Raw genomic sequence first — 57,105 nt, 5'->3', positions numbered from 1 at the left:
CTGATCATCGGCGCCGTGCTGTTTCTCCTTGGCAGCGTCGGTCGGCCGGTCTATGGCAGACGCCACTACTACTGACTCAACGCTCAACACGCGAGTTCGAGGAGGGCGCGATGCGGCGCCTGTTGATGATCGCGGCGGTCGTGTGGCTGCTCATCGGCGCGGTGGCCGCCGGTCAGCGGGGCTATTTCACCGACCGGGATCAGAATTGCGCAAGTATCGGAACAGTCGCGGTGACGGTCATCGCCGGACCGCTGAACTACATGGGAGTCAACCCCAAGGTCAACGATTGCGAGCTGCCACAGCCGAGCCCGTGATCGTTCCCGATCACCGCCTCGCCATGGCCCGGGCACCGATCACGGTCGCCGAGTTCAGTGCCGCGGATGCACCCACGCGCGCCGCGCGCCGACCGACGTCGACGCGGCAAGGGCAACCCACACCGCCGTGGTAACAGCCACCAGCATGGCGGGCCGGTCGTTGATGATCTGCAAGAGGATCGATGCCGCCAGGATCCCAAGCGCGAGGACCGACAGCACGATGCCGATGCGAGTTACCGGTGCCATACACACCATTGTCCAACGTTGGTCCACTCGGCTACACCCGTTGGTGGTAAACGGCACACCCGCCGAGGCAAATTAGAACGTGTTCTATATTTAGGTGGACTGTTCCGGCGATCCCTCGGGAGTTCACGCGATGTACCAGTGGTCCGACGAAGACCTGATGTTCCGCGACGCAGTGCGCGGCTTCATCGACAAAGAGCTCAAACCGCACGTCGACCAGCTGGAAAGCGGCGCGCTGCCGCCATTCGACATCATCCGCAAGCTGTATGCGACCTTCGGCCTGGACGAGATGGCCCGGGAAGGGCTCGAGAAATCACTGGCAAGGGAGGAAGCCGGCACCACGGGCACAGCGGGTGGCGGGTTCAGCGGCGCGGGCAGCATGGGCGTCATCCTCAACAGCGAGCTCGCCGGGGTCAGCCTCGGCATGGTGGCCTCGATGGGCGTGAGCCTCGGACTCACCGTCGGCACCATTCGCAGCCGCGGCACGCTCGCACAGAAGAAGCGCTGGCTGCCCGAACTCGTCACCATGGAGAAGGTCGGCGCCTGGGCCATCACCGAACCGGACTCGGGTTCGGACGCCTTCGGCGGCATGAAATCCTACGTCCGCCGCGACGGCGAGGACTACATTCTCAACGGTCAGAAGACCTTCATCACCAACGGCCCGTACGCCGACGTGACCGTCGTCTATGCGAAGTTGGACGAGCAGGACGGCACCGATCGGCGCGACCGTAAGGTCCTGACCTTCGTGCTCGACAAGGGCATGCCCGGCTTCACGCAGAGCCCACCGTTCAAGAAGATGGGCATGAACTCCTCCCCCACCGGCGAGCTGTTCTTCGACAACGTCCGCATCACCCCCGACCGTCTGCTCGGCGAAACCGAGAACCCGGCCAAGGGCGACGGCAAGGACAGCGCCAAGGAATCCTTCGCCGCCGAACGCATCGGCATCGCCTCGCTGGCCCTCGGCATCATCAACGAATGCCACCGGCTCTGCGTCGATTACGCGAAGTCGCGCAAGCTGTGGGGCAAGGAGATCGCCCAGTTCCAGCTCATCCAGCTCAAACTCGCCGAAATGGAAATCGCCCGGATCAACGTGCAGAACATGGTGTTCAATGCCATCGAACGCACCGCCGCAGGCGAAAAGGTCTCCCTGGCAGAGGCTTCGGCGATGAAGCTGTACTCCTCCCGCGCCGCCACCGAGGTCGCCATGGAAGCCGTCCAGCTCTTCGGCGGCAACGGCTACATGGCCGAGTACAAGGTCGAACAACTCGCTCGCGACGCCAAGTCGCTGATGATCTACGCGGGCAGCAACGAAATCCAGGTCACCCACATCGCCAAGGGGTTGGTCGGCGGGTAGTCCCCGCGCCATCTCCTACCCAGAACTCTCCGGGACCGGCCACGGGTCCCGGAGAGTTCTGCTTTTCGGGACCACGGAATTGATCCCAACCGTCCTGCCCTGAGGACGGCATGGGCGTGCTAGCACGTAATCCGTTCCGCGTTGACACGGAAGCGGCGCTCGCCGGTACAACCATAGCCTGAGGAGGCAAATGGAAACGAGCGCCTGCTCTTTCCGTGTAACTAGCATCCGGAGCCTCGTTCAGCGTCTTCGGTAAATCAGGGAAAGTGATTCCGATGAGTGACGATGTCGCCGTTGTAGCCAATGTCTGCTTGATCGAAGACGAGAATCCGGAAAAGGATATCTTTGAGCAGCTCGAAGATGCCGAGCGGGCTGCTGAAGAGGCCAGGAAGGAGTATGAAAAAGCTCTCGAGATCAAACGAGAGAACGATGAAGGAATCGCGAGACTCGAGGAGCAGATTCGACACCACGAAACACATTACTTCAACAGAGACGGCGAGTACCCCGGCTTCTATCAAGACGAATCTCACCAAATCGCATGGCTGTACACCGACGAACACTATGCGGATTGGAAGGAGGAGCACGATCTACTTCAGCGAAACCTGGAATACCTTCGAGGGGAACATTCCGAGTGGATCGACGAGAACCTCCGTGACGCCGAGCGCGAACTCGAAGAGGCCGAGAAAAAGGTGCGGGAACTACGCAAGAAGGTGGAAGAACGCAAGACGCTCGACAGTCTGATGCGAAGCATCCAGCGGATCTGGGCCCGCTGGTGGAAGCGATTACTCGCGACACTCGCCATTCTCGGCGCGATTCTTCTGCTGATCGCAGCGGGATACACCGTCACCAAGGACGACCCCGCACCTCCGAAGCCGGCCAAGGTCGAGAATATGCCTTCGGCTCCCGCCGATCAGAAAGCGCCGCCCGTGGCCGAACCCGACCGGTCATCACAACCCGCCGGTTCCGACGCAGGCGCCGACTCGGGCCAGGCAGACAACCCCGCCCCGGTGCCCGCGCCCGCTGTTGGTTCCGGCTCCGCGGCGGATCCGGCACCCCCGGACTCAACGCCCGCTGAGGACTCCGGCCCCGCGGCCGACGCGGCGAATCCCGGCCCAGCTCCCGCTCCCGGTTCCGGTCCTGCGGAAGACCCCGGCACCGCACCGGCTCCTGGGCCTGTCGACTACGGCCAGGGCGGTGGCCAGGGCCAGAGCCAGAGCGACAGCGCACCGACCAACTCGCAACCCGGCAACCCATGGATTCCCGACGTGAACCTCCCCGATCTCGGCGGCGGCACCACTGACGGCTACGTCCCGGATGCCGGGAGCCCCGGTCGGGCGGAAACCCCGGGCCTCGGATCCGTACCGGGAGTCGGCCGAGGCCAAGGCCAAGGCGACGGTGCACCGAACTATCCGCAATTCGGTAACCCGACGGTTCCCGGTGGGAATGTCCCCGGTCTCGGCGGCGGCACCACCCACGGCTTCGGACCTGGCACAGCCCCCGGCGCAGACACGGGAACCAAGCCGAACGCCGGCTCCAATCAACCTGGTAGCAACGGCTTCTCGGGATCAGGCCCCGGCGACGGCAGCGCCACGCACGGCAGCCAGAAGCCATAGCACAACGCCCCGGCTCGCTGCGACACATCCTGTCGGCCAATCGGCCGACAGGATGCGCGCCGGGCCGTTTGTCGCCATTGGCCGAGTCCGGTGAGCCGAAGTCCGCGACCGTCGCCACCTCGAGATCGCCGCCGAACACCTCTCGGTAGCGCCGAGCAATACAGCCGTTCGCGCAGGTAGTCGGCTCGTACAATTCGAAGATGCGAATCCACCGGAATGCCCTCGCCGGCGCCGTCGTGGTCGCCGCCGCGATCGTCGCCCTCGCGCCCTCGACGTCGGCCACGCCGCCCTCGGGTGTGACCGTCGAACAACTGGGGCAGGTCGATGTGAGCGGGTTCAGCCCATTCGCCGGGTTGCCGAGCGTATACACCTTCCGACGCATCACGATCGCGCCAGGTGGGACCCTCGGGTGGCACTACCACGATGGCAACGTCCTCGCGGTCGTGACAGCTGGCGAGGTGACGCGATCCGAGACGGACTGTGTGCCGATCACGTACTCCGCGGGTCAGGGGCTGTCCGAGACCGTCGGACCCGACCATGTACACGTCGGCCGCAACCTCGGCAGCGAGCCTGCCGAACTGTACGTGGCCTACCTCAACCGCGCGGGCGAACCGCTGTTCGTTGACGCCCCTGCCCCGGACTGCCCGTAGCCGTACTCAGGCGCCGAGGCAGGCGTCCGCGCCACCCGCCGCGAACGCCTCGGTGCTGCAATAAGCGGCCCGCGGGTAATACGGGCCCATCGTGGTGGCCGGATCGGCGCCGGAGTCCTGGGACGCCTGGATCGAATTCGGATAGAACGCCGCGCTCGGGGTCATGTTTCGCAGGAACAGCACCTTGTCGACATCGGTGCTGCCCCACGGAATCACCGTCACGTCCGGCACGAGGTTCGCCGGCAGGTCAGTGGGCGCGGCGACCACATAGGTGTAGTAGCCGGAGCCGTCGACCGCGGTCTGGAAATCGGCCGCGCAGGCAACGACGGGGTAGGGCGAGAGCAGGTCGTTCTGGCACATCGACCAGTACCGCACCTGGCGCGGATCGGTCGGCGATTGCCCCGCCCTGGTGTCCGGGAAGGTCGGTGCCTTGCCGCGCACCACCAGCAGACGTCCCGGCTGATAGCTGATGCGCGTCCCGACGTACTTGTTGTCACCGTTCGGGAAGAGCCCGGAGGTGCTCGCCGGGTTGCGGAAGATCGCCTCCGGTGTGTTGCCGGGGAACGCGCCCGAGGCCGCCGCAGCGATCCCGCGGTCGAAGGCGGCCTTGGCGGCGTCGGCGACCGGGCCGGTGTACGTGGCCGGGTCGAAGGGCTGCGCGCACGGCTGGGCAGCAACCTCGGTGCCCGCGAGCGAGAGCTTCACGTCCGGAAGCGCAACGCCGCCGCTGAGCGAGGCCGGGTCGTCCGGAACATAGACACGGACGATGACGAACCCGATCGGAGTGCTCTGCCCGCTCGCGACCGCCTGCAACTCGTTCCGGCTGTGGTCGACCGGACCGTTGACCAACCGGGCGTGCCAACGCTTCTGCGTGGCGGGCAGCGACGCGGCGGAGGCATCGACGAACGGGTTGGCGCTGCCCGGATCGGCGACGATCTGGTTGTCGCGCAGTGTGTCCACAGTGTCGAGGTCGGTCCCGTAGGTGTTCAGCGAGAAGTACCGGGCGGCCGGATAGGAACCGGACAATTCGATCGAGTCACCCGGCCCCAGCGCGTAGGGCATCAGCCAGTACGTCGAGTTCGCGTCGGGGAATGCCACGTTCAGCACCGTGTTGTTGGACATGAACCGCCACGCGCACAACGGCGAGTCCGGCGGGCCGGCCGTAGCCGGGGCAACAAAACCCACCGCGGCCAGAATCGTGGCCATCGCACAACCGATCCGGACGATCATGGCCACCAGCGACTGCATGACGATCCCTTCGCTGCGCTCGAGCTGTCGAAGAATCCGCACGTCCACGTCACCGCGGCCGTTTGCCTCATCACATAGTGCCACTACAGAGACGGGAAGCCGGTGATATTCACGCGGATAGCGTTCCTGCCTGCGCAACGATCAACTGCCGGTGCGCTCGCGGTGCGCGCATCCCGGCCGGCAGCACGGTCGGCGCTGAGGCCGGACATTGCGCTGAAAGGCGCACTTCCCCGCATCACTCACCGGCCACCGCGAACAGCGTGCGATCCGCCGGTCAACTGCCAGGAGGACATCACACGCGGTTCGGAGTCCGAGGCGCTCTATGGTGGGGTGTGTCGCTCGATCTGATCGTTGTCTCGAAACATCGTGCAACAGTCGACCTCTCGGCTGTGACCGCGCTAGAGCGACGTCTCGGCACCACGATGCCGCCCGGGTATGCCGAGTTCATGGCGACCTACGGCGAGGGCAGCATCTGCGATGCGCTCTACGCCTGGGGCCCGGACCGCATTCTGGAAAGCCTCGATGCGGCCCGCGAGAGTTGGGGGGAGAGCTGGTTCTGGGAGCACCCGGATCTGGTACCGGCCGATTTCGCCGCCGCGGTGCCGGTCGGCGCCGGGGATCTGTATGTCCACGTGCGCTTCGAGCCGGAGTACGTGACGCCCTATGCACGAGTCGCGGCGGCTTTGCTGGCAGTCGGGTCGACCAGAGATGGGCGCTGGGGTGCGGAGCCGACAGCCTAGTCCCCAAGGTCACGGACCGGAGCTCGAAAAGCTCAGCGCTTTGCTGTCTCTATATGGCGGTCCGGAAGTCTGCGGGGCAGGCGATGTCACCGGGTCGGTGCGTCCGCCGAGGACAGGTTCGGCTATTCCGAGACCTGGGCCGCGCCCGGCACGGTGGCATCGCGGATGATGCGCAGGCCCGCGGTGAGGTCCTCGAGCTGCTGCGGGGTGAGCAAGTTGGTAAACCAGCGATCCACACCGTCGAGGTAGGCGGGCAACACCTGGGCCACACGGGCGGCGCCGGCGGCGGTGAGGACGGCGTAGGAGCTGCGGCGGTCGTGCGGGTCGGCCTCGCGGCGGACGAATCCATTGCGCTCCAGGCGGTCCACGAGCCGGGTGACGCCACTGGTCGACAGGCTGGTCTGGGTGGCCAGATCGGTCATGCGCAGCTTGCTGCCGGGTGAGCGACTCAGGCGCATGAGGGCGTTGAGGTCGAGGCCGGAGAGTCCACTGCTCTTCCAGGTGGCCTCGAGGCGTGCGAGTAACCCGTCGTGCGCCTCGTAGAGCAGGCCGACGGCTGTCAACCGCGGATCGTCGAACAGCTTCTTGGTGTCCACATGAGCAGCCTAGACCCGACATTCCCAATGCGGATAGTTGACATGCGGAACACTTGGTGTACATTTTTGCTTACGCAATATTCCTCACAGCAACTAAATGGAGGTTCCGATGTCTACGCAGCACTGGGTGGCAGGTTTCCGTGCGCCGCTGGTGAATCCGGCCGAGCACATCCGGCTGGCGGAGCCGCGGGGATTCGCCGGGCAGACCCTGCGGCAGGTGGTGCGCCTGGCCGGCGGCGGGCGACAGCTGCGGGTGCGGCTGACCAATCGCTACTCGGACCGGGAACTGGTTATCGGCGCGGCGGCCATGGCGGAGCGCAAGGCCGGCAACGAGATCATCGCCGAGACCGCTGCCGGGATCCGGTTCTCCGGCTCCGAACAGGTGCGGGTGCCCGCCTTCGGCGATGTGGTCAGCGATCCGATCGACCTGCCTGTGGCGGCCGGGACGCAGGTGGCACTGAGCCTGTACCTGCCCGAGCCCACCGGGCCCGCGGCCTTCGCCCATATGCCGGTGGACACCGCCTGGATCGTGCCGGGTGATCAAGTCGCCGCACCGGCACTGCCCGAGGCCGAGCAGAGCACCTCACGGTTCTTCCTCACCGGCGTGGATGTGCTCTCCGATGGCGCGGCCCCAGTCCTGGTCGCCTTCGGGGACTCCTGGTTCGAGGGTGTCGGCTCCTCGCATGGCGAGAACCGGCGCTCGGTGGATCGGCTCAACGAGCGGCTGCGCACCGGCTGGGCGGTGAACCAGGGCATCGGCGGCAATCGCCTGCTCACCGATCAGATCGGCGAACACGGCCTATCCCGGTTCGCCCGCGATGTCCTGACGGTGCCAGGAGCCGCGGCGGTGTGGACCAACTTCGGCATCAACGACCTGATCCTGGACGAGCGCACGGCGACCGCCACGGACATGATCGCCGGGTACACCGAGCTGGCCAGGCTGGCGCACGAGGCCGGGCTGCCCATCTACATCAACACCATCGGCCCCTTCGGCGGCGCGATCTACCCGGGGCTCAATATCGCCGAGGGGATTCCGGTGCGCCGGGAGCTGAACGAGTGGCTGCGCGGCACCGACGTCTTCGATGCGGTCTTCGATGTGGCCGCGGTCGTAGAGGATCCGACCCGGCCGAACTTCATTCGCCCCGCATTCGACAGTGACGGAATGCATCTCAACGATGCCGGCCACCGCGCCATCGCCGCCACCTTCGATCTCTCTGTGCTACCTGCCGTCTTCGACGGCGGATTGTGAACCAATCGGTCGCCCCTCGTAGAGGGCGGCCACAGCGGACCCGACCCGGCCGATCGAGCGGACAGCACCGCCGGCACCGCGGTTCCGGTGCGGCGGGTCGACGAATGGCCTCACTGGGATCACCAGTGCCGTCAACGCCGCGGGAGAACGGGGCGCAGACCGGGTCGCTGCACTCGATATGGAACTGGTGATCCGGGACTTCGATGCCGACTGGAACGCTTCCTGACCACCCGCCAGGCGGTCCGCGCCAGTGGATTACGCGCACTGCCTGGCGGTGCCGCATGTGCTTGCACCGACTGCTGCACCCGGCCCAGGTCTGACACGCCGCGTCGGCCCAGCCGAATCGACATCGCATCGGCGATACTCGACCCGACGGCCGACCGGCCCGAACGAGAGGGTGCGCCATGACTGCCGTTGCGTTGATCTTCATCGGGATCGCCGTGCTGCTGCACTGCTACATCTTCGTCATGGAGTCGCTACGGTGGACCCAGCCGCGCACCAGAGCGACATTCGGGACCAGCGCACAACAGGCCGAAGACACCCGGGAGATGGCCTTCAACCAGGGTTTCTACAACTTGTTCCTGGCGATCGTTGCCGCAGTCGGCATGGCGTTCACGATCGTCGGCAGCGCCGACATCGGGCTCGCTCTGGTACTGGCGGGAGCGGGGTCGATGGTGGGGGCCGGGGTGGTCCTGCTGGTCTCTTCGCCGGACAAGGCGCGCCCCGCGCTGATCCAGTTGGTTCCGCCGCTGATCGGTTGCGTCGCCTTGCTGATCGGGCACTGAGCGTGGTCGAGCGAAGTCGGACATCCGCGTGGTGGTGACGACCGCCGCTCGACCTGATCGTCGTAGCCCGAGTGCCCGGCGCCCGACGCACAGGTCGCGGCGGCTCTCGAGGGCGTCGGGATGTCCAGGGTCTGGCGCTGGGGCGCGGAGCCGGCGGTATAGCGGGGCGAGATATCGGCTCGGCGGCCGAGGCGATGAACCGCGACGGAACCGCTGCGGACTCGCTGCGGACCAGACAGCCGATCGGGCGCACAGCACACGCCGAGATATCGATCTACCTGCACCGACACTGGTGCCCCCAGTGGGACTCGAACCCACACTTGGCGGATTTTAAGTCCGCTGCCTCTGCCAATTGGGCTATAGGGGCGTCGGCCCACCCTACCGACTCGTACGGGTGTACCGGAATCCCCAGTGGCGGTGCGGGTGGGTCAGGTGGTGGGGTCGGATTGGATGGTTTGGCAGGTTTCGACCAGGACGTCGGCGGCCAGGAGGCCGGAATCGTTGGCCGTTTCACGGATTTCGGCCGAGAGCGCAGGATCGGTGGTGACGGCGCAGAGGGCGATCTGGAGGGCTTCGCCGAGCAGGGCGAGGTGGCGGGCGATGGCGAGTTCGTCGGCATCGGAGTTCACCTCATCCAGACCGACGGGCTGAGCGTCGGCCTGGATGCGGTAGCTGCGCAGGGTGTCCTCGCCGAGGACCTTCATGAACTCCACCGACGCCGCAAGGCAGCGGTTGTTGGCGACGCGGTATTCGGTGCGATCGGACACCCGCTCGATGAGGACCGCGGCGATGGTCGCCGCGGTGAACATGCCATCGCAGACCCGGGCGGGCGCCGCCTCCGGCGGGCCGGGCGGCGCATCGGCCAGCCCGGTGGTCACCGCGTCGATCCAGCGGATGACCAGGTCGGTGCCGGAATGGTCGACGGCGCGGGCGGGAGGTTCCGCCCGGCGCCTGCGTCGCCACGGATTGCGCATCGTGTCACCCCTCTTCTGAGACAGACTTCCCGAGCACCGAATGCCGCTTGCTGTATGCGAAGTACACCACCAAACCGAGCGCCATCCAGACAATGAAACGCAGCCAGGTTTCCACGGACAGATTCAGCATCAGCCACAAGCAGGACAGCACCGCCAGAATCGGCAGCAGCGGCACGAACGGCACCCTGAATCCACGCGGCAGATCCGGGCGGGTACGCCGCAGCACCAGCACACCGATCGAGACCAGCACGAACGCGAACAGCGTGCCGATATTGACCATTTCCTCCAGCGTGCCGAACTCGACGAATCCGGCGAGCACCGCGCACACCACGCCGACGATGACGGTGATCCGCACCGGCGTACCGCGGTTACCGGTATGCGCGAGTTTGCGCGGCATCAGCCCGTCCCTTGACATGGCGAACAGCACGCGGGTCTGGCCGAGCAGCATCACCATGACCACGGTGGTCAGACCGGCAAGGGCGCCGACGGAGATGATGTTCTTCACCCAGGTGTCGCCGTGGATGGCGAAGGCGGTCGCCAGCGTCGCGTCGTCTCCGGCCAGATCGGTGTAGGGCACCATCCCGGTGAGGACCAGCGACACCGCGACGTAGAGCACCGTCACGATCATCAGCGAGCCGAGGATGCCGCGCGGCATATCACGCTGCGGGTTCTTGGTCTCCTCCGCGGCCGTGGCGACGACGTCGAAGCCGATGAACGCGAAGAACACCAGGCTCGCCGCGGCGAGCAGGCCGTACCAGCCGAAGGTGCTGTTGCCCGCACCGGTGAGGTAGGAGAACAGAGTCTGGTGAATGCCTTCGCCACCTTCACCCGGCTTGGATTCCGGGACGTAGGGCGTCAGGTTGTCGGCATCGAAGTAGGTCACGCCGATCACCAGGACCAGTGCGATGACGCCGAGCTTGATGGCAACGGCCACCGCCGACACCCGCGACGACAGTTTCGTGCCGATCGCGATCAATATGGTGAGCAGCGCGATGAGCAGTACCGCACCCCAGTCGAAATCGATCGAACCGATATGCAGGATCGGTGAGCGCGAACCCATCAACTCACCCAGATACTGCGACCACCCCTTGGACACCACTGCCGCGGCCAGCGCGAACTCCAGGATGAGGTCCCAGCCGATGATCCAGGCGGCCAGCTCACCGAAGGTCGCGTAGGAGAAGGTGTAGGCGCTACCGGCCACCGGGACGGTCGAGGCGAACTCGGCGTAACACAGGGCGGTCAGCGCACAGGCGATGGCGGCGAAGACGAAAGCCAGCGATACCGACGGTCCCGCGACATTGCCCGCGGTGCGCGCGGTGAGGGTGAAGATGCCCGCGCCGACGACGACGGCGACACCGAAGATCGTCAGGTCCCAGGCGGTGAGCTCCTTGCGGAGTTTCGAATCCGGTTCGTCGGTGTCGCGGATCGACTGTTCCACGCTTTTGGTGCGGAACAGTTGCCGGCGGCTGGTCGGTGTCGCCACGGCGATCTCCTTCGTGTCGAGGTCTCCAGGTGGATGGTCAGTGGACGCCTTGCATATGCCTGCTCACCCAGGGCGAGAGGCCGGCGACAACCAGACCGGCGAGGATCGCGACCGCGCCGATGATGCCGAAGTAAGCGAACTCGTGTGCCGGATCGTAGTACCGAGCGAGGGTTCCCGACATCGAGGTGCCCAGCCCCACTGAGAAGAAGTACAGCGCCATCATCTGCGCGCGGAACACTTCGGGCGCGAGCTGAGTGGTAACCGCGAGTCCGATCGGCGAGATCAGCAACTCCGACACCGCGAACACGCCCATGATGAACAGCACCGCCAGCGCGGGCACGGCGCGGCCGGTGGTCTGCGACATCGGCGTGAACAGCCAGAACGCCAAGCCCATGCCGATCACACCGAGGGCGAACTTGCGGGGAGTGCTCGGCGCGCGTGATCCCAGCTTGGTCCACATGAGCGCGAACAACGGCGACAGCACGATGATCCACACCGGCTCGACCGAACCGATCCAGCTCGACGGTGCGGTCCAGCCGAAGATGTTCCAGTCCATGCGCTCGTCTGAGTAGACCGCGAGCACGGTGAAGATCTGCTGGAACAGCGACCAGAACACGGCGTTGGCGATGAACAGCGGAATGAATGCGCGGACCCGGCTGCGTTCGACCGCGCTCACTTTGGTGTCGGTCAGCATGACCACGAAGTAGGCGATCGAGGCCACCGCGATGACGCCTGTGGTGACGTCGGCGAGGTTGTCCAGCGTCACCAGTCCGGCGATCACTGCCAGCGTGATGACCACCGCCGCCGCGGCGACCAGCCCGACCACCTTGCCGACCGAGCTGCGCGGCAGCGGGTCGGGCACCTGCTTGCCCGCGGTGCCGAGATTGCGCCGGAACACCACGTACTGGGTGAGTCCGAGCGCCATGCCGATGGCCGCCGCGCCGAAGCCCGCGTGGAAGCCCCATTCCCGTTGCAGCAGACCGGTCAGCAGCGGGCCGACGAACGCGCCGAGGTTGATGCCGAGGTAGAACAGCGTGAAGCCGCCGTCGGTGCGCGGGTCGCCGTGCGGATACAGGGTGCCGAGCAACGATGACGCGTTCGCCTTGAGCGCACCGCTGCCGAGCGCGACGAGCACGAGTCCGACACCGACACCCGCGAGCCCGGGCAGGATGGCCAGCGCGATATGGCCGGCCATCACCACGACACCGCCGTAGAAGACCGTCCGTTCCATTCCGAGCAGCCGGTCGGCGACCCAACCTCCGAGCACGGTGGACAGATACACCAGGCCGCCGTACGCGCCGACGATGCCGACCGCGGTGCTCTGCTCCATCCCGAGGCCGCCATCGGACACCGAGTAGTACAGGTAGTACCCGAGGATGGTGAGCATGCCGTAGAACGAGAACCGCTCCCACATCTCGACACCGAACAGGTTCGTCAACCCGATCGGGTGGCCGAACAACGTCCGTTCGGCGGGCGATCGCTCGGTCGTTACGGCATCGGACATGGTCAGACAATCCCACGTTCGGCCGTCGTTCACAGGCATCCACACCGAATTTCCATCGAACCGCGACGTCTTCGCATGATTTCCGTAGGTGCCCTCTTCCGTCACGAGCCGATCGACGCCGAGCTGCGTGCGCCCACGTTGATTAGGCTCGACCCCGAACACCACAGGTGCCCGGTGCGGGCGGTCGGGCAGGCGGGACGACGGAGGCGGTGTGCTGATGACGGAAGTCGAAGTGACGGTGCCGGTGCCGATCGAGCATGCCTTCGCGGCCCTGGCCGACGGCTGGTTGTACGCGAGCTGGGTGGTCGGTGCCTCGCATATCCGGGTGGTCGACCGCAACTGGCCCGCCGTCGGCACCCGCATCCATCACAGCGTCGGCCTGTGGCCGCTGACCATGCAGGACGTCACCAAGGTCAGCGCCGTCGACCCGCCGCATATGCTGGAACTCGACGCCAGGCTGTGGCTGATCGGTGCCGCGTGGATCCGGTTCGAGCTCGACGAGCCCCAGCCGCGGGTGACCCGGATCCGGATGTTCGAACGGGCGGCGCGCGGACCGGGAGCCTTCGTGCCCGGCTTCGCACAAGACCTCGTCTTCACCCCACGCAATCAGGAGTCACTTGACCGGCTCGCCCACCTGATCATCGGGCGGTCCGATGACGAGAAGTGAACGCGATCCGAACCAGGCCTGGATTCGTATCTTCCGCCGGGGCAACGGTTCTGGGTAACCTCTCCCCTGAACTCTGTTCGTTTACGGGAGGGATTTCGCATGCGTTTCGCAACAGCATCGATCAGCGCGGGTGTGGCGGGAATCGCCACACTGGCCATGACATTCGCGGCCCCTGCGGCACAGGCAGCCCCACCGGGCTACGTGACCTGCGGCGCGACGCCGGTCGGTTCACGATTGGATGTCACCTGCACCAACACCGACGTCGGCGCGGGCACCGGAACGCTCATCGGCCTGTGCTCCAACCTGCGCGTCCTGTACGAGGCTCACTTCCGGCTCGCAGGCAACTCGACCGGAACCTTCAGCCAGGACTGTGGTCCCGGCGCACATCCGATCTGGTGGCATACGCCCGGGCAGACCGACTACCAGCGGATGTTGCAGGACACCGCGACACCCTGATTCACACGATCGACATCGCGATGCCGTCGAGGATGTCGTGCTCGCTGACCACCAGTTCGGTGATCCCCGCGCGGCGCGACAATTCCTCCGACAGCACCTCGGTGATGACGGCGCCACCACCGATGACATCCACCCGCCCGGGGTGCATGGGGCCGAGCGCGGCACGCTGATCGTGGTTCATCCCGACGAGCCGGTCGCAGACCGTATGCAGCTCATCGAGCGTCAACCGGGTGAGATGCACTCGCTCCGAATCGTATTCGGGTAGGTCGAGGGCCACGGCGGCGATCGTGGTCATGGTGCCCGCAACGCCGACCCACGTGTGCGCCGAGTCGACGGGCACATGGGTGAAGGCGTCGCCGAGTCGTTCGGCAGCGAAAGCGCGTGCGGCGGTGACCTGTTCGGCGTCGGGCGGATTTCCGGGCAGGCAGCGTTCGGTGATCCGGACGCAGCCGATGTCGGCGGAATAGGCGGCATGCACGCCGTCGCTGTCGCCGACCACCAGTTCGGTGGAGCCGCCGCCCAGATCAACGACGACGAACGGGCCCCTGTCACCGGACAATTCGCCGACGGCGCCGGAGAACGACAGCCGCGCCTCCTCATCACCGGTGATGACCTCGGCCTCGGCGCCCGCGACCACGACGCCGAGTTCGGCGCGGGTCATGGCGAAGAAATCCTCGCGATTGGCGGCGTCACGGGTGGCCGATGTGGCGACCATACGTACCCGGGCGACCTGGTGTTCCCGCATGAGCGACACATAGTCGGCGAGAGCGACGCGGGTGCGTTCGATGGCTTCCGGTGCGAGCCTGCCGGTGGCGTCGACACCCTGGCCGAGGCGCACGATCCGCATCTCACGATGCACGTCGGTGAGCTTGCCGTCCGGCCCGACATCGGCGATCAGCAGACGGATCGAATTGGTGCCGCAATCGACGGCGGCGACCCTGTCACTCATCACCCGTCTCCTCACGTTCGAACCGCGGCCAATCGGCCGGTACCGCGGTGCCGCGCAGTCCGTGTTCGGCCGCCAGCGCCACCGCCTCGTCGCCGAGCGGGTTGACACCAGGCCCCTTGGCCAGCGAATGCGCGATCAGCACGTGCAGGCATTTGACCCGCTCGGGCATGCCGCCGCCGGTGAAATCGGTGCCGAGCGATTCGATGGCGTCACGTTCGGCGAGATAGCTCTCGTGCGCGGCGCGGTAGGCGGCCGCCAACTCCTGGTCGGTGCCGAGGCGTTCGGTCATCTCGCGCATCACGCCCGCCGATTCCTGTCTGCTGGCCTCCGCGGTCAGCCGCGGGTCGGTCAGGTAGTACAGGGTCGGGAACGGGGTGCCGTCGGGCAGCCGGGGCGCCGTCTTCACCACCGCGGGCAGACCGTCGGGGGTGCGGTAGGCGATGGCGAGCACCCCACGCGGGGTGCGGCCCAGCTGTTCGGCGATGATCCGCAGATCCCGGTCGTCGGGTTCGGTCACCTGGGTCCTTCCGGGTTCGGCGCGGGCGCTGCCGGAGGCGGCGGCGTCGTGGTCACGGGCGCGGGTTCGGGGTTCGGCTGTGGTTCGGACACGCTGCGCCACAGACCGGTATACCAGGGGTCGGGTTCGCGCGACGGTGTCGTCGGGCCGGGACGCGCGGGCGCCTCGATCCCGGGAACCTGCACGATATAGGGCGTTTCACCGGGCATCACCAGCCGCAGCCGATCCTTGGCCTCGGACCGGATGTAGGCCGGATCCTGCTGTTGGGCGCGGCGATCACGCAAGCGCGCCAGATCGGCCTCCAGCTGCCTGCGTTCCTGCGCCAGCTGCGCGGCCTCGGCCCGCTGACTGAAATAGGTGCGCATCGGCACCGCCAGAGTGAGTGCCAGCGCGCACACCACCATCGCCAGGATGACCGCTTTACCGGTGGACAGCCCGAGGATGGTGCGTTCGGGCGAATCCTTGCCCCTTGCGCTCTTGCGGGCACCTATCTTGCGGGGCTCGGCCTTGTCGTCGGGGCGGCGCCGAGTGGTGCGGCTCGGCGCGGCAGCCCTGCCGTGTTGATCGGCGGCGGGGCGGGAGCGAGCGGTACGCGACGTGCGGCGGTCGCCTCGTCCAGCTGGACTGGTACCACGCGCACGTCGCTCCGTCATATCCCTACTGCCCCATGTTCCGCTGCTGTCAGTCCTCGAACGCGAAGCGCGGGAACGCGACGTCGCCCGCGTAGCGCGCCGAATCACCGAGGGCGTCCTCGATGCGCAGCAGCTGGTTGTACTTGGCCACGCGCTCACTGCGGGCGGGCGCGCCGGTCTTGATCTGACCGCTGCCGACCGCCACCGCCAGATCGGCGATGGTGGTGTCCTCGGTCTCACCGGAACGGTGGCTCATCATGGTCTTGTAGCCGTTGCGGTGGGCGAGCTCGACGGCGTCGAGGGTCTCGGTGAGGGTGCCGATCTGGTTGACCTTCACCAGCAGCGCGTTCGCGGCGCCCTTCGTGATGCCCTCTTCCAGGCGCTCCGGGTTGGTGACGAACAGGTCGTCGCCGACCAGCTGGATCTTGTCGCCGATCTGATCGGTGAGCGCGACCCAGCCGTCCCAGTCGTCCTCCGACAGCGGGTCCTCGATGGAGACCAGCGGGTAGGCGGTGAGCAGGTCGGCGTAGAACTGGGCCATCTCGGCGGCGGTGCGCACGCTGCCCTCGAACTTGTAGCCCGCGGTGGAGTAGAACTCGGTGGCGGCCACGTCGAGCGCCAATGCCACATCGCTGCCCAGCTTCAGGCCGGTCTTGGCGATCGCGGTGCTGATCAGATCCAGCGCCTCACGGGTGCCTGCGACGTCGGGGGCGAAACCACCCTCGTCACCGAGGCCGGTGGCCAGACCCTTGGACTTCAGCACCGACTTGAGCGCGTGGTAGACCTCCGCGCCCCAGCGCAGCGACTCCTTGAAGGTGGGCGCGCCGATCGGGGCGACCATGAACTCCTGGACGTCGACACCGGTGTCGGCATGCGCGCCACCGTTGAGGATGTTCATCATCGGCACCGGAAGCACATGGGCGTTCGGGCCGCCGAGGTAGCGGAACAGCTCCAGACCCGAGGACTCGGCAGCGGCGCGGGCCACCGACAGCGAGACACCGAGCAGGGCGTTGGCGCCGAGACGCGACTTGTCCGGGGTGCCGTCCAGGTCGAGCAGGACCTGGTCGACGGTGCGCTGTTCGACGGCGTCCAGACCGATGACGGCCGGGGCGATCTCGTCGAGCACACCTTCGACGGCCTTCTGCACGCCCTTGCCCAGGTAGCGGTCGCCACCGTCGCGCAGTTCCACCGCCTCGTGCTCACCGGTGGACGCGCCGGACGGTACGGCCGCCCTGGTCAACGTGCCGTCGTCGAGGGCGATCTCGACCTCGACAGTGGGGTTGCCGCGCGAATCCAGGATCTCGCGAGCTCCGACCTGTTCGATGATGGCCACGAAAACGACACTCCTTCGGCTGCTGGCACGGTGGTCATGACGAGATAAGCCGTGCGCTGCGAGCCTAACGCCCACCGGGCTCAGTGAGTAACCGGCACTCCGACTGCGCGGCTGTCGGGCACGTCGTCGGCATGGTCACGCCCGCCTGCCCACGCTGTAGGCGGCGGCGCGATCGCGGACGTCCATCATGTAGCTCTCGGAACGGTTGTAGGTGAACAGCGCCTTGGACCAGCCTTCGGGCGAGGTGAGCACGCCACCGCTGTCGCACAGGTAGCGCGCGGCGGTGAGAGCGGCGTCGTCGATGCTGTGCGGGTCGATCACGCCGTCACCGTTGGCGTCCACGCCCCAGCGCTGCCAGGTCTCGGGGATGAACTGCAGCGGGCCGACGGCGCGATCGTGCACCGGATCGCCGTCGAGGGCGCCGTTGTCGGTGTCGGCGATGCGCGCGACGCCGGGCGAGCCGTCCAGTGCGATGCCGACGATCGGTGGGTCGACGCGGCCGGCCTCGCTCACCTCGGACCCACGGTAGGTGCCGTGCTTGCTCTCCACGCTGCCGATGCCGGCCAGCGTGGTCCAGGCGATACCGCAGTCGGGCCTGGCCCGCACCATCACCGCGGCGGCGTACCCGTACGCCTCCAGCGCGGGTACCGGGATCCGCAACGTGTCGGCGTGTTCGGCGGCCCAGCCGTTCAACTGGGCGGCGGTACGGCCGGGTAGATCGATATTGATCAGTGGCAGCGGCGCACCGGCTCCCGGTGGCAGCCCCTCCGGGATCGGCACCAGCTCACGGTCGATCCCGCAACCGGCGAGCACCAGCGCGGCGAGAGTCACGGCGATCGCGCCGGTCTTTTTCAAGAGCACCATTCCATCATCCAGATGGGCGACGTCAGCGGGCCGCGACACGTGGTGAATCCCACGCCTGGATCGCCGGGTTCGCGGCCCGGCGGCGCGGCCGGCAGGTGATCGTTGGCAGGGACCGGGCACGTTTGCCGTCCGCGGTTCCGGCAATCCGACCGACAGGATGGCCGTAGCAGCCAAGGTGCACGGATATGACCGATGATGTGGAGAAACGCTGGACCGACGAGGGGACCTACCGCCGCGCCACGTTGTATGTGCTGAGCGTCATCGCGCTGGCCGCGGTCGTATTCGGCATCACCGCGTTCTGGGCGAGCGCGCACTGCGGCGAGCATGAGCCGCTGCTGTGCGATGTGCCCGCGCAGTCGGCGGTGCTGATCGGACCGACGGTGGTGGCGCTGTTCGGCGGGATCGGCGCGTTCGTGCAGACGTTGCGTCAATGGCGACAAGGACGCAACTGGGTGATCTGGCAGGGTGCGGGCTGGTTCCTGTTCACGCTGACGATGTTCTATATCGCCATCTCGGCCAGGTCCGTCGGCGCGAACTGAGTTCTCCGGCTACGAGGTACTCAGGGTGGCTGCGGCCGATCGCCCTATGCGGTTGTAGTCGGCGGACTGCGACCGGCTCGCCGATGTGGATCAGTGCAGGAGTTCGCGAGTCGCGCTGTGGTCCGGGTCGGCGAGGATGCCTGCTGTGGGTCCGGATTCGACCGCGCGGCCGTGATCGAGCACGAGAATGTGGGGGCAGTGGGCGGCGACCACGGCCATGTCGTGGGTGATCAGCATCAGGGCGGTGCCGCGTTCGGCGCGGGTCCGTTCGAGCAGGGCCATGATCGCGTCGGCGGTGGTGTGATCGAGGGCGGCGGTGATCTCGTCACACAGCAGGACCGCGGGGTCAGCGGCGAGGGCACGGGCCAGCGCGACACGTTGGCGTTGGCCGCCGGACAGCTCATGGGGGTGGCGCGCGGCGTAGGCGGGGTCCAAGTCGACCGATTCGAGTAGCTCGGTAATTCGACTACGTAGTTCGGCTTTGGGCACCTTCCCGATGCGACGCAGCGGCCGGGCGAGAGTCTGGGCAACGGTGCGGCGCGGGTTGAGCGCGGATTTCGGGTTCTGGGTGACCAGTTGGATGCCGTTGCCCGCATAGCGGGCCCGGCGGTTCCTTCCGATCGATTGCGGCGCGCCGTGCAGTTCGACCGTTCCGATGGCATCGCGATGCAGCCCGGCCAGCACGCGCGCCAGCGTCGTCTTGCCCGCACCCGAGGCGCCGACAACAGCCAAGACGGAGCCTTCGGCGAGTTCGAAGCCGATATCGGACAGCACGGTCGTGCCGCCGAGGCAAGCCTCGATCCCCTTCGCGCGCAGCACGATGTGCTCACCGCTGCTGTCGGCAGCCGAGCGGATCTCGCGGTCGTCGACGCTGCCCAGTTCCACCACCTGCCCGGCGACCGTCTGCACGGTGCCGGTGTCGTGCCCGGTGAGCAGCACCGTGACCGCCCCTGTCGCGGCGATATCCGCGATCACCTGCGCGATCTCGGCGCGGAGTGCGGCGTGCAAGCCCGCGAAGGGTTCATCCAGCACGAGGATTCCGGTGCGGCGGACCAGGGCGCGAGCCAACGCCACCCGGCGAAGCTGGCCGCCCGACAGCTCGCCGGGACGGCGGCTCAGATGTTCGGCGGACAGGCCGACCAGTTCCAGAGTTTCGGTCAGCTCGGCGTCAGAGGTATCGCGGGCGACCTCGGCCAGCAACGTCCGCACTCGCATCAGCGGATTGAGCGCGGACCCTGGATCTTGTCCGACGTAGGCGACGCAATCACGTCGAAACGTCCGCAGCCGCGCCCCTCCCAGCTCCAGCACATCCCGACCCGCCACCATCACTGTGCCCTCGACGCGCGCATTCGAGTCCGGCAATTGCCCGAGTAGCAACCGCAGCAATGTCGTCTTTCCACATCCCGACGGCCCGGCCAGTGCCGTGATGTCACCCGGACCGGCCCGAAATGAGATCGGCCCCAGCATTTTCTGCCCGTTCGGCCCGACCACGACGACCGAGTTCACCACCACCGTTTTCGCCGCATCACGCGTTCGCAGCGCATCGTCTGCCGCCGAACCGCCCGATGCCGGGTTGTCGTGCGGTGAGCCGGCTCTGCGCGCGGCACTGCCGATCGTCGTGGCCGCATTCGCCGCATCTGCCCGGCCGAACTCCGACACCGCGAGGTTCACGCTCACCGCCACGATCGCGATCGCCGAGCTGGGAGCGAGCACCGCCCATGGGTTCAGCAGCAGGCCGGATGTGTTGTCGCGGACCATGACCGCCCAGTTGGTCGCGCCGAGCGTGGTGGGCAGTTGCAGGAATGCAGCGGTGGCGACCAGGTACACGCCCGCCACGAAACGCAGGCCGAGCTGGGCCGCGAACACCTCGCGCAGGTTCGGCATCACTTCCCGGAACACCAGGTAGGGCAGGGTTTCACCACTCGCCTGCGCCGCCTCCACATACCCACTGGCCGCGACGCCCGCGGCCGCGGCGGCGAACACACGCGCACAGTAGGGCGCGCCGAAGAGCAACGCGAGCACGATCAACCCGGCCACACCCGCATCCGGCCAAGACGTCAGCACCAGCAGAATCCCGAGGACCGCGGGCAAGAGGATGACGAAATCCGTCCCGAGCTCGATCACCGCGCCCACGCGTGGCCGCACGGCCGCAACCGCCCCGAGCACGCTCGCCACCACAGTGACGATCACCGCGATCGCGGCGGCCGTCAACAGCAGCCCCCAGCCGCCGTAACACATGCGGCTGAGCACATCTCGACCCAAGCGGTCGGTACCGAGCAGCGCGTCGTCGCCTGGTCCCGCGAACGGGATTCCCACCGGCTGCTCCGCACCGCGCGAAGCCAGGCTCGGCCCGAGTACAGCGAGCGCGACGACCAGCACCGCGGGCGTCAGTGCCGCGATCCGCCTCATGTTCATGACCCCATCACCGCAACCGTCGGCATGCTCCCGTGCACCGGAGACCACCCCTCCATGCCGTGGCATCTCCTGGCCCTCGGTGCGCCCGTTCCGCGCCGGACAGCATCGACGTGTCTCGCAGCGACTGCGCCGCGCGGGCCGGGCGCCCCCACATGGAACGCGCCGCTCATATCCGCCCGCGCAACGACCATGTCCGCACCGCATCAGCGGCAGCAAGCATCACCATGATCACCACTCCGGTCAGCGCGACGACGGCCGCCACCAACGCGGTATCCCGGTCCGCGACGGAGGCGGCGAGCAGCGCTCCGAGTCCCGGATAGTTGAAGATCGTCTCCACCACCAGCGCCCCGCCGAGCAGCATCCCGACGGTGGTGGCGAAGCTGGCGACGATGGTTGGCAGGGCGAACGGCAAGACGTGCCGAGTCACGACGGTCCGCTCCGGAAGACCGTCCAGCACCGCGGTTTCCACATGCGGCAGCCGCGCCGCATCCGACACCGCCGCCCGCACAACCCGGGTATTCCAGCCGATCTGCGGGATCGCCAGTGCGATCACCGGAAGCACCAGCATGTCCGGCGAGACCGGGAAACCGGAGCGACCGGTGATCGTCACCGCAGGCAGCCAGCCGGTGGCCAGTGAGAAGACCAGGATCAGCAGCGTTGCCACGACGAACTCGGGTACCGCGACAGCGGTGGTTGTGCTGGGTTGCAAGCTCCGCCCGAGCACTCCCCGCGGACGCGCCGACCACCAGGCGCCGAGGGCCAGCGACGCGACGATCGTCAGGGTGAACGCGATGCCGCCGAGCAGCAGCGTCTGTGGGAAGGCGCCGGCGAGAAGTTCACCCACCGACCGCCCGCGCGCGGTCTGCCCGAAGTCTCCGGTCAGCACACTGGTCAGCCAGTCTCCGAAGCGCACCGGCAGCGGGCGATCCAGCCCGAGTTCGAGTTCCTTCGCCGCGACGGCCGCCTCGGTGGCGTCACGGCCGAGCACCGCGCGTGCGGTGCTGCCCGGCAGCAGATCGACGGCGACGAATACCGCCGCCAGCAATACGACCAGCAGGGCGACGCGCCGGAGCAGCAACCGTGCGAACCGGATCACGACAGCCAGGCGCGTTCCAGTTGCACCCGCGCGAAACCGCCGAGCATGGGAAGATCGTGCACCCTTGCCGTCGCGATATCGATACCGTCGGCCATACCCCACGCCACGTAGCCGCCACGCTCGTATTGGATGCGTTGCAGTTCCCGCGAAGCCGCTGCCTGCTCGTCAGGGTTATGCGCGGCGAGCGCTTTCGACGTTGCCGCATCGAATGCCGTGTCGTGGAACGCGGTTTCGTTACGGTTGGAGCCGCTGGACATCAGGTTGTTGGCGAAGAACAGCGTGGAATCGTTGGTGCCCCACGAGATCGTGTAGAACGGCGCCGACAACCAGGTCTGGTCGTAGAAGGTGTTCGGCTCCTGGGTCACCACCTCGACCCGCAGCCCGATATCGGACAGCTGGGTGGCGATCACCTGCGCCGATTCCACCTCGCCCGGCGCCTCGGCCTTGGTGACCAGTGGATAGCTACGGCCCGTGTCGAACCCGGCCTCGCGCAGCAGCGTCCGCGCGCGGTCGATATCGCGGCCGCGTTGGGTGATCGTCGTGTCGTACAACGGGTCCGCGGTGCCGAGAATGTCGTTGGCGATGGCCCCGTATCCGGAATGCACCTGGTCGACCAGCGCGCCACGGTCGACGCCTAGACGCACCGCGGTGCGCACCCGGGGATCGGCGAACGGCCCGTCGGCGGTGCGCATGGCCACCCCGAGGAGAGTGTCGTTCGGACGGCGCACAACCTGGAGATCACCGCGTCGGGCCGCGCTGCGCCCAGCGATGGCACCCACATTCGACGCGAGATCGATCTGATTGCCGAGCACGGCATTGCCCAGCGCGGCGACGCTGTCGAACATGGTGATCTCGATGGCGTCCAACAGTGCCGGCGTGCCGTGCCAGCGGTCGTTGCGCACCAATCGTGCGGTGCCGCCGTCGAAGGACTCGAGCCGGAACGGTCCGGTGCCGACCGGCCGGGTGAAATCGGTGGCGTCCTTCTTGACGGTGAAGCTCATCAGTCGGACGAGCAATGGGATCTGCGAGTTGGGCTCGGGCATCGCCAGCACGATGTGGCCGGGGCCGTCGGCGGAGATGTCCTGCACGGCCGCAGGCATTTTCGACGGGCCCGCTTTCTCGCGCAGCCTGCGCAGCGACCACACCACGTCCTCGGAGGTCACCGCTGAGCCGTCGTGGAAAGTGGCGCCCTCGGCAAGGGTGAATCGCCAGCGCCTGCCGTCGGCGTCGGGTTCCCAGGCGGTGGCCAGCCGGGCCGCCACCGTCGGGCTCGCAGCCGGGACGGTGAGCGGATCGAAGACAAGTGAGGCGATCAGGAAGTCGCTGTCATTGCTCAGATTTCCGTGCGGATCACGCTCGATCCGCGCGGCTGTGCCGAGCGCGCCGACTCGCAACGTCCCGCCCGGGCGTGGCGGGCCTGCCGATTCGGTTCCGCCGGAACACGCCGCCGCCAGCAGCACGGCGCCAACGCCCACCCCTGATCGCAGGAGCTGTCGCCGGTTCAAACCCATTGCGCCGCCTTTCGTCCGAGCATTCCGGCCCGGGAACCACTGGAGAAATGACCCAGGGAAGGCTAGCCTAATCGTGTTCTACGTCTCTCGGCGTCAGATGCGCCAAATGGGTGATACCGCCCACTAGCTGCGCCTCGGCCCGGTTATGCTACATCGCTATCCAAATGCCCGACTTAGGTAAGCCTTGCTCTAGCTCGAGGGAAGCACTAGCTTCGCAGTTCGAATCGTCACCACTCGCTTTTCGACCCGATGCGAAGAAGGGAATACCCTGGTGAAAAGCGTTCTCCCCGAACGTAAGACGCTTCACCCCCAGATGATCGAACGACGCGAGCTCCCCCCCGCCGCCGGACGCGCGGTGCGCGAGCTGGCGCGTGCGATCTACGCCACACTCGGCCCCTCGGCGCACGGCGCTGCGCGCACGCTCTCCGCGCCCGCGCTCGTCGAGCAGGTCGAAACTCGCACCCATGAGTTACCCGCTGTGGTACGCCACGCCATGCGCGCGCCCGCGACCTCGGCAGGCGCGACGGTCGTCAGCCGGTTGCCGCTCGACGACGCCGAATGCGGTCCGACCCCGCCCAGCTGGCGCGAAGCCGCACTGTGGAGCGGGGATTCGAGTACGCAGTCGTGTTCGCTCGAACTCGATATCGTCATGCTGCTGCTGGCCAGGTCCGCCGGCGAACCGTTCGGCTGGCAGGGCCAGCAGGACGGACGGCTGGTCAACAACATCGTCCCCGCGGCAGGCCATGAGCACGAACAATCCGGCGCCAGCAGCAAAACCCTGCTCAGCCCGCACACAGAGGACGCCTTCCATCCCGGCCGTGCCCATTTACTGATGCTGTCGTGCCTGCGTAATCCCGACCGTGTCGGCACCACTGTTTCCTCGGTACGTCAGGTCGATGTGAGCGCGCGGCAACGGCGACTGCTGAGCACGCCGCTGCTGCCGATCCTGCCCGATGTCTCCTACGGCTGCGGCTACGATCGCGCGACCGCGACACCGGTGCCCACACTGTGGAGTTCCGGTGAAAACGGCTGCCGCACCGATGATCTGACCATGCGTTACGACCCCGCCTACACCCCGCTCGAGCACGCCGATCCCGAGTTCCGCGACGCCTACGCCCACCTCACCGACGAACTCGAACGCGTGTGCGTGACCGCCGCACTCGAGCCCGGCGAACTCCTGCTGGTGGACAACGACGTCGCCGTGCACGGCCGGGTGCCGTTCACCGCCCGCTACGACGGCACCGACCGCTGGCTCAAACGAGTGAACATCCGGTTACCCGAACGACGCCGCCGTAGCGCCGAGGCCGGAGAGAATGGATACGGACAGCACTTGGTCCGCCCATTCCGGGCGGCCGGACCGGAAACGGTTCCGGCGGATGTAGAGCGGGACGGCACAGCAGATGATCGAGGATCCTTTGAGCACGCGTGATCGAGCCACCCCACTGCGGGTGCTGAGCCGAAGCGATCTCGCCGACGTGCCGATCTCGCCGTCGGCCGTGGTGCGGGCGGTGGAAGACGCGTATCTCGCCTTCGCGGCGGGAGATTCGGACAATCCACGCAAGTTGAGCGTCGCCAACCCGGACGGCTGGTCGGTCTCCTACGCCATGCTCGGGCGCGACGGCAGGCGCCGGGTGGTCGCGATGAAGACCTCCTACAAGTTCGATCCAGGCCACGACCGCAGCACCAAGCGCTACTACACCACCATCACCCTCTACGACGACACCACAGGTGCGCCGATCGCGATGATGGACTGCGCGCGGGTCGGTGCGCTGCGCACGCCTGCCGTATCGGCGTTGCTCGTGCGCGAAACGGCGCGCCGCGACGCCGATACCGTGCTGCTCATAGGAACCGGAACCCAGGGCCGCAATGCCCTGCCGCACCTGCTCGCGGCGAACCCGGGACTGCGCAAGCTCATGCTGTACGGGACCCATCCCGAGGGCATCGAGGCCGTGCACCGGCATCTGGCCGAGCATCATCCGCACGCTATGCTGGAAACCGTCGCAGATCCACGTGAGGCCGCCGCTGCGGCGGACGTTGTGCTGGCGACGGCGGGTCCCGGTACCGAGGTCGCGCTCGAATCCGGTGATCTGAAGGCGGGTTCGGTCGCGGTGCTCGTAGGGTACGGGCTGGCACCCTCGACGCTCGGCGATGCCGACCGGGTGGTCGCCACCAGTGCGGCGCAGATGGCGGTGACCGGCACCGATATGGCAGGCCCGAACGGCGTACTGCGCAGTGTCGACGCCGAACTCCCGCAGATCCTCAGCCGGCGTGCGGTGGCACGGCGCTCGGACGAGGAGCGGATCTTCGTCTACAACAGCGGTCTGGTGCTCACCGATATCGCGGTCGCGCACGCCCTGGCCGAACGTGCCATCGCGGAGGGACGGGGCACGGAGGTTCCGCTGTGGGATTGATGGAGCTCGACCCTGCACACGCGGCCGCGGTGCCGATGCCACCCGGAGTACCTGCACCGCGCCCGATCGGCGCGGCGACCGACCAGCACCCGGGAACAACAGCAGCGAACCCGGCGGAGCAGACCACTACCGACCCTCTCTCGGCCGACCATCTCGGGTACCGCGACACAGCGACGAATTCGACTGGTACGCCAGGCGCCACAACACCGGCGAACCCGCCCCCTCGACTCATCGAGCCTCAGCAACAGGTGCCCGTCGAGCCGAACCCGGACATCGCTGACCGGCGCCTCGACATACCGAGATCGACCGGCACATCCGGCGGCATCACCGCAACGGCGCTGCCGGCTCACCGCGACGAGTGGGAACGGCGGGTGATGGCGGATCCGAACCTGCTGGGCGACATCGCCTTCGCGGTGGGTGGGCCGTTCCACCTGATGTACCCGGCTCGAGTCGCCCGCAATATCCGTGGCTTCCAGGAGGCGTTCACGCGGGCGGGCGTCGACGGGTTCGTGTACTTCGGCAAGAAGGCGAACAAGGCCGCGAGTGTGGTACGAGCCTGCGCGCAGCAGGGCGCGGGTGTCGACGTGGCGAGCACGCACGAGCTGACGGCAGCGCTGGCACAGGGCGTTCGCGGCGATGAGCTGATGGTGACCGGACCGGAGAAGTCCGATGACCTGCTGTGGCTGGCCGCCAGGCACGGCGCGCTGATCGCAGTGGACAGCATCGGCGAACTCGCGCGGATCGCCGCACTCGGCTTCGCCGTGCGGGTGCTGCTTCGGGTGCTTCCGCCCGCCTCGGCCAGCCGATTCGGGATGACCGACGCCGAACTCGAGCACGCCGTGGATGCTGCGACGGCCATGCCCTCGGTGCGGCTGGAGGGCTTCAGCTTCCACCTGTCCGGCTACGATCCGGTGCCACGCGCCGAACTGGCCGCCGACCTCGCCCGGCGCTGCCTGCACGCCCGGGCGCTCGGCCATCCGGCGAGCACGATCTCGATCGGCGGCGGATTCGGCGTCGACTATGTAGCGCCCGAAGCGTGGTCCGAGTTCACCGATGAAGCCAGCCGGCGCTGGTTCCACACCGGCAAGAAGTTCGACACCTACTACCCATACCACTGTGCCGAACCGGGTCCGGCCATGCTCACCGCGATCCTCGACAGTGACGGCTTGGCGGGCCGCCTGCGCGAGAACGGCATTCGCCTGGCCATCGAGCCGGGCCGGGCCCTGCTCGATCGCGCGGGCAGCACCGTGTTCCGGGTTCAGGGCAGCAAGACCCGGCTCGCCCACGGACACCCCTACCGCATCCTGACCGTCGACGGCAGCAGCCTGAGCCTGTCGGAGCAGTGGTTCGACAGCGAGTATCTGCCGGATCCGGTGCTCTGGCCGCCGGGAGCGGGCACGGTCACGCCTACTGCCGTCGGGGCCGCGACCTGTCTGGAATCCGACATGCTCAGCTGGCGCAGGATCCCGCTGCCACGTCCCGCCGAACCCGGCGACCTGCTCGTCTACCCGAACACCGCCGGATATCAGATGGACTCCAACGAGTCCGCGTTCCACGAATTACCGATCCCGCCGAAGGTGACGCTGCACGACGCGCCCGGCGGCGGGTACCGCTGGAAACTCGACACCGAGTGAGCGATCGGGGCGCGCAGGCACAGCAGCGTGACGCCTTCGCGCGCCCCGCAGAGCGAGACCCGCACATCCCGATACACATCAATTCCCCGGCACAGCTCCGGGCCAGCACCGACCGAGGAGACCTCCCATGCCGCTCGTCACGCGTGTGACGGACCTGATCGGCCGCACCCCGTTGTTCGAGCTGGCGGCCACCACGACCGGAACCAGGCTGCTACTCAAGCTCGAACAGTTCAATCCGACCGGTGCCGCCAAGATCCGGATGGCGCGCGAAATGGTGCTCGACGCCGAGCGAAGAGGTTTGCTGAACGATGGCGGGCATATCATCGAATCGACATCCGGCAACACCGGGCTCGGCCTGGCGGTGGTTGCCGCCGAACGCGGCTACCGCTTCACCGCGGTGGTCGACCACCACGCATGTAAGGACAAGCTGCGCGCGATGCGAGCAATGGGTGCGGAACTGGTGTTCGTCGCCGATGACGGTGACGACAACCTAGCCACCTCGGCACGGGAGGACCATGCCGAGGCGATGGCCGCCACGCAGGACGACGCGTACTTCACCGAACAGCACAACAACGACGCCAATGCGGTCGGCTACTACGCGGTGGCCGAAGAGTTGCTGGACGACGTCGAGCGCGTCGACATCCTGTTATCCGCGGTCGGCACCGGCGGTTCGCTGTTCGGCACCGCCGCCCGTCTGCGCCAGCTCGGGTGTGCGCCAAGGGTGATCGGCGTCGAGCCGGTCGGTTCGATCGCCTTCGGCGGGCCGGGCGGACCGTACTGGCAGTCCGGCACCGGCACACCGCCTGGCGCGACCATCGGCACCGCCGTGGATTATTCGCTGCTCGACGAGGGCGTCAAGGTCACCGATGTGGCCGCGTTCGCCACGGCGCGCGCTGTCGCAGCCGAACTCGGGCTGATGCTCGGCGGTTCGGCAGGAGGCTCGGTGCACGCCGCACTGACCAGGCTCGAGGAATTCCCGCCCGGATCCACCGTGGTCACCATTGTCTGCGATGGCGGGGAGAAGTATCTCGACACTGTGTTCGACGACGACTGGATGCGCGCCCGCGACCTGCTCGCCCCCGAAGCCGAAGCCGAAGTGCGCGAGATGCTCGCGCGCTACACCCCCGCGTCCCGCCGGGATCATCTGGTGGAGGCACGGTGAGCCGCCGGCACACTCACCCGACCTCGGCGGCGGGTCGAATGCCCGCCGAGGCGATCGCTCGGATCCGGAGCGGGACGGCCGGATCGTCAGCGGGAGCCGCATCGAGCCGGTCGGTGCGAGACCCGAACGGGGGTCGTCGGTGAACCTGTCCGACTTCCGTGCCGACGGCAAGCGGCTCACCACCCTCGCGACGCCGATCGCCATGACCCAGTTGGCACAGATCGCGGTCTCCACTACGAACATCGCCCTGATGGGCAGCCTAGGCGTGCGCCAGGTCGCGGCCGGCGGTTTGGCCATCGTGCTGTTCAACCAGATCCGCACCATGTGCGTCGGGCTGATCACGGGCAGCGGCAACCAGATCGCGTCGGCGGTCAGCGCGGCGGGTAAGCGCGGCGACTCCGCGGTGGGCGAGGTCCGTGATGTGGTGCGGTCCAGTTTCCTGATCGCGACCGTCGCCGGCTTGCTCGGCGGGGTCGCGCTGGTCGGGCTCGGCTGGTCGCTGCAATGGCTGGGCCAGGACACCGGTGTGCTCGCCGACGCACGACCGATGATGGTGGCGCTCGCGCCCGGTCTGCTGCCGTGTCTGTGGTTCCAGGTACTGCGGCAATACACCGTCGGTATGCAGCGTCCGCAAGCCCTGCTGCTGGTCACGTTGGGTTCGGTGGCGCTGAATCTGATGCTGGCGCTGGCCTTCATGCACGGCTGGGCCGGGCTGCCCGCACTCGGGCTCACCGGCATCGGTGTGGCGACCTCGCTGGTCTTCCTGCTCACCTTCGGCGTGTTCTGGGCGATGGTGCGCCGCGATGCGGAACTCAGCGCGGGACTGTCGCTGCGGCCGTGGCCCGTGCGGAGGGCGACGGTGCGGGCGGAATTGAAACTCGGCCTGCCGATCTCGCTCACCTACGGCTCCGAGGCGGGCATGTTCTCGGTGCTCGCGCTCGTCATGGGCAGTATCGGTCCGGCAGCACTGGCGGCGCACAACGTCGTTTACCAGATCATCTACATCGTGTTCCAGGTCGCGATCGGCCTCTCGCACGGTGCCTCGATCCTGGTCAGTCACGCCGTGGCCCGCGATGAGTTCGATCATGCGCGGGCATTGGCGTGGCTGGCATTGCGGCATGCCGCCGTGGTCGCCGCGGTCACCGGTATCGCGTATGTGGTGGTGCCGGATCTGGTGTTGCGTCCGTTCCTCGATCCGGCCGATACCGCGACCCTCGAGGTGGCACGGACTCTGCTGGCGATCGGCATCGTGCTGCAGTTCTTCGACGCCGCGCAGAACATCGGCACCGGGCTGCTGCGCGGCCTGAAGGCCACCAATGCCGGATTCCGTTTATCGCTGATCGGTTATTGGCTGGTCGGCCTGCCCACCGCCCTGCTGCTGGCGTTCCCTGCCGGTCTTGGCGCCGCGGGCGTGTGGTGGGGGCTGACCGCCGGACTGGCCGCGACGGCCATCCTCATGCTGCGGCGCTACTTCGCTCTGCTCGACACGGCCGCGCGGGAGCACCCTGGGATGCTGCCTCAGGCGCTGGGTACGCCCAGCTGACCCAACGCGCCCCGCCCGGACGCGCCGCTGGTGATCATCAACGCCGAAATGGGGCCGTGGCCGCCGCGGTGCCGGGCGGCGACCGAGGCATCACCCGAGCGCACGGCATTGCCCAGCAGCGGGCAGACACATTAGGCTAGCCTCACCAAACCCAGACTGGAGGAGAGTCGCCGTGCGCGTCGTCATTCTGTTCGGATCGGAGATGGGCACGGCCGAGGCCGCCGCCGACGTCATGGCCGATGAGCTCGCCGGCCATGACGTGTCGGTCTACGACATGACCGACTTCGATATCGACGATCTCGACGTGCGCGACTTCCACATCATCGTCTGCTCCACCTACGGCGACGGCGACCTGCCGACCGGCGCCGAACCGTTCTTCGACGCGGTGGACGCCCGCGGGCCGGACCTGACCGGCCTGCGTTTCGCGGTCTTCGGACTCGGCGATTCCGTCTACGGCGACACCTTCAACCGTGGCGGCGAGACCGCGGCGGAGAAGCTGACCGCATGCGGCGCGATGCAGGTGGGCGAACACGCACGCCACGACGCGTCCACCGAGATCAAGCCCAAGGACATGGCGCGCGAATGGGCGCGTGGCCTCACCATTACCGACGAGGCAGCGCTGACACCGGCCTGATCACGGTGTCCCTACCCGGCCGTATCGTCCGTGTGATCCGGTGTGCGGCCCGATCATCTCGAGCGGCTTGTCGGGGCCTGCCCGTAAACTGGGTTCCAGTGCGGCACAGCCCAGTCGCGCGCGCGTCGATTCATGAGGTGATGAACATGGCAGCCGGAGTCAGCCCCGCGCAGCATCAGGACCCCTCGACCGATCATCCCGAGCTGGCCGTACTGCCGGAGTGGCCGACCGAGACCATCGCCGTGCTGGTCACCACCGATCCGGCGCCGCATGCGATTCCGGTGTCCTGGCCCGTACGCGCGGGCGACCGGACCATTCTGCTGAGCTTGAAGTTCGATCGCGGTTCGCTTGCCCGACTACGGGTGCGCCCGGATGTGGCGCTGCTGATTCTCAGCGGTGGCAATGTCGCGCTGTGTGCGCGTGGCACCGCGAAGGTGATCGCGGAGGAAATGCCCGAGGCCACCGACTATGTAGCGGTGCGCATCGACGTCGCCGTGATCGACGACCATCGCCAGTCGGCATTCGCGGTGGACAAGGGCATTCAGCGCACCGTGCTCGACGACACCGAACTGCACGCGCTGGAAGGCCGGGTGGCGACGCTACGGTCATGGGCCGAGAGCGAGAACTGAACGACGGCAGCGATATCGGCCATTCGGCCATAATCGTGAGCAAGGGCGGAGCGTCAGCGCCGCGAGGAAGGGGAACATGAGCGTCACACTGGCCAAAGGCGGCAATGTCTCGCTATCCAAGCAGGCCCCGAATCTGACCAAGGTCACGGTCGCTCTCGGCTGGGATGTGCGGACGAGTACCGGCGCCGACTACGACCTGGACGCCAGCGCGCTGGCCACCGGTCCCGACCTGAAAGTGCTGTCGGACCTGCATTTCGTCTTCTACAACAACCTGCGCTCACCGGAGGGATCCATCGAGCACACCGGTGACAACCTCACCGGCGAAGGGGAAGGCGACGACGAGGTGATCAACGTCGATCTGGTAGCCACCCCGCCGACGATCACCAATATCTTCTTCCCGGTGTCCATCCACGAGGCCGATGCCCGCAGGCAGTCCTTCGGCCAGGTGCGCAACGCCTATATCCGGGTCCTCGACACCAGCACCGGCGCCGAACTAGCCCGTTATGACCTCAGCGAGGACGCCTCCACCGAGACCGCCATGGTCTTCGGCGAGCTCTACCGCCACCACGGTGAGTGGAAGTTCCGCGCCATCGGCCAGGGCTACGCCTCCGGGCTCGCAGGCATTGCGCGCGATTACGGCGTCAATATCTGATTCCACGTAAAACGGCGGGTGCGTGAGGATTTCACACACCCGCCGTCGCGCTATGCGCCGACCAGATCGCGGTCCGGTTCGCTGGTATCCGCACTCTCGCGAATACCGAAGCGGTCGTGCAACTTCCGCAGCGGTCCCGGCGCCCACCAGGTCCAGCGGCCACCGAGCTTCATGGTGGCGGGCAGCAGGAACCCGCGGATCAGGGTCGCATCGGCCAGCACGGCCAGCGGCAGACCGATTCCGAACGCCTTCATGAAGGTGATGTCGGAGACCAGGAAGCCGAGGAACACCACCGAGATGAGAACGGCGGCGGCGGTGACGATCCGGCCGATCCGCTCCAACCCGACCGCGACCGCGACGGTGCTGTCACCGGTGCGCTCGTATTCCTCGCGAATGCGCGACAACAGGAACACCTGGTAGTCCATGGCCAGACCGAACGCGACACCGAACAGCATGATCGGCACGGTCGAGGCCAGCGTCCCGGTGACGGTGAAGCCGAGCAGATCCGACAGATGTCCGTCCTGGAAGATCCAGACCAGCGCACCGAAGGTCGCCGTGAGACTCAGGCAGCTCAGCACGACCGCCACCACCGGGAGGAAGACGCTGCCGGTCAACAGGAACAGCAGGATCAGCATCATCGTCAGCACTACACCGAGCGCGATCGGCAGTCGTTCCATCAGCGCGTCGGTGGCATCGGCGCTCACCGCGGACACCCCGCCGACCAGCACCTGCGACGGCGCGTCGACGTCACGGATGGTGCCGACCAAATTCTCGAGCACCGTCGCGTCATCGGTCGAAGGCACCACCGACAGATACACCCCGTCACCGCCGGCGAATCGGGCATTGAGCTCGGTCGCCGGCGCGACCTGCGCACCTTCGGCGTAGCTGCCGCTGACGGTGTCGACCCGCTGCACCTCGGGCAGCGCCGACAACCGCTGCGCGTACTCCGGCACCCCCGAACCCCCCTGCGGCAGCACCACACTCAACGCGCTCTGCTCGCTGGTGTCGAAATCCGCGCGCACCGTTTCGGCCACCTGCCGCGACGAGGACGCCTCCGGCATCGACCGCTCATCCGGGTAGCCGAGCTTCAGACCGAGGAACGGTGCACCGAGGAACAGCAGCACCACCGTCACCGTGATCGCCACCGTCCCCGGCCTGCGCATGACGAACATCGCGAGCCGATGCCAGCGGCCTTCGTGCAGTTCCCGAGATTCGGTAGTGCGGCGGCGGATTCGCCACTTGTCGACGCGGGTGCCGAGTATCGCCAGTAGTGCGGGCAGCACGGTGAGCGAACTCAGTGCGGCGATCAGCGCCACCGCGATACCCGCATAGCCGACCGAACGCACCGCCAGCAGCGGGAAGAACACCAGTCCGGACAGTGCGACGGCCACGGTGACCGCGGAGAATGCCACGGTGCGTCCCGCGGAGTTCATGGTGTTGCGCAGCGCCTGCCCGGGTTCGACGCCGGCCTCGAGTTCCTCGCGATACCGGCTGACGATCAGCAGGCTGTAGTCGATCGCCAGACCCAGCCCGAGCAGCGTCACGACATTGATCGCCAGTGCGTTCAGATCCGTCACCCCGGCCAGCAACCACATCGCGCCCATGGTGAGCAGCACAGTCACCATCGCGACCGCCAGCGGCAGCAGTGCGGCCATCACACTGCCGAACACCAGCACCAGCGCGATCAGAGTGATCGGGAAGGCGATCGATTCACCGGTCACCGCGTCCTTCTCGGACTGCTCCACCATCTCGTGTTGCAGCATGGCGTAGCCGCCGACCTGCACGTCGAGACCATCGCGCAGACCCGAGTAGCGCGGTTCCAGGTCGACGAGCCGGTCCTCCACCGCATCGTCGTCGCCCAGAATCGTGGCCACCACCAGACCTTTGGCGCCGTCGGCACTGCGCAGCGCCGGCGGTTGCCCTGAGGTCCAGTAGGACGTAACACCGGTGACGGCGTCCTCCCCCGTCAGCCGCTGCACCAGCGCCGTCGCCGCCGCAGTCACCCCCACATCGTCGACCGAACCCGGCGCGTCCACCAGCAGGACCAGGTTCGGCTGACCCTGCCCGAACTGGTCGCGCAGCACCTCGGCCGCGACCCCGGACTCGGCGCCCGGATCGTTGAATCCGCCGCCCTTCAATTTGTCGAACAAGGTCGAACTGCCTGCTCCGGCCAGCATGAGCAGTACCGCGAAGAGAACAAGCACAGCGCGTCTGCGCCGCATGATGAGATCGATCATTCCCGCCGGCATCACTGCCTCCTAGTCGCGTCATTGCGGGTGGATACACGACTCGGACGAGACAGACAGCGCCGATGTGATGGCTTGGACCATGCCTGCGGCGCAGCTCACAGTGCCGGGACCAGCACGCGACCGATCAGCTGATGGCCGGCCAGTACCGGCGCCAGGCGGCGGCGTCGAGTGGCGCGCGGGCGCCGCGATCGGCTTCGGCGGCGTCTTCGGCGGCGCGAATGGCATCGGCGAACGCGAGCGTCGCCTTGCGCAGCCGTTCCTCGGCGCTGTCTCGACCGCCGAGGCGGACCATGCGCAAGGCAGGCGGAATCAGATCCTCCGGCAGGCCCGCTCGGTGACTGCGGTCCCTGACCTTCTCCGCCAAAGCCAGCGCGGGCTGAGCCATGGCGATGCCGTCGATGCAGGACCGGCGCGCCTTCTCCGCGGTCTTGCGCTCCTCCCACGCCTTCTCCTGAGCGGCGATCTTCTCCTCGACCCCGGCGTCGGGCGGCAGATGCGAGGCGCCGAGATGCGGGCTGCGGTTGATCAGCTTCGCGACCAGCGCTGCGGCCACATCATCGACGGTGAACTCCCCCGCCGCCTGGGCGATGCGGGAGTGGAACAGCACCTGCAGCAGCAGATCGCCGAGCTCCTCCTTGATGGTCTCGGCATCCTCGTGCTGGATGGCATCGAGCAGCTCGTAGGTCTCCTCGAGCAGGTAGGGGCGCAGCGAATCGTGGGTCTGGGTGGATTCCCAGCCACCGAAATGCCACAGCCGATCCATCACCTCGACCGCCTCGGCCAGCCCGGCAGCCAGCGTCGCGGTATCGGATTCCAGTCGCATCGCGTCGGGCACGGGCCGCGCATCGGGTGTCGGGGTCATCGGGCTGCCGAGACCTCGGTGGCGACAGTGAGGTCGACCGCTCCCTGCGCCTTACCGTCCAATGCCAACAGCAGGTCGGCGAGGTATTGCAGCAGCGGCACGTCGCGCAACCGGTCCGCACCGACACTGTCCTGAACCCGCGGCAACGGCACGCCGACCACGCCGCTTGCGGCCTTGTAGGTGGCGCTTGGGTAGATCCGCTTGAGCCGCAACTGCTTGGAATCGGGCAGGGTCAGCGGCGAGATCTTCACCGTGGTTCCGGTGACCGCGATCTCGGTGACGTCGTATTCGCGGGCAAGCAGCCGCAGTTTGGCCACCGACACCAGCCTGCCGACCTCCACCGGCAGCGAACCGTACCGGTCGACGAGCTCCTCCACCACGGCGGCCAACGCCGGATCGTCCTGTGCGGCGGCCAGTTTGCGGTATGCCTCGAGCCGCAGCCTATCGCTGGTGATGTAGTCGGGCGGAATGTGCGCATCCACCGGCAGATCGATGCGCACCTCCTTGGTCTCCTCGGTGGTGATCGGTTTGCCGTCCGCGGCCGCACGGTAGGCCTCGACCGCCTCACCGACCAGCCGGACATAGAGATCGAAACCGACGCCCGCAACGTGCCCGGACTGTTCGGCGCCGAGCACATTGCCCGCACCGCGAATCTCCAGATCCTTCATGGCGACGGCCATACCGGCACCGAGATCGGAGTTCTGCGCGATAGTGGCCAACCGGTCGTAGGCGGTTTCGGTGAGCGGCTTCTCCGGCGGGTACAGGAAGTACGCGTAACCGCGTTCGCGGCTGCGACCGACCCGGCCGCGCAGCTGATGCAGCTGCGACAGACCCAAGGTGTCGGCACGTTCCACGAGCAGGGTATTGGCGTTGGAGATGTCGAGACCGGTCTCGATGATGGTGGTGCACACCAGCACGTCGAACTCGCGCTGCCAGAAGCCCTGCACGGTGCTTTCGAGCGTGTCCTCGTTCATCTGCCCGTGCGCGACAACCACCCGCGCCTCCGGGACAAGATCACGAATGCGCTTGGCGGCCTTGTCGATCGAGGACACCCGGTTGTGCACGTAGAAGACCTGCCCGTCGCGCAGCAGCTCACGCCGGATGGCGGCGGTGACCTGCTTCTCGCTGTAGGCACCGACGTAGGTCAGCACCGGGTGACGTTCCTCCGGCGGGGTGAGGATGGTCGACATCTCCCTGATGCCCGCCAGGCTCATCTCCAGCGTGCGCGGAATCGGCGTCGCGGACATCGTGAGCACATCCACGTGGGTGCGCAGCGCCTTGATGTGTTCCTTGTGCTCCACACCGAATCGCTGTTCCTCGTCGACGATGACCAGGCCGAGGTCCTTCCAGCGCACCCCGGTCTGCAACAGCCGGTGGGTGCCGACGACGATGTCGACCTCACCGGCGGCCATGCCCTCGAGCACCTCACGCGATTCGGCGGGGTCGGTGAAACGCGACAGACCCTTGACCGTGACGGGGAAGCCCGCGACACGTTCGGTGAACGTCTGTAGATGCTGCTGAGCCAGCAGCGTCGTCGGGACCAGCACGACGACCTGCTTGCCGTCCTGCACCGCCTTGAACGCCGCACGTACCGCGATCTCGGTCTTGCCGTAGCCGACGTCACCGCACACGACCCGGTCCATCGGGACCGCCTTCTCCATATCCGATTTCACATCGGTGATGGCGGTCATCTGGTCGACGGTCTCGGTGAACGCGAACGCGTCTTCCATCTCCTGCTGCCACGGAGTGTCCGGGCCGAACGCGTGACCGGGCGCCGCCTGCCGCGCGGCGTAGAGCTGCACCAGCTCACCGGCGATCTCGCGCACCGCCTTGCGGGCCTTGCGCTTGGTGTTGGCCCAATCCGAGCCGCCGAGCTTCGACAGGCTCGGCATCTCGCCGCCGACATAACGCGACAGCTGGTCCAGTGACTCCATCGGCACGAACAGCCGGTCGCCCGGCTGGCCACGCTTACCGGGCGCGTACTCGATGACCAGGTACTCGCGACGGGCGCCGCCGACGGTTCGCTCGATCATCTCGACGAACCGGCCGATGCCGTGCTGATCGTGCACCACCATGTCGCCCGCGCTGAGTGCCAGCGGATCGACCTGGTTACGGCGTTTGGCCGGCAGTCGTTTGCCCTCGGTGGGTGCGGTGACCCGGTTGCCGGTCAGATCGGATTCGGCGACGACGACCAGGCCCGCGTCGTCGAAGATGATGCCGTCGTGCAGCGAACCGCACAGCACGCCCACCACACCGGCCTCGGGCTCACCACCGGCCTCCAGGGCGGCGGCGGGGACGTCAGCGTCGGCAAGGCGTTCCAGCACGCGCTGGGCGGTACCGTGACCGGCCACCACCACGACCGCGCGTCCACCGGTGGTGACGTGCGCGCGCAGCGACGCGAAGATGGTCGCGACCAGTTCTTCCGAACCCCGTGCGGCGGGCCCGGCCAGCACCGGAAGCACGACTTCGGCCGGATCACCCGAGGTCAGCGGGCTCAGCGTCCACCAAGGCAGATCCTCTTCGGTGGCGCTGTCGTGGATATCGGGCAGCGACCGGTAGGCAGAGGCGGCCAGATCGAGGCCGTGGCCGCCCAGCGGTGCGTCACCGCCGAACGAGGCAGCGGTCCAGGACGCCTCGAGAAATTCGGCGCCGGTGCGCATCAGGTCGGCGGCGCGGGTGCGGATCTTCTCCGGATCGCACAACAGCAGATGGGTGCCCTCGGGCAGTTCCTCGGTGAGCAAGCTCAGCTCGCCCGGCTGCAGTACCGGCAGCAGCGCCTCCATACCGTCGACGGGGATGCCCTGCGACAGCTTCTCCAGCATCTCCACCAGCGCCGCGTCGGCAGAATTCGCGGCCGCCACCTCGGCGGCGCGGTCACGGACGGCCTCGGTGAGCAGCAGTTCCCGGCAGGGCGGCGCGACCACGACATCGACGCTGAGTTCGGCAAGTGAGCGCTGATCGGCGACAGAGAACGGGCGCAGTTCGCTGACCTCGTCACCCCACATCTCCACGCGGACCGGATGATCAGCAGTCGGCGGGAAAACATCGAGGATGCCGCCGCGAACCGCGAACTCACCGCGTTTGCCGACCATGTCGACCCGGGTGTAGGCGAATTCGACCAGGCGAGTGAGCAATTCGTCGAAGTCGGTTTCGGTGCCGACCCGCAGCACGATCGGTTCGATCTCCCCGAGCCCCGACGCCATCGGCTGCATCAGCGACCGCACGGTGGTCACCACCACGCGCAGTGGTTCCGGAAACACCGGATCATCTGGATGCGCCAGCCTGCGCAGCACCGCGAGCCTGCGGCCGACGGTGTCGGCGCCGGGCGAGAGCCGCTCATGCGGCAGCGTCTCCCACGACGGGAACTGCGCGACGGCCTCACCCAGGATCTCGGTCAACTCGACGGTCAGGTCATCGGCCTCGCGCCCGGTGGCCGTCACCACAACGACGGGATTACTCGCCGCCAGCGTCCCCGCCACGAACGCGCGCACCGCGGCAGGTGCGACCAACTCCACCCGCGACGTGCCGACCAGGTCGGATACGGTCCGCAGCGCGATATCGGCGCCGGCCGCGGCGGCCAGGCCCGCCAGAGGTGGACGTGGGGCAGACATGCTCAACTCCTGAACGCGAACGGGCGAATCGACCGGCTGGTGCTATTTTGCCGCTCCTTCGTCGCGGCATGTTCGCGGCCCCCTCATGGCTCGCTTTTCGGCGCCAGCCGCCAAAATTACGGCACGTAGCGGCGGAGCCTGCGGGCGGCGAACTCGCGGAAGTAGGAGAGTTTGTCCGGGGGGGACGATGGAGGGCAGCAGGAAATACCAGGCGCGTTCCATCCTGGTGGCCATCTGGTCGATGGAATCGGTGCCGACCGCGACGATGTGCACACCGGTGGTGACGCCGTTCAGCAGCAGGCCGATGGTTTCCGGGTCGAGGTCGGCGTTCAGGTCGCCCTGCGCGATGGCGCGCTCGGCCAGCAGCCGGTAGGTCTCGCCCCAGGACTTGGCGATGTTGTCGCCCGCGGCGCCGCGGTAGTCACCGATCTGATGCGTCAGCTTGAGCATCGCGCCAACCATCGGATCGTTCATCGATAGGTCGGCCACCACGTAGGTGATACCGATACACGCCTCCAGGGCGGGCACCCGGGGATCGAAGAAACCCTGGCACGAGCTCACCAGGCGCTCATTGCCCTGGTCGACGACGGCGCGCGCCAGCTCTTCCTTCGAACCGAAGTGAAAGTACAAGGCGCCCTTGGTCACATTGGACTGCGCGATGATCTCGCTCAGGCTCGCGTTCGCATAGCCCAAGCGCAGAAAGACATCGGCCGCGCCCGCGAGGACGGAGTCGCGGGTGATCTCCGCGCGCGCTTGCCTAGCCATCAGATCCGCCTGTCATCCCAAAACCAGCCATCCTGAAGTAGACCGACATCCCGAATTTGACCGACATACCGCCCGAACAGCACCCAAAGGATGGGTGAACCGTACCACCAGCGCGCCCCGCACCAACCGATTCGAGCATGTGGTGCAAGCTCGTTCGCAATTCACCGGTTAACTCTCCCAGTCAGTTCTCGGTCCCGGCCGGCCACTCCGAACTGAGCTGTGGATCGGCCTCGAGGTGCCTGAGACCGTTCCAGCACAGGTTGACCAGATGCGCCGCGACCACCTCCTTGGAGGGAGTGCGCTCATCCAGCCACCAGGTCGCCGCCGTCGACACCATGCCGACGAGCGCCTGCGCGTAGAGGGTGGCCAGGCTGGTGTCGAGATCACGGCGTTCGAAATCGCCGGCGAGGATGTGCGCGACCTGGTTGACGGCCTCGTTGAGCAGGCTCGAATAGCGGCCGTCGCCGGTTTGCGGCAGCTGATCGCGGACCAGGATGCGGAACCCGTCGGTGCGCTGCTCGATATAGGTGAGCAGCGCAAGCGCCACCTGCTCGAGCCGGACCCTCGAGCGATTCTGGGTCAGCGAGGAGGTGATCATGTCCAGCAACATCGACATCTCACGGTCGACGACGACGGCGTAAAGCCCCTCTTTACCGCCGAAATGTTCGTAGACCACAGGCTTGGACACCTGGGCGCGCTGGGCGATCTCCTCGATGGACGTCGCGTCGTAGCCGCGCTCGGCGAACAACGCGCGACCGATTTCGATCAGCTGCTGGCGCCGCTGCGTGCCCGTCATCCGCGGACGCGCGGGTGATGCGGTGCGGCGCGATTTGTCGGCGTGACCGCCTGCCCGCGGATTCTCGCCGGTCGTGGGTGTCTCGTGCATTGGCCTCCCTACCTACGCCGGCGTAACGGTCTTGGACAACTGTTCCAGACAGCTCGGGCGGTGGCGCAGTCGGGCGCGCGAATTACGCGCACGGTTCGACGGATCCGAGGTCGGCATGCGAGTATCGTTGCCGTGCCGAAGCGCACTGGCGGGCGCGTTTGTGTTCCGTCGATGCGACAATCCGCCGTAGTGTAATGGCAGCACCTCTGATTTTGGTTCAGATAGTTCAGGTTCGAGTCCTGGCGGCGGAGCACGCGAGCACAGCGCAACAACTCGCGGGTACGGTGTCCAGCGCACAGGTGCGGTGACCGGCCGATGGCACGGTGGCCTGCTACGGACACGGTGCCGGCTCATGGGCAGTGTGAGCAGCGTGGGCCCGCACGCGTTGGACCAGCACGATGACAGGTAGCCGAGGGAGATTCATGCCACAGCAGACCGCCGTCGTCGTTCTCGCAGCCGGTGCCGGGACACGAATGCGGTCGAAGACCCCCAAGGTATTGCATTCGCTGGCCGGCCGCAGCATGCTCGCGCACGCGCTGCATGCGGCGAACGAGATCGACCCCGCGTATCTGATCACGGTGGTCGGGCACGACCGGGAACAGGTCGGCGCCGCAGTCGCGGCGGTGGCCACCGAACAGGCCCGCGAGATCATTCCGGCCGTGCAGGAGCAGCAGCTCGGCACCGGCCACGCCGTGCAGTGCGGATTGACCGCATTGCCCGCCGACTTCACCGGTGACGTGCTCGTCACCTCCGCCGACGTACCGCTACTGGACGGGCATACGCTCTCGGCTCTGCTCGACGAGCACCGCAGCTACGCCGACCGCCCCGCGGTAACGGTGCTGACCTTCGTCCCCGAGGACCCGAACGGCTACGGCCGGATCGTGCGCGAGGCCGACGGCCAGGTCGTCGAGATCGTCGAGCACGCCGACGCCACCCCGGAACAGGCCCAGATCAACGAGGTCAACTCCGGTGTGTACGCCTTCGACGTCACGGTGCTGCGCACCATGCTCGGCAGGCTGTCCACCGCCAACGCCCAGCATGAGCTCTACCTGACCGATGTGCTGCGGCTGGCCCACGAAGCGGGCCATCCCGTGCAGGGCGCCCGCCTGGTCGACGCCGCCAAGGTCACCGGAGTCAACGACCGGGTACAGCTGGCCGCGGCCGCCCGCACGCTGAACCGCTACATCGTGGAACGGCATATGCGTGCCGGGGTGACTGTCATCGATCCGGCCACCACCTGGGTGGATGCCGGGGTGCGGATCGGCCGCGACGTCGTGCTGCGGCCCGGTGTCCAGCTGCTCGGCAATACCGTCGTCGGCGAGGACGCCGAGGTCGGACCGGACTCCACACTCACCGATGTGATCGTCGGCGACGGCGCCAAGGTGGTCCGCACCCACGGTGAGGGCGCGGTGATCGGGCCCGCGGCGACCATCGGACCGTTCAGCTACCTGCGGCCGGGTACCGTGCTCGGCGAGTCGGGCAAGCTCGGTGCGTTCGTCGAGACCAAGAACGCCGACATCGGTGCGCATTCCAAGGTGCCGCATCTGACCTACGTCGGTGACGCGACCATCGGCGAGCACAGCAACATCGGCGCGTCCAGCGTTTTCGTGAACTACGACGGGGTGAACAAACACCACACGACAGTCGGTTCACATGTGCGTACGGGTAGCGACACGATGTTCGTCGCACCCATCACCGTGGGTGACGGCGCGTATTCGGCGGCGGGTACTGTACTGCGCAGAAACGTTCCGCCGGGGGCGCTCGCCGTGTCGGGTGGACCACAGCGCAATATTGAGAACTGGGTGCAGCGGTATCGTCCCGGAACCGCTGCGGCGCGCGCGGCGGCGGAAGCCATCGCGGAAAACGAGATGTCGAGTCAGGCAATCGAGCTAAAGGATGGCAAACAGCAGTGACCGCGTCATGGATCGACAACCAGAAGAACCTGATGCTCTTCGCCGGACGTTCGCATCCTGAGCTGGCCGAACAGGTCGCCAAGGAACTCGATGTCCACGTCACGCCCCAGACCGCGCGCGATTTCGCCAATGGCGAGATCTTCGTTCGCTTCGAGGAGTCGGTGCGTGGTTCCGACGCCTTCGTCCTGCAGAGCTTCCCCGCGCCGCTGAACGAGTGGCTGATGGAACAGCTCATCATGATCGACGCGCTCAAGCGCGGTTCGGCCAAGCGGATCACCGCGGTTCTGCCGTTCTACCCGTACGCGCGCCAGGACAAGAAGCACCGCGGCCGTGAGCCCATCTCGGCTCGTCTGGTCGCCGACCTGCTCAAGACCGCGGGCGCGGACCGCATCATCACCGTCGACCTGCACACCGATCAGATCCAGGGTTTCTTCGACGGCCCGGTCGACCACATGCACGCCCAGCTTCAGCTGGCCGAGTACGTCCGGTCGAACTACAGCCTCGAGCACATCACCGTCGTCTCCCCTGACTCCGGCCGCGTGCGCGTCGCCGAGAAGTGGGCGGACTCGCTCGGTGGGTCGCCGCTGGCGTTCATCCACAAGACCCGCGACCCGCTGGTGCCCAACCAGGTCAAGTCCAACCGCGTGGTCGGTGAGGTCGAGGGCCGCACTTGCATCCTGATCGACGACATGATCGACACCGGTGGCACCATCGCCGGCGCGGTCAGCGTGCTGAAGGAAGCCGGTGCCGGCGACGTGGTGATCGCCGCGACCCACGGTGTGCTGAGCTCGCCTGCCGCCGAGCGGCTGGCCGCCTGCGGCGCCAAGGAGGTCGTGGTGACCAACACCCTGCCGATCACCGAGGACAAGAAGTTCCCGCAGCTGACCGTGCTGTCCATCGCACCGCTGCTGGCCCGCACCATCCGCGAGGTGTTCGAGAACGGCTCGGTGACGGGTCTGTTCAACGGCAACGCGTAGTTTCCCCAGCCTCTCGGCGGGCCCGGACCACTCGGTCCGGGCCCGCCATTTTTGTTGCTCCGGTTCCCGCGCTCGGCAGGCCGTTCGGCGCATACTGGCTGGTATGGACCGTGACCCGTTGGATGAGGACATGGGGGACGACGAGCAGGCAGACGAGATCCGCGCCTACGAGAGCGTCATCGAGAATCCGCCCGAAGACCTGCGGATCCGCAATCGCGCCGGCGATGACGACGGACGCCTCGGCATCGAGGAGGAACTCGACCAGGAATGGACACCGCGGCGTCGCGCCGCCGAGATCGCCGACGATGACGATCGGCCCGCCGAGGTCGCCGCCATGGAGATCGTGGACGAACCCGACCAGTAGACCGCTACCTGCTCCACCGCCGTACCCGAAACGCCTGATCGGACGAATGAGGAGAGCGCTATGAGCACGCCGCAGCAACCGCAGGAACCCGGCAGCGGGGACCAGCCGCAGGACGGGGAGCCCCGCGCCACGCCACCGGACCGGGAGCCGGAGACCCCCGAGCAGGCGAGCCAGGCGGGTGAGGTGACCGGATCGGCGCCGGGCGAGGGTGCCGGGACGGAACCGCCGGGGCTACAGAAGCCCACCGGCGGCACGGCAGGCCCCGGTGGTGAGGTGCCCGAACAGGCGTGGCGCGCGGAGCCATCGGAGAGCGCGGAGGGGCAGGCGTGGAGCGCGCAGCCCGGTGGCGTGCAGTCGACGTCCGGGCAGCCCCCATCAGGTGATCAGTGGACCGGCGGGGAGCAACCGTATGGTCAGCAGTACCCGGCGGGACAACCGGGCGGCGACCAGTGGGGTGGCGGGCCGACCGGGGAGCCGGGCTATCCCGAAGGCGGCGCCTACCCACCCGCCGCGGGACCAGGAGGCGAAGCGGGCGGTGGATTCCCTTCGTACCCGCAGCAGTCCTTCCAGCCCTACGAGGCCGAACCGCAGCGTTCCGGCACGCAGGTGTTCTCCATCATCGGATTCGTCTGCGCGGGCATCTGCCTGCTGTTCTGCCCGATTCTGTTCGGTCCGGCAGGCATCATCCTCGGCATCATCGGCCACAACAAGGGCGAACCGTTGGGTAAGTGGGCGGCGATCGCGGCGGGTGTGGCGATGGCGATCGGGTTGATCCTCACCTTCGCCTTCTTCAACGCCGATATCGTCCCGGAACAGGACTGATCCGGGTACCGCCCCCGATCCCGCCGCCCTGGCCGCGGAACTCGTCCCCGGCGGTCCCGTACCAGGTGCGAGGCACCTGCTCACCGGATCGGACCTCGGTCCGCACTCAGCTGCGTGTGGCCAAGACCAGCGTGAAGCGGGTATCCGGGTCGGTCCACGCCTTGTCAAGGGTGAAACCGGCTGCGGACAGTTCGGTATCGAGGCCCTCGAGCCGGAACTTGGCCGAGATCTCGGTGCGCATCTGCTCCCCACGCGCGAAGTCGACCACGAGATCGAGGTCGGCCACCGTCACTCGCATATCCTCGATGGCTTCGAGCCGCATCTCGATCCATTCGTGTTCGGCGTCCCAGAGCGCGATGTGGCGGAACTTGTCCGGATCGAAGTCCGCCGAGAGCCTCGCATTGAGGACGTGCAGCACATTGCGGTTGAACTCGGCTGTCACCCCGGCGACATCGTCGTAGGCAGGCACCAGGATCGCGGGATCGATCACCAGACCCGCACCGAGCAGCAGATGTTCGCCGGGTTCGAGGACATCGTGGATATCGGTGAGGAATTCGGCGCGCTCGGCGGGGACGAGATTGCCGATGGTGCCGCCGAGGAACGCGATCATCCGGCGTCCGCCTCGCGGCAGATTGTGCAGGGTATCGGTGAAGTCGCTGACCACGCCGTGCACCGTGAGTCCGGGGAATTCGTCTGCGACCTCGGCAGCGGCTGCCCGCAACGCCGCGGACGAGACATCCTGCGGCACGTAGGTTTTCAGCGGAGCCTCGGCGCTGAGCGCCGTTAGCAGCAGCCGGGTCTTTGCGGCCGAGCCCGCACCGAGTTCCACCAGCACCTCGGCCTGCGCCGCGCGAGCGATCTCGGCGACCACCCGTTCCAGCAGAGCGCGTTCGGTGCGGGTCGGGTAGTACTCGGGCAGTTGGGTGATCTGCTCGAACAGCTCGCTACCGCGGGCATCGTAGAACCATTTGGGCGGCAGCCACTTCGGGTCGGCGGTGAGCCCGTGCCTGGCGTCCGCGCGCAGCGCCGCGGTGAGGTCGTCGTCGGTGAGATGGATTTCCAGCGTTGGTGCGGTCATTGCGGAATCCTTGTCGTCGAGGGGTTGGCCCGGTGTCATGCCGTTCACTGGTCGAGTGGTTCGATCGTCAGGGTGCCCGGCTCGGCGTACACGAGGCTGTGCTCGGGAATCGGACGCCAGCGCGGATCGGCGTCGTAAGGCTCGGACGCGACCACGGCGAACTCGTCGGTCACCAGCGCCGAGAGGGCGTGCTCCCAGGCGGTGGCCCAGATTCTCGTACCGTCGCCGAGCAGCAGATTGATCCGTGCGGTCGGCGCGTGGGCGACCACGGTCGTGACGAGCAGGCGCAGCGCGTCGGCCGGATTCGCCACCAGATCCTCTGGCGCTCCTGGCGTGAGCAGCCCGCGCAGCAGCACCCACAGTGCGGCCGAATCGGTCGCCGACTCGGCGTCGAGCAGGTCGGCAGTCCGGAACATGCGGGTGGCGCCCGCGCGGGCCGCGGCGCTGTCCAGATCGGCGAGGGACGCGGTGAGCGCCTTACGCCAGTTCGGCACCACCCCGTTGTGGCTGAAGGCCCAGCCGTCATCGATGAACGGGGCGCAGGCCGACCTCTCCACCGGCATCCCAACGGTCGCCGACCGGATGGCGGCTAGCACTGCCCGCGATTCGATCTGCGGCAGCACCTCCTCTACCGCCGGATCGGTCCAGATCGGTGCGGCATTGCGATAGCGGCTCGCACGAGCCGGACCGGTGCCGTCGGCGGGCGGACGCCACCAGGCGGCTCCGAACCCGTCGGCGTTGATCGTGCCGCCACCCCGCATGTCTCGTGGGGCCCATGCCTGAGTGCGCAGGGCGTGCACACCGCGGGTGAAAAGGTCGCCGACCGGAACCGGTGGGCCTACGTAGGCCAGATGTCTACACATGGGCGCCACTCCCGGGCACTTGGCCGCTCACCAGAACCGGGCCAGCGCCATCGGCGGGTGGACGCCACCACGCGACACCGAACCCGTCGGTTGTGATCGTGGGGCCGCCACGCACGTCCCGTGCGGCCCATGCCTCGGCGCGCAGCGCGAGCACACCAGGCGTTGGCAGATCGCCTGCGCCGCCGATCACGCGGCCTCCCCCGGCTTCAGATCCCGGGCCAACCGGAAGCCGGCGAAGATCTGCCGTCGAATCGGATGGTCCCAGTTGCGGAAGGTGCCACGGCAGGCGACCGGATCGGTGCCGAACGAACCGCCTCGCAGGACGCGGTAGTCGCCACCGAAGAACACCTCCGAGTACTCGCGGTAAGGGAAGGCTCGGAAGCCCGGGTAGGCCTCGAAACCGGAGGCGGTCCATTCCCAGACATCGCCGATGAGCTGGTGCACACCGCTCGGCGATGCACCCGACGGATAGGCGCCGACTTCGGCCGGTTCCAGATGGCGCTGGCCGAGATTCGCGTGGGCCGCATCGGCGTCGGAATCGCCCCACGGGTATCGCCGCGACCGATCGGTCTCGGGATCGTGGCGGGCCGCCTTCTCCCATTCGGCCTCGGTGGGCAGACGTTTACCCGCCCAGCGCGCGTAAGCCTCGGCCTCGAACCAGCACACATGCACTACGGGCTGATGCGGCCGCAGCGGCGTCATCACGCCGAAGACCCGCCGCCACCACTGACCGGCCGGATCCCGCTCCCAGAACTGCGGTGCGACCAGACCGGCCTCGACGCGATGTGCCCACCCACGCCCGGACCACAGTTCCGGGCGCTCGTAACCACCGTCGGCGAGGAAGGCCAGGTATTGCTCGTTGGTGACGGGCGCGGCGTCGATGGCGAAACCGGGCACATGCACCGGATGCGCGGGCCGTTCGTTGTCCAGCGCCCACGGGTCGGTGGACGTGCCCATCATGAATTGGCCCGCCGGGATGATCGCTTCGCCGGTGACCGATGCGGTGCCGGTCGGCGCAGCAGGTGCGGACAATACCGCCGCACCCGCGCGCAACTGGTGGGTGGCCAGCATGGTCTCGTCGTGCTGCTGTTCGTGCTGGGCGATCATGCCGAACGCGAACCCGCCGTCCACCAGCGGCGCACCACGCAAGGAACTGCGGTCCAACACGTCCCACACCTTGTCGCGGACAGTGCCGACATAGTCGCGGGCCTGGCCGGGGTTCAGCAGCGGCAGCGCGGGCCGGTTCGCCCTGGCATGTTTGAACGCGTCGTAGAGCTCGTCGATATCGGCACGCACCGGTTCCCGCCCACCGACATCACGCACCAGCCACAGCTCTTCCTGATTGCCGATATGCGCCAGATCCCACACCAGCGGGCTCATCAGGCGCGAATGCTGCGCGACGAGTTCGGCCTCGTCAAGGCAGTCGGTCAGTGCGGCACTGCGTGATCGTGCCCGCGACAGCGTTTCGGCGATGTGCGCGCGCAGCTGTTCGGTGTCGTTGGTGTCGTCAGCGGGCAAGTGGACGGTCACGAGGCAACTCCGGGTCGTTCGGGGGTCGTTGCGAGGAGGTCGGGCTGGTCGGCGGGGTTCGGCCTCTCACGACTCACCTCCGGCGTGGTTCCTGCCGGGTGGGCGAGCACCGCGGCACCGACGGGCCGCCGCGCCGATGTCGTCGGCCGCGGCGGGTGTGGCCGCACGGGCGGCGGCCGCTTCCAGCAGGTCGACGGCGGCAGTGCGGATCGCGGGGTCGACCAGTCCACAGCGGGCGGCGTCGAGCCACTGGCCCGCGGTGGACCCAGCGATCGACGTCGCCTCGGCCACGGCGGCCGGGGAGGACATCAGGGCATCGATGACATCGATCGGGACCGTCCAGCTCGCGCCCGGCTGCGCGTCGAGGTAGCGGACCTCGAGGTGCCCAGAGGGGCGGACGGGCGGGAACATCGTGGTGAGGTGATAGTCGAGGTCGCTGCGGTCGGGGCGGCGGCCGATCTCATCGTCCAACGCACCGGACATCCAGTCGGCGAAGGTCGCGCCGGGTGGGGCGGCCCATGAGCAGTCGTTGCCGCCGTTCGCGCCGGGCTCGCCGGATCGCACACACAGCAGCGGCGCATCCAGCGCCCAGCGGGCGTACCCGGTGATCGGGTCGGCCCAGTCCTCGACCGGCGGCCGGGTACGGGAGTGGTCGAGCCGTAGCCAGGTCCGCATGCGCTGGGAGGCCCACTCCCCGGCTGGCGCGCCGCGCAGTTCCGGTGAGCAGGCGAAGGCGGCCAGTAGCGCGGGACCGATCGTGTACAGCGCGGTCCAGCGCGCACCGACCTCGGCGCGGTCGGCGCCCGCATCGACGCTGACCTGCGTCGCCGCGGTATTGCACATCATGAGTTTGCCGAACGGGCCGATGCCTGCGAGGTAGCGCTCCATGGCCTGATAACGGGGTAGCCGCAGAACGCGGCGGGCACGGCGGTCGGCGTCGGCGGCCGCGGAAACGATGCCGAGGCACTGGGATTCGAGGAGGCTGCGCAGCATGCGCGCATCGGCGGAGAGCTGTTCGCCGAGCTGGGCGGCGGAGGCGAAGGGCGCGCTGGAGAGTTCGAGCTGACCACCGGGTTCGATGGTGACCCGGCTACCGCCCGGGAGCGCGAGTGCGGGCGAATCAGGGGCAATGGACCGTGGTGCGTACGGTCCGAGGGCATCCGCGAGCAGGTCGATGGGCGGACGCGGGGCGGCCGTCGGGCCTGACGCCGGACACTCACCGTGAGTGGTGAGCCATTCGAGTTCGGCGCCGATCAACCCCGGCGGACCCAGCTTGAAGCAGACCCCGCCGACATAGGCTTCGGCCGCCGCGCGGGAGGACAGTTCCCGATCCGTGGCAATCTGCCGTGCCTGCCTGCGCTCGAGTGTGACCGCCATGCTCGACCTCCAGGTGGTTCCAGTGCGCGGTGGATCTGTGTCGCGAGGGGATCGTCGGGATATTCGGTGCTGCGATATGGCGAGTTCATGTGCCGGCGTCGTCGTCGGTGGATTCCAGGGTAGCGACGGATACCGACAAGTAATCGGCGAGCGCGCAGATCGCTCGACCGGATATCGTCGTCTGCATGCTGAATGAGCAGCGCATACGCGAGGACACCGCCGGTGTCGGAAACGGTCTGGTTTTCCTCGACAGCGCGGGTTCCTCGCTGCCGCCGCGGGTCGTCACCGAGACGGCGACAGCGCATCTACGGCGGGAAGCCGAGGTCGGCGGCTACCGCGCGGCCAATGAACGGCTCGACGACCTGGCCGCGGTCAAGCAGTCGATCGCCACGCTCATCAACGCCACACCGGCAAGCATCGCGCTCAGCGACAGCGCCACCAGATCCTGGGCCGACTTCTTCTATTCGGTGCCCCTCGGCCCCGGTGACCGCATCCTCATCTCCGGCTCGGACTACGCCAGCAATGCCATCGCCGCATTGCAGCGCGCCCGCGCGACGGGGGCAACGGTCGAGCCCATCCCGAGCGATGCCACCGGCCAACTCGACCTCGACGCCTTCGCCGACCTCGTCGACGACCGGGTGAAGCTGGTATCGCTGCTGCACGCGCCGACCAATGGCGGCCTCGTGAACCCGGCCGCGGAGGCCACCAGGATCGCGCACCGAGCCGGTGCGCTGGTGCTGCTCGACGCCTGCCAGTCCGCCGGACAGATCCCGCTCGACGTCGCCGAACTCGGCGTGGACGCACTGTCGGCGACCGGACGTAAATGGCTGCGCGGTCCGCGCGGCACCGGGTTCCTGTACATGCGTCCAGAATTGGCCGCGGCGATGGAGCCCGGGCGGCTGGATCTGCACAGCGCGGAGTGGACCGCACCGGATGATTACCGACTGGCCCCCGATGCGAGCCGATTCGAGTTCTGGGAACACGATGTGGCCGCCCGCCTCGGCCTCGGCGCCGCCGTCGACTACCTGCTCGAGCTCGGTCCCGACGAGGTGTATGCCGCGATCGCCGCCAGGGCCGAATACCTGCGCAAGGGACTGTCCGAGATCCCCGGGGTCACCGTCCGCGATCTCGGCCTGCGGCACAGTGGCATCGTCTCGTTCACCCTCGACGCCGTTGCGCCGGTGCGGGTGCGTGATCGGCTTGCCGCACAGGACATCACCGTCACCGTCAGCCATCGCAGTTCCACGCTGCTGGATATGTCCGGGCGCGCGCTCGATGCGGTGGTGCGGGCCTCGCCGCACTGCTTCGTCGATTTCGACGAGCTGGATCGTTTCCTCACCGCTGTCGCGGGACTCTGACGGGCGGCGCGGGTCGATGTCCCAGCGCGAACTGATCGTTCTCGGCACCGCGAGCCAGGTGCCGACCAAACAGCGCAACCACAACGGATATCTGCTGCGGTGGGGCGCCGAAGGCATCCTGTTCGATCCGGGTGAGGGCACCCAGCGGCAGATGATCCATGCCGGCGTCTCGGTCACCGACCTGACCCGGATCGCGATCACCCATTTCCACGGCGACCACTGTCTCGGACTGGCGGGAGTGGTGCAGCGGATCAACCTGGACCAGGTCCCGCAACCGATCGACAGCTACTACCCCGCCTCCGGTGAGCAGTACTTCGAGCGACTGTGCGATGCCAGCGCCTACTACCGCACCATCGAACTGCGCAGGCATCCGATCACCGAACCGGGTCCGCTCACGGCCCATGGCGCACCGTTCCAGTTGAGCGCGGTCCAGCTGTCCCATCCGGTGGAGGCGTTCGGCTACCGGATCACCGAACCCGACGGCCACCGCATCCGGCCGGAACGGCTCGAAGCGCTTGGCCTGCACGGCCCGGCGGTCGGCAGATTACAACGCGACGGCAGGGTCGATTGGCACGGCCGCACTGTCACCCTCGACGAGGTGAGCTCCCGCCGTCCCGGACAGAGCTTCGCGTTCGTCATGGACACCCGGCTGTGCCCGGGGGTGTACGAACTCGCGGCCGGGGTGGACATGCTGGTCATCGAGGCGACATTCCTGGACGCGGACGCACACCTGGCCGAGGAGCACGGCCATCTCACCGCAGGCCAGGCCGCGCGGGTCGCGGCCGAGGCGGGTGTGCGCACGCTGGTGCTGACTCATTTCTCCCAGCGATATCGCACCCTGGACGAACACTTCGCCGAGGCCGCAAAGGTTTTCAACGGAGATATCGTCATCGCCGCCGACCTGGCCCGCATCCCGCTGCCGCCACGCCGCTGATCGCCGAACCACGGCGCGCCCGGCCCACACCACGCATACCGGCACGACCCCAAGGGTTTTCACGTGCCCTCGAGCGATGTGCCCGACGCTCCCGGCGTGTTCGGTCCGCGCCACGCCGATACGGCGCGGGCCCGGTCCGCGATGCAGCGGGCTACTATCCCTGGGCCGGTCGGCGGCGATGCCGCGGGACGGGCGGATGCGGTGCGGCGGGGATTCGGCACGCGGGTTCGGGGCGGCCGTCGATCGACCCCGCCCACGCACCCTTCTCTTCATGCGGGAATGTGGCGCTGACCAGCGCACACACGGAGGGGGTTAACGCAGGGCTCGGTTAGCGGGATAGTTGAGTGCAGGTCGGTTGGCGGCCGGTTGGCCGGTGAGGAGCGGGCGTTGAGCAGGTTCACCGAGGAGATGTACGCGACGGCGCGCGAGACCACGCGCGGGCTGGTGACCGGGGAACCGGATGCACCGCTGCGGCAGACGTGGGGCGAGATCCATCAGATCGCGCGGCGCATGGCGGGCGGCCTGGCCGCGGCCGGAATCGGGCACGGCGACGCGGTCGGCGTGCTGGCCGGGATGCCGGTCGATATCGCGCCCGCGTGTCAGGGCGTATGGATGCGCGGCGCATCGATCACCATGCTGCATCAGCCGACGCCGCGCACCGATCTCGCGGTGTGGGCGCGCGATACCGAGACAGTGCTCGGCATGATCGAGGCGCGGGCGGTGATCCTCGGCGCACCGTTCGAGGCCGCCGAGCCGTTACTGCGGGAACGCGGCATCGCCGTGGTGCGGATCGACCAGCTGCGCGAGGGCGCCGATACCGATCCGCTGCCGACCGGTGAAGCCGATATCGCACTACAACAACTGACTTCGGGTTCCACCGGATCGCCCAAGGCGGTGCGGATCACCCATGAGAACTTCTTCGTCAACGCCTACGCCATGTTCAACCGGGTGAAGTTCCAGCTCGACAATGATGTGATGGTCAGCTGGCTGCCGCTGTTCCACGATATGGGCATGGTCGGATTCCTCAGCGTCCCGATGCAATTCGGCGCCGAGGTGGTCTGCGTGACGCCGATCGATTTCCTGCAGCGGCCGATCCTGTGGGCCGAGCTGATCGACCGTTATCGCGGCACCGTCACCGCGGCACCGAATTTCGCGTACTCGCTGCTGGCCCGTCGCCTCGACCAGGCCGAAGGGTCGAACCTGGATTTGAGCTGCGTCCGCTACATGTGGAACGGTGCCGAACCGGTCGATCCGGACACCATGGACAAATTGGCCGTGGCCGGACAACGCTTCGGGCTCAACCCGATGGCGCTGACACCCGTCTACGGCATGGCCGAGACGACGCTCGCGGTGTCCATTCCCGATCCCGGACACGGACAGGTGCTCGATATCGTCGACGCCGATCTGCTCGAGGCGCTCGGCAAGGCTGTCCCGGTGCACGACCAGGGCTCCCATCACGGCAATATCCGCAGGCTGCCGACGCTCGGCTATCTGGTCGACGATCTGGAAGGCCGCATCGTCGACGCCGAACGTCAGCCGCTGCCGACCCGGTCGGTGGGTGTGATCGAATTGCGCGGCCCCGCCGTCACTTCCGGCTATGTGACCGTCGAGGGATTCCGTTCGGCGCAGGATGACGATGGCTGGCTCGACACCGGGGATATCGGATACTTCACCGATGAGGGCATGATCGTGGTCTGCGGGCGGATCAAGGACGTCATCATCATGGGCGGCCGCAATATTTTCCCCACCGATATCGAGCGGGCCGCCATGCGCGTGACCGGTGTGCGCCCCGGCAATGCGGTCGCGGTGCGGTTGGACGCGGGCCAGAAACGGGAGAGTTTCGCGGTGGTGGTGGAGAGCAACGACCACCACAATCCGGAGGAGGTCAAACGTATCGAACGCGAGATCGTGCACGCGGTGTTCTCCGAGGTGGGCGTGCGCCCACGCACGGTCGCGGTGCTCGGCCCCGGCGCCCTGCCGAAGACGTCATCGGGCAAGCTGCGCCGCGCCGCCACGGCGGTTCATCTGCACTAATGCAGCTGGTTCTGCGCGGTTTCCAGCCCGACTCGCAACAGTAGCTCCACGGCATCGGCCGCCTGCTCGACCAGGACCGGGACGTCCTTGCGCTCCGGCGCGGAGAACGGCTTGAGCACATAGTCCGCCGGATCCTGCCTGCCCGGCGGGCGGCCGATGCCGATGCGGGTGCGCAAATAGTCCTTGGTGGTCAGTGCCTGAGACACCGAACGCAGGCCGTTGTGCCCGCCTTCTCCACCGCCGCGTTTGAGCTTGATCGCGCCGAAGGGCAGATCGAGTTCGTCGTGCACGACGATCACCTCGGTCGCGGGCACGGAGAAGAAGCGAGCCAGCGCGGCCACCGGGCGGCCGGACAGATTCATGTAGGTGCGAGGTTTGGCGATCAGGACCTGACGGCCGTCGAGCCGGGCCGTCAGCAGATCGGCGCCGGACTTCTTGTGCACACTGAAACGGCCGCCGACGCGCTCGGCGAGCACGTCGGCGACCAGAAACCCCACGTTGTGCCTGGTGCGCTCGTATTCGGCGCCCGGGTTACCGAGGCCGACGACGAGCGCTGGCGTGGATTCGGTCATCGAGACAACCGATTCGCGATTCTTATTCGGCGCTCTCGCCCTCGGCTTCGGCTTCGGCTTCACCCTCGGCCTCGGCAGCAGCGGCCGGAGCGGCGATAACGTTGACGATCAGGGTCTCGCCGTCGACGGCCAGGGTGATGCCCTCGGCCAGCTGCAGGTCGGCGGCGTTGATCTGGGTGCCGGCCTCGACACCCTCGACCGAGACCTCGATGGTCTCGGGGATGTTCAGCGCGTCGGCCTCGATGGAGACGGTGGTGGCGTCCTGGGTGACCAGGGTGCCGGGGGCCGCGTCGCCGACGATGGTGACGGTGACGTCGGCGGTGACCTTCTCGCCCTTCTTGATGACGAGCAGGTCGGCGTGCTCGATGTAGCGGCGGATCGGGTGCACGACGACCGACTTGGTCAGCGCCAGCTGCTTCTTGCCCTCGATGACGAGGTTGAGCACCGCGTTGGTGCCGTGCTCACGCAGGATCGCCGCGAACGCCTTGGCGTCGAGCGCCAGGTGCTGGGGATCGGACTGGTGGCCGTACAGCACGGCGGGGACGTTGCCGTCACGACGGGTGCGGCGGGCCGCGCCCTTGCCGAACTCGGTGCGGACTGCGGCTTCGAGAAGGTTGGCGTCGGACATGACCTGATCTACTCCTACGGCTCTTCCGGGCTGGTCAACTGTGGGCGCCAGGGACGTGAGAGTCCTGGCTCGGTTGGTCTACTCGTCGGGCGAAGACAGAACGAGGACGGCCGGAAGCCGAGCCGCGTCGATCACGGTGTCGCAAAAGTCTGCGGTCACCCTCGCCGAGACAACCTGACCACCATAGCGCAACGCCGTTGTCGAGCTTGAATCGGGTGGTCAGCGCCATGATGAATCGGGTTCGTTTCGGTCCAGTACGCTGGACCGGTTGCCGATATCCTCGCATCCCCCGAAAGGTTGCTGCTGTTGACCGCCTCCACTGACGGCGTCTCGTCCGGTTCACGCGGGCTGCCCGCCGAGGTGTCGAGGCGGCGGACCTTCGCCGTGATCTCACATCCGGACGCCGGTAAGTCGACGCTCACCGAGGCGCTCGCGCTACACGCCAGGATGATCTCGGAGGCGGGCGCCATCCACGGTAAGGCGGGCCGCAAGTCCACGGTCTCGGACTGGATGGAGATGGAGAAAGCGCGCGGCATCTCGGTCAGCTCGACCGCGCTGCAGTTCAACTACCGCGCCGCCGGCTCCGATATCGACAACGTGATCAACCTGGTCGATACCCCCGGCCACTCGGACTTCTCCGAGGACACCTATCGCGTGCTGACCGCCGTCGACGCCGCGGTCATGCTCATCGACGCCGCCAAAGGCCTGGAGCCGCAGACGCTGAAGCTGTTTCAGGTCTGCCGTCACCGCGGTATCCCGGTCATCACCGTGATCAACAAATGGGACCGGCCCGGCCGCGCGCCGCTGGAACTATTGGACGAGATCGACGAGCGGATCGGCCTGACCCCGACCCCGTTGTTCCTCCCGGTCGGCATCGCAGGCGATTTCCGCGGCCTGCTGCGCCGCGGCACAGACGGCGAGGCCGTCGAATACATCCACTTCACCCGCACCGCCGGCGGCGCAACCATCGCGCCGGAAGAATCGCTGAGCCCGGAATCGGCCGAGGCGCGCGAAGGCGAGGCGTGGAATACCGCCGCCGAGGAGAGCGAACTGCTCTCGGCCACCGGCCAGGACCACGATCAGGAATTGTTCCTCGCCGGGCAGACCTCCCCGGTCATCTACGCATCGGCCATGCTGAACTTCGGAGTGCGCCAGCTACTGGAGACACTGGTCGCGCTGGCGCCCGCGCCTGCCGGACGTCGTGATGTCGATGGTGGCGAGCGCGCGACGACCGACCCGTTCAGCGCGGTGGTGTTCAAGGTGCAGGCTGGCATGGATACCGCCCACCGCGACCGGCTGGCCTTCATGCGGATCGTGTCCGGCGAGTTCGAGCGGGGCATGGTCGTCACCCATGCCCAGACCGGACGTCCGTTCGCGACGAAATACGCGCTCACGGTGTTCGGCCGGGAACGCGCCACCGTCGACACCGCCTATCCCGGCGATGTGGTCGGCCTGGTGAACGCCACCGCGCTGGCGCCGGGGCACACCCTGTTCGTGGACAAGAAGGTGGAGTTCCCGCCCATCCCGTCCTTCGCGCCGGAACATTTCGCGGTGCTGCGGGCCCAGAGCGCGGGCAAGTACAAGCAGTTCCGCAAGGCGATCGACCAGCTCGACTCCGAGGGCGTCGTGCAGGTTCTTCGCAACGAGGCACGCGGCGACGCCTCCCCTGTGCTCGCGGCGGTCGGCCCGATGCAGTTCGAGGTGGTCACCGCCCGTATGCAGGCCGAATACAACGTCGAGACGCAGATGGATCATCTGCCGTACACGCTGGCCCGGCGCACCGATGCCGCCTCGGCCGATGAACTCGGACGCCAGCGCGGGGTCGAGGTGTTCACCCGCAGCGACGGCGCGCTACTCGCGTTGTTCAGCGACAAGTGGCGGCTGC

52 protein-coding genes, 2 tRNA genes and 1 pseudogene (2 of these 55 running past the window's edge) are annotated in these 57,105 nt (G+C 67.5%); 28 read left to right on the top strand and 27 right to left on the bottom strand.

The genetic code is table 11. The features are described from left to right. Positions 1-75, top strand: partial view of a DUF6131 family protein gene (locus GV792_RS29050; RefSeq protein ID WP_175583018.1) — the 3' end only. It extends 81 nt beyond the left edge of the window; the window shows 75 of its 156 coding nt (coding positions 82-156); the start codon falls outside the window, past its left edge; the stop codon is at positions 73-75. A gap of 35 nt (positions 76-110) precedes the next feature. Continuing rightward, positions 111-314: a hypothetical protein gene (locus GV792_RS12830; RefSeq protein WP_163824311.1), complete on the top strand. Its 204-nt coding sequence runs from the start codon at positions 111-113 to the stop codon at positions 312-314. 54 nt (positions 315-368) lie between these two features. Here GV792_RS12830 and GV792_RS12825 read toward each other — a convergent pair whose 3' ends face one another. Then, positions 369-560, bottom strand: a complete 192-nt coding sequence (locus GV792_RS12825; protein WP_163824310.1) for a hypothetical protein — start codon at positions 558-560, stop codon at positions 369-371. A 130-nt stretch (positions 561-690) separates the two neighbouring features. Here GV792_RS12825 and GV792_RS12820 point away from each other — a divergent pair, with 130 nt between their 5' ends. The 3 genes from GV792_RS12820 (at position 691) to GV792_RS12810 (ending at position 4,174) form a co-directional block, all read left to right on the top strand. Then, on the top strand, positions 691-1,911 hold the full coding sequence (locus GV792_RS12820; RefSeq protein ID WP_163824309.1) for an acyl-CoA dehydrogenase family protein: 1,221 nt from the start codon (positions 691-693) through the stop codon (positions 1,909-1,911). 275 nt (positions 1,912-2,186) lie between these two features. Next, a complete protein-coding gene (locus tag GV792_RS12815) occupies positions 2,187-3,524 on the top strand; it encodes a hypothetical protein (RefSeq protein WP_163824308.1) in 1,338 nt (445 codons plus the stop codon). Between the two features lie 200 nt (positions 3,525-3,724). Beyond that, positions 3,725-4,174, top strand: a complete 450-nt coding sequence (locus tag GV792_RS12810; protein WP_163824307.1) for a cupin domain-containing protein — start codon at positions 3,725-3,727, stop codon at positions 4,172-4,174. A 6-nt stretch (positions 4,175-4,180) separates the two neighbouring features. On the opposite strand, the gene GV792_RS12805 is transcribed toward GV792_RS12810, so the two are convergent. Continuing rightward, the gene (locus tag GV792_RS12805) at positions 4,181-5,404 is read right to left on the bottom strand and encodes a hypothetical protein (protein WP_163824358.1); all 1,224 of its coding nucleotides are present in this window, start codon (positions 5,402-5,404) and stop codon (positions 4,181-4,183) included. Positions 5,405-5,811: 407 nt separating this feature from the next. Here GV792_RS12805 and GV792_RS12800 point away from each other — a divergent pair, with 407 nt between their 5' ends. Beyond that, a complete protein-coding gene (locus tag GV792_RS12800; RefSeq protein ID WP_163824306.1) occupies positions 5,812-6,162 on the top strand; it encodes a hypothetical protein in 351 nt (116 codons plus the stop codon). A 122-nt stretch (positions 6,163-6,284) separates the two neighbouring features. Here GV792_RS12800 and GV792_RS12795 read toward each other — a convergent pair whose 3' ends face one another. Then, positions 6,285-6,758 (bottom strand): MarR family winged helix-turn-helix transcriptional regulator, encoded by a 474-nt coding sequence (locus tag GV792_RS12795; protein WP_163824305.1) that lies wholly within the window; start codon positions 6,756-6,758, stop codon positions 6,285-6,287. A 109-nt stretch (positions 6,759-6,867) separates the two neighbouring features. Between GV792_RS12795 and GV792_RS12790 the strand changes: the two genes are divergently transcribed. Together GV792_RS12790 and GV792_RS12785 are read left to right on the top strand one after the other, a co-directional pair. Next, a complete protein-coding gene (locus GV792_RS12790; protein ID WP_256668289.1) occupies positions 6,868-8,007 on the top strand; it encodes a GDSL-type esterase/lipase family protein in 1,140 nt (379 codons plus the stop codon). A 404-nt stretch (positions 8,008-8,411) separates the two neighbouring features. Continuing rightward, positions 8,412-8,792, top strand: coding sequence for a DUF1304 domain-containing protein (locus GV792_RS12785; protein WP_163824303.1), 381 nt, complete (start codon positions 8,412-8,414; stop codon positions 8,790-8,792). A 290-nt stretch (positions 8,793-9,082) separates the two neighbouring features. Here the strand turns inward: GV792_RS12785 and GV792_RS12780 are convergent. From GV792_RS12780 to GV792_RS12765, 4 genes are all read right to left on the bottom strand, one after another. Beyond that, positions 9,083-9,159, bottom strand: a tRNA-Leu gene (locus GV792_RS12780). A gap of 61 nt (positions 9,160-9,220) precedes the next feature. Further along, complete coding sequence (locus GV792_RS12775) at positions 9,221-9,766, bottom strand: hypothetical protein (RefSeq protein WP_163824302.1); 546 nt, start codon at positions 9,764-9,766, stop codon at positions 9,221-9,223. Positions 9,767-9,770: 4 nt separating this feature from the next. Then, positions 9,771-11,249 carry an amino acid permease gene (locus GV792_RS12770; RefSeq protein ID WP_163824301.1) on the bottom strand — a complete coding sequence of 493 codons (1,479 nt, stop codon included), beginning with the start codon at positions 11,247-11,249 and terminating at the stop codon, positions 9,771-9,773. Positions 11,250-11,286: 37 nt separating this feature from the next. Beyond that, on the bottom strand, positions 11,287-12,753 hold the full coding sequence (locus GV792_RS12765) for a peptide MFS transporter (RefSeq protein ID WP_163824300.1): 1,467 nt from the start codon (positions 12,751-12,753) through the stop codon (positions 11,287-11,289). 217 nt (positions 12,754-12,970) lie between these two features. On the opposite strand from GV792_RS12765, the gene GV792_RS12760 reads away from it, so the two are divergent. Beyond that, positions 12,971-13,420 (top strand): SRPBCC family protein, encoded by a 450-nt coding sequence (locus tag GV792_RS12760; protein ID WP_163824299.1) that lies wholly within the window; start codon positions 12,971-12,973, stop codon positions 13,418-13,420. 99 nt (positions 13,421-13,519) lie between these two features. After that, on the top strand, positions 13,520-13,876 hold the full coding sequence (locus tag GV792_RS12755; protein ID WP_163824298.1) for a hypothetical protein: 357 nt from the start codon (positions 13,520-13,522) through the stop codon (positions 13,874-13,876). Between the two features lies 1 nt (position 13,877). Here the strand turns inward: GV792_RS12755 and GV792_RS12750 are convergent, their stop codons facing one another. From GV792_RS12750 to GV792_RS12730, 5 genes are all read right to left on the bottom strand, one after another. Next, positions 13,878-14,825, bottom strand: a complete 948-nt coding sequence (locus GV792_RS12750; RefSeq protein ID WP_163824297.1) for a Ppx/GppA phosphatase family protein — start codon at positions 14,823-14,825, stop codon at positions 13,878-13,880. After that, entirely contained in the window at positions 14,818-15,342 is a 525-nt protein-coding gene (locus GV792_RS12745) for a DUF501 domain-containing protein (RefSeq protein WP_163824296.1), read from the bottom strand. Before GV792_RS12745 ends, GV792_RS12750 begins: the two co-directional genes overlap by 8 nt. Then, positions 15,339-15,995 (bottom strand): FtsB family cell division protein, encoded by a 657-nt coding sequence (locus GV792_RS12740; RefSeq protein WP_163824295.1) that lies wholly within the window; start codon positions 15,993-15,995, stop codon positions 15,339-15,341. Before GV792_RS12740 ends, GV792_RS12745 begins: the two co-directional genes overlap by 4 nt. Before the next feature lie 28 nt (positions 15,996-16,023). Next, positions 16,024-17,307, bottom strand: coding sequence for a phosphopyruvate hydratase (gene eno, locus GV792_RS12735; protein WP_163824294.1), 1,284 nt, complete (start codon positions 17,305-17,307; stop codon positions 16,024-16,026). Positions 17,308-17,442: 135 nt separating this feature from the next. Then, complete coding sequence (locus tag GV792_RS12730; protein ID WP_175584312.1) at positions 17,443-18,171, bottom strand: lytic transglycosylase domain-containing protein; 729 nt, start codon at positions 18,169-18,171, stop codon at positions 17,443-17,445. Between the two features lie 185 nt (positions 18,172-18,356). On the opposite strand from GV792_RS12730, the gene GV792_RS12725 reads away from it, so the two are divergent. After that, the gene (locus GV792_RS12725; RefSeq protein WP_163824293.1) at positions 18,357-18,710 is read left to right on the top strand and encodes a hypothetical protein; all 354 of its coding nucleotides are present in this window, start codon (positions 18,357-18,359) and stop codon (positions 18,708-18,710) included. A gap of 90 nt (positions 18,711-18,800) precedes the next feature. Here GV792_RS12725 and GV792_RS29260 read toward each other — a convergent pair whose 3' ends face one another. The 3 genes from GV792_RS29260 to GV792_RS12710 form a co-directional block, all read right to left on the bottom strand. Next, the gene (locus GV792_RS29260) at positions 18,801-21,125 is read right to left on the bottom strand and encodes an ABC transporter ATP-binding protein/permease (protein WP_256670545.1); all 2,325 of its coding nucleotides are present in this window, start codon (positions 21,123-21,125) and stop codon (positions 18,801-18,803) included. Positions 21,126-21,291: 166 nt separating this feature from the next. Continuing rightward, positions 21,292-22,221, bottom strand: coding sequence for an ABC transporter permease (locus GV792_RS12715; RefSeq protein WP_163824292.1), 930 nt, complete (start codon positions 22,219-22,221; stop codon positions 21,292-21,294). After that, the gene (locus GV792_RS12710) at positions 22,218-23,732 is read right to left on the bottom strand and encodes an ABC transporter substrate-binding protein (protein ID WP_163824291.1); all 1,515 of its coding nucleotides are present in this window, start codon (positions 23,730-23,732) and stop codon (positions 22,218-22,220) included. The genes GV792_RS12715 and GV792_RS12710 overlap by 4 nt, the downstream gene beginning before the upstream one ends. Positions 23,733-24,003: 271 nt before the next feature. Between GV792_RS12710 and GV792_RS12705 the strand changes: the two genes are divergently transcribed. The 8 genes from GV792_RS12705 to GV792_RS12670 all read left to right on the top strand — a co-directional run bounded on the left by GV792_RS12705 (position 24,004) and on the right by GV792_RS12670 (position 32,397). Further along, positions 24,004-25,161 (top strand): TauD/TfdA family dioxygenase, encoded by a 1,158-nt coding sequence (locus tag GV792_RS12705; protein ID WP_309138529.1) that lies wholly within the window; start codon positions 24,004-24,006, stop codon positions 25,159-25,161. Continuing rightward, positions 25,133-26,143, top strand: coding sequence for an ornithine cyclodeaminase family protein (locus GV792_RS12700; RefSeq protein WP_175583016.1), 1,011 nt, complete (start codon positions 25,133-25,135; stop codon positions 26,141-26,143). The genes GV792_RS12705 and GV792_RS12700 overlap by 29 nt, the downstream gene beginning before the upstream one ends. Before the next feature lie 374 nt (positions 26,144-26,517). Further along, positions 26,518-27,777 carry an alanine racemase gene (locus tag GV792_RS12695; RefSeq protein WP_218579976.1) on the top strand — a complete coding sequence of 420 codons (1,260 nt, stop codon included), beginning with the start codon at positions 26,518-26,520 and terminating at the stop codon, positions 27,775-27,777. 127 nt (positions 27,778-27,904) lie between these two features. Then, positions 27,905-28,939, top strand: a complete 1,035-nt coding sequence (locus GV792_RS12690; RefSeq protein ID WP_163824290.1) for a PLP-dependent cysteine synthase family protein — start codon at positions 27,905-27,907, stop codon at positions 28,937-28,939. A gap of 139 nt (positions 28,940-29,078) precedes the next feature. After that, positions 29,079-30,482, top strand: coding sequence for an MATE family efflux transporter (locus tag GV792_RS12685; protein ID WP_163824289.1), 1,404 nt, complete (start codon positions 29,079-29,081; stop codon positions 30,480-30,482). A 172-nt stretch (positions 30,483-30,654) separates the two neighbouring features. Further along, positions 30,655-31,116, top strand: a complete 462-nt coding sequence (locus GV792_RS12680; RefSeq protein ID WP_163824288.1) for a flavodoxin domain-containing protein — start codon at positions 30,655-30,657, stop codon at positions 31,114-31,116. 146 nt (positions 31,117-31,262) lie between these two features. Continuing rightward, positions 31,263-31,745, top strand: a complete 483-nt coding sequence (locus GV792_RS12675) for a hypothetical protein (protein WP_163824287.1) — start codon at positions 31,263-31,265, stop codon at positions 31,743-31,745. A gap of 76 nt (positions 31,746-31,821) precedes the next feature. Beyond that, positions 31,822-32,397, top strand: a complete 576-nt coding sequence (locus GV792_RS12670; RefSeq protein ID WP_163824286.1) for a TerD family protein — start codon at positions 31,822-31,824, stop codon at positions 32,395-32,397. Between the two features lie 50 nt (positions 32,398-32,447). Here the strand turns inward: GV792_RS12670 and GV792_RS12665 are convergent, their stop codons facing one another. From GV792_RS12665 to GV792_RS12645, 5 genes and pseudogenes are all read right to left on the bottom strand, one after another. After that, the gene (locus tag GV792_RS12665; RefSeq protein WP_163824285.1) at positions 32,448-34,646 is read right to left on the bottom strand and encodes an MMPL family transporter; all 2,199 of its coding nucleotides are present in this window, start codon (positions 34,644-34,646) and stop codon (positions 32,448-32,450) included. Between the two features lie 124 nt (positions 34,647-34,770). Beyond that, positions 34,771-35,469: a MazG family protein gene (locus GV792_RS12660; protein ID WP_163824352.1), complete on the bottom strand. Its 699-nt coding sequence runs from the start codon at positions 35,467-35,469 to the stop codon at positions 34,771-34,773. 35 nt (positions 35,470-35,504) lie between these two features. Continuing rightward, complete coding sequence (mfd, locus tag GV792_RS12655) at positions 35,505-39,119, bottom strand: transcription-repair coupling factor (protein WP_163824284.1); 3,615 nt, start codon at positions 39,117-39,119, stop codon at positions 35,505-35,507. 116 nt (positions 39,120-39,235) lie between these two features. Beyond that, positions 39,236-39,884 (bottom strand): annotated as a pseudogene (locus GV792_RS12650) (TetR family transcriptional regulator). 181 nt (positions 39,885-40,065) lie between these two features. Next, positions 40,066-40,680, bottom strand: a complete 615-nt coding sequence (locus tag GV792_RS12645) for a TetR/AcrR family transcriptional regulator (protein ID WP_085996260.1) — start codon at positions 40,678-40,680, stop codon at positions 40,066-40,068. A gap of 270 nt (positions 40,681-40,950) precedes the next feature. On the opposite strand from GV792_RS12645, the gene GV792_RS12640 reads away from it, so the two are divergent. The 5 genes from GV792_RS12640 (at position 40,951) to GV792_RS29255 (ending at position 44,846) form a co-directional block, all read left to right on the top strand. Next, positions 40,951-41,021 (top strand) — tRNA-Gln (locus tag GV792_RS12640). Positions 41,022-41,192: 171 nt separating this feature from the next. Next, positions 41,193-42,683, top strand: a complete 1,491-nt coding sequence (gene glmU, locus GV792_RS12635; RefSeq protein ID WP_163824283.1) for a bifunctional UDP-N-acetylglucosamine diphosphorylase/glucosamine-1-phosphate N-acetyltransferase GlmU — start codon at positions 41,193-41,195, stop codon at positions 42,681-42,683. Then, positions 42,680-43,660 carry a ribose-phosphate diphosphokinase gene (locus GV792_RS12630; protein ID WP_163824282.1) on the top strand — a complete coding sequence of 327 codons (981 nt, stop codon included), beginning with the start codon at positions 42,680-42,682 and terminating at the stop codon, positions 43,658-43,660. Before glmU ends, GV792_RS12630 begins: the two co-directional genes overlap by 4 nt. Positions 43,661-43,763: 103 nt before the next feature. Beyond that, entirely contained in the window at positions 43,764-44,024 is a 261-nt protein-coding gene (locus tag GV792_RS12625) for a hypothetical protein (protein ID WP_163824281.1), read from the top strand. A 60-nt stretch (positions 44,025-44,084) separates the two neighbouring features. Continuing rightward, positions 44,085-44,846: a DUF4190 domain-containing protein gene (locus tag GV792_RS29255; protein ID WP_175583015.1), complete on the top strand. Its 762-nt coding sequence runs from the start codon at positions 44,085-44,087 to the stop codon at positions 44,844-44,846. A gap of 106 nt (positions 44,847-44,952) precedes the next feature. Here GV792_RS29255 and egtD read toward each other — a convergent pair whose 3' ends face one another. From egtD to egtA, 5 genes are all read right to left on the bottom strand, one after another. Further along, a complete protein-coding gene (gene egtD, locus GV792_RS12615) occupies positions 44,953-45,924 on the bottom strand; it encodes an L-histidine N(alpha)-methyltransferase (protein ID WP_163824280.1) in 972 nt (323 codons plus the stop codon). A gap of 44 nt (positions 45,925-45,968) precedes the next feature. After that, complete coding sequence (egtC, locus tag GV792_RS12610) at positions 45,969-46,787, bottom strand: ergothioneine biosynthesis protein EgtC (protein WP_163824279.1); 819 nt, start codon at positions 46,785-46,787, stop codon at positions 45,969-45,971. Further along, positions 46,780-46,977: a hypothetical protein gene (locus GV792_RS12605; RefSeq protein ID WP_163824278.1), complete on the bottom strand. Its 198-nt coding sequence runs from the start codon at positions 46,975-46,977 to the stop codon at positions 46,780-46,782. The genes egtC and GV792_RS12605 overlap by 8 nt, the downstream gene beginning before the upstream one ends. Then, entirely contained in the window at positions 46,974-48,272 is a 1,299-nt protein-coding gene (gene egtB / locus GV792_RS12600) for an ergothioneine biosynthesis protein EgtB (RefSeq protein WP_175584320.1), read from the bottom strand. Before egtB ends, GV792_RS12605 begins: the two co-directional genes overlap by 4 nt. A 111-nt stretch (positions 48,273-48,383) precedes the next feature. Continuing rightward, a complete protein-coding gene (gene egtA / locus GV792_RS12595; RefSeq protein ID WP_163824276.1) occupies positions 48,384-49,694 on the bottom strand; it encodes an ergothioneine biosynthesis glutamate--cysteine ligase EgtA in 1,311 nt (436 codons plus the stop codon). A 185-nt stretch (positions 49,695-49,879) separates the two neighbouring features. Between egtA and GV792_RS12590 the strand changes: the two genes are divergently transcribed. From GV792_RS12590 to GV792_RS12580, 3 genes are all read left to right on the top strand, one after another. Continuing rightward, on the top strand, positions 49,880-51,052 hold the full coding sequence (locus GV792_RS12590; RefSeq protein ID WP_163824275.1) for an aminotransferase class V-fold PLP-dependent enzyme: 1,173 nt from the start codon (positions 49,880-49,882) through the stop codon (positions 51,050-51,052). A 16-nt stretch (positions 51,053-51,068) separates the two neighbouring features. Beyond that, entirely contained in the window at positions 51,069-51,986 is a 918-nt protein-coding gene (locus tag GV792_RS12585) for a ribonuclease Z (protein WP_163824274.1), read from the top strand. Positions 51,987-52,373: 387 nt separating this feature from the next. Beyond that, on the top strand, positions 52,374-54,020 hold the full coding sequence (locus GV792_RS12580; protein WP_163824273.1) for a fatty acyl-AMP ligase: 1,647 nt from the start codon (positions 52,374-52,376) through the stop codon (positions 54,018-54,020). Here the strand turns inward: GV792_RS12580 and pth are convergent. Further along, entirely contained in the window at positions 54,017-54,592 is a 576-nt protein-coding gene (gene pth / locus GV792_RS12575; RefSeq protein WP_163824272.1) for an aminoacyl-tRNA hydrolase, read from the bottom strand. The genes GV792_RS12580 and pth overlap by 4 nt on opposite strands. Positions 54,593-54,614: 22 nt before the next feature. After that, on the bottom strand, positions 54,615-55,220 hold the full coding sequence (locus GV792_RS12570) for a 50S ribosomal protein L25/general stress protein Ctc (RefSeq protein WP_163824271.1): 606 nt from the start codon (positions 55,218-55,220) through the stop codon (positions 54,615-54,617). Between the two features lie 306 nt (positions 55,221-55,526). Here GV792_RS12570 and GV792_RS12565 point away from each other — a divergent pair, with 306 nt between their 5' ends. Next, positions 55,527-57,105: the 5' portion of a peptide chain release factor 3 gene (locus GV792_RS12565; RefSeq protein ID WP_163824270.1), read on the top strand. The gene runs 62 nt beyond the window's last position; 1,579 of the gene's 1,641 nt are visible here — the first part of the coding sequence; it begins with the start codon at positions 55,527-55,529; its stop codon lies off the right edge, out of view.

Origin of the sequence: Nocardia cyriacigeorgica (assembly GCF_010868145.1) — a bacterium.
GTDB classification, from domain to species: domain Bacteria; phylum Actinomycetota; class Actinomycetes; order Mycobacteriales; family Mycobacteriaceae; genus Nocardia; species Nocardia cyriacigeorgica_D.
The sequence above is the reverse complement of the archived record's forward strand: the minus strand, read 5'-3'. Positions and strand labels throughout refer to the sequence as shown.

What these genes read in the sequence shown, in the direction of transcription:
- GV792_RS12785 (WP_163824303.1), top strand. Translation starts at nt 8,412, where the DNA reads ATGACTGCCGTTGCGTTGATCTTCATCGGGATCGCCGTGCTGCTGCAC.
- GV792_RS29260 (WP_256670545.1), bottom strand. Translation starts at nt 21,125, where the DNA reads ATGAACATGAGGCGGATCGCGGCACTGACGCCCGCGGTGCTGGTCGTC.
- GV792_RS12585 (WP_163824274.1), top strand. Translation starts at nt 51,069, where the DNA reads ATGTCCCAGCGCGAACTGATCGTTCTCGGCACCGCGAGCCAGGTGCCG.
- GV792_RS12660 (WP_163824352.1), bottom strand. Translation starts at nt 35,469, where the DNA reads ATGCGACTGGAATCCGATACCGCGACGCTGGCTGCCGGGCTGGCCGAG.
- GV792_RS12825 (WP_163824310.1), bottom strand. Translation starts at nt 560, where the DNA reads ATGGCACCGGTAACTCGCATCGGCATCGTGCTGTCGGTCCTCGCGCTT.
- GV792_RS12675 (WP_163824287.1), top strand. Translation starts at nt 31,263, where the DNA reads ATGGCAGCCGGAGTCAGCCCCGCGCAGCATCAGGACCCCTCGACCGAT.
- egtD (WP_163824280.1), bottom strand. Translation starts at nt 45,924, where the DNA reads ATGACCGCACCAACGCTGGAAATCCATCTCACCGACGACGACCTCACC.
- GV792_RS12755 (WP_163824298.1), top strand. Translation starts at nt 13,520, where the DNA reads ATGCGTTTCGCAACAGCATCGATCAGCGCGGGTGTGGCGGGAATCGCC.
- GV792_RS29255 (WP_175583015.1), top strand. Translation starts at nt 44,085, where the DNA reads ATGAGCACGCCGCAGCAACCGCAGGAACCCGGCAGCGGGGACCAGCCG.
- GV792_RS12765 (WP_163824300.1), bottom strand. Translation starts at nt 12,753, where the DNA reads ATGTCCGATGCCGTAACGACCGAGCGATCGCCCGCCGAACGGACGTTG.
- GV792_RS12625 (WP_163824281.1), top strand. Translation starts at nt 43,764, where the DNA reads ATGGACCGTGACCCGTTGGATGAGGACATGGGGGACGACGAGCAGGCA.
- GV792_RS12805 (WP_163824358.1), bottom strand. Translation starts at nt 5,404, where the DNA reads ATGATCGTCCGGATCGGTTGTGCGATGGCCACGATTCTGGCCGCGGTG.
- mfd (WP_163824284.1), bottom strand. Translation starts at nt 39,119, where the DNA reads ATGTCTGCCCCACGTCCACCTCTGGCGGGCCTGGCCGCCGCGGCCGGC.
- GV792_RS12740 (WP_163824295.1), bottom strand. Translation starts at nt 15,995, where the DNA reads ATGACGGAGCGACGTGCGCGTGGTACCAGTCCAGCTGGACGAGGCGAC.
- egtC (WP_163824279.1), bottom strand. Translation starts at nt 46,787, where the DNA reads ATGTGTAGACATCTGGCCTACGTAGGCCCACCGGTTCCGGTCGGCGAC.
- GV792_RS12570 (WP_163824271.1), bottom strand. Translation starts at nt 55,220, where the DNA reads ATGTCCGACGCCAACCTTCTCGAAGCCGCAGTCCGCACCGAGTTCGGC.
- GV792_RS12725 (WP_163824293.1), top strand. Translation starts at nt 18,357, where the DNA reads ATGACCGATGATGTGGAGAAACGCTGGACCGACGAGGGGACCTACCGC.
- glmU (WP_163824283.1), top strand. Translation starts at nt 41,193, where the DNA reads ATGCCACAGCAGACCGCCGTCGTCGTTCTCGCAGCCGGTGCCGGGACA.
- GV792_RS12645 (WP_085996260.1), bottom strand. Translation starts at nt 40,680, where the DNA reads ATGACGGGCACGCAGCGGCGCCAGCAGCTGATCGAAATCGGTCGCGCG.
- GV792_RS12710 (WP_163824291.1), bottom strand. Translation starts at nt 23,732, where the DNA reads ATGGGTTTGAACCGGCGACAGCTCCTGCGATCAGGGGTGGGCGTTGGC.
- GV792_RS12665 (WP_163824285.1), bottom strand. Translation starts at nt 34,646, where the DNA reads ATGCCGGCGGGAATGATCGATCTCATCATGCGGCGCAGACGCGCTGTG.
- GV792_RS12820 (WP_163824309.1), top strand. Translation starts at nt 691, where the DNA reads ATGTACCAGTGGTCCGACGAAGACCTGATGTTCCGCGACGCAGTGCGC.
- GV792_RS12790 (WP_256668289.1), top strand. Translation starts at nt 6,868, where the DNA reads ATGTCTACGCAGCACTGGGTGGCAGGTTTCCGTGCGCCGCTGGTGAAT.
- GV792_RS12760 (WP_163824299.1), top strand. Translation starts at nt 12,971, where the DNA reads ATGACGGAAGTCGAAGTGACGGTGCCGGTGCCGATCGAGCATGCCTTC.
- GV792_RS12830 (WP_163824311.1), top strand. Translation starts at nt 111, where the DNA reads ATGCGGCGCCTGTTGATGATCGCGGCGGTCGTGTGGCTGCTCATCGGC.
- GV792_RS12590 (WP_163824275.1), top strand. Translation starts at nt 49,880, where the DNA reads ATGCTGAATGAGCAGCGCATACGCGAGGACACCGCCGGTGTCGGAAAC.
- GV792_RS12775 (WP_163824302.1), bottom strand. Translation starts at nt 9,766, where the DNA reads ATGCGCAATCCGTGGCGACGCAGGCGCCGGGCGGAACCTCCCGCCCGC.
- GV792_RS12810 (WP_163824307.1), top strand. Translation starts at nt 3,725, where the DNA reads ATGCGAATCCACCGGAATGCCCTCGCCGGCGCCGTCGTGGTCGCCGCC.
- GV792_RS12670 (WP_163824286.1), top strand. Translation starts at nt 31,822, where the DNA reads ATGAGCGTCACACTGGCCAAAGGCGGCAATGTCTCGCTATCCAAGCAG.
- GV792_RS12695 (WP_218579976.1), top strand. Translation starts at nt 26,518, where the DNA reads ATGGCGGATCCGAACCTGCTGGGCGACATCGCCTTCGCGGTGGGTGGG.
- GV792_RS12730 (WP_175584312.1), bottom strand. Translation starts at nt 18,171, where the DNA reads ATGGTGCTCTTGAAAAAGACCGGCGCGATCGCCGTGACTCTCGCCGCG.
- GV792_RS12815 (WP_163824308.1), top strand. Translation starts at nt 2,187, where the DNA reads ATGAGTGACGATGTCGCCGTTGTAGCCAATGTCTGCTTGATCGAAGAC.
- egtA (WP_163824276.1), bottom strand. Translation starts at nt 49,694, where the DNA reads ATGGCGGTCACACTCGAGCGCAGGCAGGCACGGCAGATTGCCACGGAT.
- pth (WP_163824272.1), bottom strand. Translation starts at nt 54,592, where the DNA reads ATGACCGAATCCACGCCAGCGCTCGTCGTCGGCCTCGGTAACCCGGGC.
- GV792_RS12690 (WP_163824290.1), top strand. Translation starts at nt 27,905, where the DNA reads ATGCCGCTCGTCACGCGTGTGACGGACCTGATCGGCCGCACCCCGTTG.
- GV792_RS12750 (WP_163824297.1), bottom strand. Translation starts at nt 14,825, where the DNA reads ATGAGTGACAGGGTCGCCGCCGTCGATTGCGGCACCAATTCGATCCGT.
- GV792_RS12700 (WP_175583016.1), top strand. Translation starts at nt 25,133, where the DNA reads ATGATCGAGGATCCTTTGAGCACGCGTGATCGAGCCACCCCACTGCGG.